Below are 56687 nucleotides of genomic sequence, written 5' to 3' on the forward strand. Positions count from 1 at the left end.
CTACAAATCGACTCGACCCCGAACTGAGCACGATGCTCGTCGATAAATGACACCATCAATTGGGTTTGCGGTCGAGCTCCGCCTGGGCGAAAAAAGCAGCCGCCTTACGGAGAATTTCATTGGCACGCTTCAATTCGGTGTTTTCACGCTCTAGCTGCTTGAGTCGTTCATGTTCAGACAGGTTAACCGAGCTGTTTTCCTGCGTGAGTTCTGTGCGTTTGCACCAGGCTCTCAAGGTCTCTGGTGTACAACCGAACTTGCTGGCAATGGAACAGATCGCCGCCCACTTGGACGGGTATTCGCCTTGCTGTTCAATAACTAAACGAACAGCTCGCTCCCGCACTTCTGGGGAATATCGTTTTGGTGAGTTCATGACTTCATCCTCTCAAGATATGAAGTCTCCGGTAAAGCCGGGGCGGTTCACTGTAGGCTTGTTGTGGAACCTAGCCTGGGTCTGGTTTCTAGAGCCGCCGAACTGTTTGGCAGCCTCAAGGACGACTGCTGTATTGCTCACGAATGCTCGCACTTGCCATCGAGGTATTTTGAGAACTTTGACGAGCTGCTGTGTGGAAGGTCGCTCCTGTCTTTAGCATCCACGATTACGGGACACTGATGAAGGAATTCGGCATCATCCTTTGGCAGCTCAGACTAGGTTGCCCAGGATGGACGAACAGGACGCAGAGTAATTACGTCCTTTTCCTGGGTAATCTCAAGCTCTCTAACCCCTTCATATGCCATGTCAGCGGGCAGGTGACGATCCTGGCTATTACCATTTTTGAAAATTGGGACAGTTCTCCTGGGCTAAACCTCCGAAAAATGAAATGTCAGCCACTCATTCAGGGTCGGCATGCAGCCACCCCGAGGTTTGCCAGCATAGAATCGGACGTGAGCCCGAAGGGCTGACATTTCTTGAATGGTCTGCTTTACTAGATAAAACAGGTGTGTATACTCGGCAAACTTTGGCTATAGCGTTATGTAGCTGCAACCTCCCACAAGAGGTGGTGTTATGAATGTGACAGTACTGCCCAAAATGACTGAAAAGCAACACAAAGCAGTGGTTAACAAGGCAGTGAAAAATGTGGAAATAGTAAACTACCGAACAATACCTAGCGAAAATAGGGCTCGCAAGTTCACTGATGAGGAGATTCAGAAAGCTGTGAAACGCTTCTCTAAACTAATTCTGAGTGCTTCTGAAAAATGCCCTTCCAAATAATATTAAATAACAAGGTGTTAAGATGGAGCGTGGTTCGCAAGGGAAGAGATGGGTTTTCGATGAGCTTGTAGAAGATAGAAGCACTGACATTCAAGGCTTGGTGGCTTACGCGCTGTATAAAGCAAATAAAGCCGATATTGCTAAAACAAAGCGTGAGCAAGGCTTATCGGAAGAAGCTATAGTTGCTGAGGTCAGTACATTCCATCAAAACGCTGTGAATAGCCGGTCTATGCTAGAAGGTTATCGTGAGAGAGCTGGGATCTTGTTGCAGGAATTGTCTGAGGCTATTGAAGATGAGGTAAGGGACGAATATGAACATCAAGCTGCCTCGGTTGAAAGAAAGCGCACTGACGACCGAAGAAGACAAGCTGATGAGCTTAGCCGATTGAAAGGTCAGCACAAGAAAGAGATAGAAAAGGAGCGCAAAAAAGCTGTGACAGAGTTTGTTGCAAAGGTTAAACAAACTCCATGTGAAAAAGCTCTCCCGAGAGTTGTAAAGTGGCAATGGAATGGTTTCTCTGGTGTCTTTGCCGCTATAATTTTTGCCGTCATAGTAGGCGGAGTAATTTACCAAGTAATGCCGGAAGAAAAAAAAGGGGAATTTATTTCTTCCGTTATTGCTGAGCTTGTTGGTGAAAATTCAAGTTATTAGGCATGCAATTCCCCCCAAGTTTGAGAGATTTTATTTTTTCTCTATCAGCCCCCCACAGCGCGTCGTTGACGATATACCTCCGCTATGTCAAAAATCCTCTGCCGGGGCTTGCTGCAACTTATCCCTCAACCTGCTCAATTGCCGCCCAGGCAAATGGAACGCAGCCTGCAATGTTGGTCCCCAGTAATCATCTTCGTATGCAAGGACGTCGATGGCGCGCACGCTTGGCTCCAAATTCATCAGCATTTCATCGGCGTTACGTGAGTCAGCGAATAACTGTTCCTGAGCGCTCTGCTCCACCAATGTCATCCCGAAGTATCCGCTGCGCAACTGCTCAGCCTCAAAGCTGTTTAGTGCCAGTGCTAAGCTCGCTTCGTCGGCAAACGTGCCTTGTTGCAGCTCGTAAACCAAATCCAGGCTGTCATTCGGCCCTTCCGCAAAAATCATCCCAAAATCACGAGCCAAAGCACCAATCAGCGTGGCGTACAGGTCATCGCTATAATCCGCCACGATGGTGGTGCTCACCAGTGTATTATCCTCCGCGAACATCAGTTGGCCTTGAAACACGCGCTGAAGAAACTGTACGCCATCATGGCAGAGCGCTAAGGCACCGAAATCTCCAGAGCAGTCGTAGTAGCCCTGACTGCGCGGAAACTCATCTATGTGTTGCCCGTAGTGCCAGTCCTTGAATAGCCGCGTGCTGTTTTCCGCCGCAAAGGCAACGGGTGTAATGATAAAGGTAGCGCTTGCTAATGCGGCGACAGTAATCGATTGCTTCATCCCCTTCCCCACATTATTACGGACATACCAGCCCGCTATCTTCGATATCCTGCACGCTGGCAGCACCCAGTCCACTGATTCGGGTCAAGTCGCCAATCTCTTCCCAAGGCTGCATCTCAATAATACGTTTTGCCCTTACGGGCCCCACGTTCGGTAGCTCGGCAAGTTGGTCAGACGTGGCGTCGTTTAGGTTGATGCAGTAGGCCGTATTATTAGCCGCGACGTACGCGCTACCGTCAAACCCCGTCAATTCAAGCTCTCCGTCGCCGAAGGCAACCCAAACGGGGGCATGGTCGGACACCGAATCACGCACAGCGGTATGCTCACCCGGCAGCAAGTTAGGAAACTGAAGGATACCGCTGTCGGTGATTGGCGCTTGATCACTATGCCAGATATTGTCGTAGAGGTTGCTCCACACGCCGTCCGTTGTGCCGAGCGTCGTTGCGCCTTCAGTAATCGCAGGCGTTGCGCCCATGTCGCGTAGCCCTGCCCAACCTTCGTGAGAAGGCCGTAAATTAAAATCGCCCATCAATAAACGTGGTGTATCAGAATAAACCTCTTCCAACCACTGCCAATAATCAGCCAGCGCTTCAACTTCGGGCAGCCGATCGCTCACGCTGTCGCCGTACACAACATGCACGGTCGCTGCCGCAAACTGCTGGCCGCTCTCCAAGGCTGTAAACTTTGCGGAATACGGCTCCCGTGCGAACACGTCGCTACTGTCGAGAAACACAACAGCGCCTGAGTCGTACTTAATCTCGCTCTCCCGCCAAAGAAAGCCGTAGTGTTCTCTGTAGGTGCTGCGGCCTAGGTCGTCGCTGGCCATTGAAGACCAGGGTTCACCACTGGTTGCTTCTACGGCTTTCTCAAGCTGCGCAAGCGCTGTGGTATCCATCAGTTCCTGTATTGCCAAGAAATCAAAGTGCTGGGCAACATGGGCAACCTCAGTTATTGCCTTGTCATTGTTCCAACCCAAATGTTTAATGTTCCAGCTTCCGATGATGGCATCAGCTGATACAACGGCGGGCATTAGTGCTGCGGCGGCAATTAGTGCGGCTGGTGTAAACCTCATACTTCTTCCGAAATTTATGCAACTAACGTGAGTGATAGAATAGTTGGTTTATGAGCGTGAATAGCTCAAAGAATGATGGTCGTTCAACTATCCGAGTGATGATCGCTTCCAATACGAGATGGACACCATCCGCATGTGAGCATCAATGCTTTAGTCAGGTAGTTATACTATCAACTATAGTTTCAATCCCATTTTTCTAAGAGCGTTTTTTGCCGCTGCTTCACAGAATACTGAGTCATTGGTTGATCTTCTGTGTACGAATGCGTCAGCATGTCCAGGACATCTATTTAGAACCTTTTTAAATATACCCTTCTTGTATCGGATCTCTGACAGTAGCCTACGGAGCCATTCATCAAAAACTGCATCGTCGTCGAGAACAAAGCAGAGGCCACTGATAGTTTCCTCATCTACTTCGTTTGAGTCAGCTGATGATGCTATATGCTTTCGTTGTATCTCAATAATGTAAATATATTTTGTGTCTGACATTACCCGGATAACCAAAGCCCCCCTAAGCTTTTGTTTATCATAGTCAATAAACGGCCAATGCTTTACACTCGTCGTTATGTTAGTGTCATCTTCGATGGGATTAAACTGAATAAGCTTTGGCTCGGAATAAGCACTAAATCCATTCTCAAACGTAAACCATTCAACTTTTCGTATTCTGTTAGGGTGCGATTTATGAAGGTAGCGAAATGCTGTCCACATATCCCTGAGTATTCCCTGAGACTCCATTTCCAAAGAGGTATATAGGTGAGCTTTACCAACATCTTTTCCTGCGCCGAAGGCTTCACCGGTTGAGAAGCGGTTCTCGTCTCCCGGTTTAGGTGTACTTTGACGGTTGGCTGAGCTATTCCTATCTCGCCACTTGTCGATAACCTCTCGCGGCTTACCTAATACAGCAAACTTTTCTTCCTCGATATCTAACCACGATGACCCATGGTCTGGTTCAGTGTCATCCGTTAGATCAATGATTTCACCAATGCCTGGTTGTCTTTTAGATGGTAAGTTGATGGAGTCGTCGTTATCTTTACCTTCATCGGTTGCTACCCGTTGCTCTTTTTCGCGTTGAATGGTGGTGCCACCTGGTTGTGAGCTTCCCAAAACCCGCAGGGCTAGAAATGCGTTACCACCATCTATTGAAATCCCCGAGACTGCCAGCTGCCCTTCTCCCTGAAACCATGGAGTGGCCCTTAGCAATGAGTAAGACTTCCCTGCTAAGAAGTCCGCTTCAATGTACGAATAAATATTTTTTGCGGCGAGTTTCGCATATGGGTCGTAGAGAATATGAGCCAACAAAATGGCGTCGCCTTTATGCATACGCCAATTAAGCTTTATTGGCCATGTCCCCGGTTGGGGTGGTTCATCAAGAGGCTTGAAAAGCCGCTCTTTTACGCCTTTCCAAGGATATGTAGCGAGGACTCGATTTACTTCTGAGGACGAACCGTAGCAGCGGGAAAAAAACTCAACGCAAGGTATAAGAAGATGTTTTCCATTAGGGAGAAAGAAATTAATAAAGTAAGTTTTATGATTTCTGGTTTCGGACAAATACTTTGTGATATCAGCTTCTGCCTCAGAACTAAGGTAGGAGCTCTTCAGATCAGCAAAAGTAATGAGTTGCCATCCACCTTCTGAAAAAGAGACATCAAATTTTGCCTTATCATGGGGAAAATATGTTTCACAAGCGCCTTTACGCCAAACAGATCCGATGCGTAGCAGCCCTAAGTGAGTTAACGCCAGATCGCGTTTAGTAATTTTCCCCAAGTTGTTCTGATCGTCGAGGTAGCGAAAAAACACAGCTACCTTAGGAACACTGCCGGCAGGTAAGTTTTTCGTAACAGGACCATACCACCAAACAACCATACGTTTGTCTTCATCTTTCAGAGTCCCATCAGGAAAACTGAACGCTCTGCATGATCTCAGAGTAACCTTCACAAGGGCGAACTCCATTTCGAAGCAATATCGCCATTGTCGCAGTAATTTCTAAAATGTCGCAATAATTGCTGAAAATGACAGCCGCCGCCGACCAGGGCGGCGGCGCTGGCACTGTGATGGGGTTGGCGGAATGGCCTTTTGCCCCAATCAGCTTCCAGTGGCAGGCCGCAGACCGAGCGCACGGCGGCGACTTCCAGTGCATCCTCTTCGGAAAGCGGCGGCAGAATGCCTGGCAGGCGGCTGGCCAGCATGGTTTTACCGGTGCCTGGTGGGCCTGCGAATAGGAGATTATGACCACCAGCAGCGGCGACTTCGAGCGCACGCCGCGCCTGCTGCTGGCCGCGCACATCGGCGAGGTCATCCACCGGCGTAGAGGCCTTAACCGAGGCACTGAGCTTGTGCGGGAGGATCTTCTCTTGGTCGAGTAGGTGGGCGACGACTTGCCATAGCGTGTCGGCAGGCAGTACCGGTAAGTCGCCTGCCAGGGCCGCTTCATCGGCGCAGTCGCGGGGAATAATCAGCGCTTTTTTTGCCCGCCGCGTAGCCAGGGCAAAGGGCAGTATTCCCGGCACTGCGCGCAGTTTGCCATCTAGGGCCAACTCACCAGCGCATTCCATGCCTTCCAATGCCTCAACCGGCATTTGCCCAGAAGCGGCGAGAATGCCCAGGGCAATGGGCAAATCAAAACGGCCGCCCTCTTTGGGGAGATCAGCAGGAGCAAGGTTAAGGGTAATACGCCGGGTGTTGGGGAAGTCAAAGCCTGCGTTAACCAACGCACTGCGTACCCGTTCGCGGCTCTCTTTCACAGCGGTTTCCGGTAGGCCCACCAGCGTTAGGCCTGGCAAACCGTTAGCTAAATGCACCTCTACATGCACCGCTGGTGCGTCTAAACCTACGCCTGCGCGCGTGGCTACAATGGCTAACGTCATCGCCGTCCCTCGCTGGTTTTTGGTAAAAGCTCTGACCCTAATGTGAGCACAATCTACTTTAATTTAAGTCTTAAACTACCTTAGTTAATAACGCTTTGGTAGCGTCCTGCTGTGTGATTATTGTGCAGGCGCTGCTTCCAGCGCTGCGGTCAGTTCCTTGGCAAAGCGTTGAGCCGAAGGTAATGCGCCGAAGCTCCATACCGGCGGCAGGCGCAGCAATCGATTGTTTTTAACACTGGGAAGGTGCTGCCACAGGCCGCTTTTTGCAAGTTGCTCTTCTACCCCGGCGGGGAGCGGGTCGATGATAACCAGCATTGCCTCAGGGTAGCGTGCCAGCGCTTCAACCCCCGCCAGCGCAAATCCCCAGGCGTTGGTGGGCTGATCCCAGGCATTAGGGAGTTCGAGCTGCTCAAGAACGGCGTTGTAGAGGCTGTTATCGCCAAAGACACGCACATGGCGGGCATCCATAAACTGCACCATAAGTAACGGCGCGATTTCTGACTGTGAGAGGGGCCGGGATTCGCGCAGCGTGGCCATCAAGGTTTGGGTTTCTTTGATCAGTTGCTCGGCCTGGGGCTGACGCTCGGTTAACTCGCCCAACTGGCGGGTCAGGGTTTGCATCTCTTGCCAAGTATCGGTGCCGGGCGAATAAAGCGCGAACGAGGTGACCGGGGCGATTCGCTCCAGGCGCGGTGTTAAGCCAGCGAACATGGGAGAGATCAGTGTCTGTTCGGGCGGTATTTGGGCCAGTAGCTCTAAATTAGGTTGGGTGCGCAGACCCATATCGCTGACGCTCTCGGGGATGCGGGGCTCGCCCACCCAGTCGTGATACGCGTCCTGCTGGGCAACGCTGCTAACAGGGGCATCAATGGCCATGAGTGTTTCGGCGATGGTCCAATCGACCGTCGCCCACTGCGCCTGGGCAGTGGAGAAGGCCAGGAGGCAAACGGCGAACAGCCCGCAGCGTGCGAGAAAAGATAGCGGGGTGGCGTGGCGCATGGTGGAGAAAGGCTATCCAGAAAAATAAGTGATGTATTTAAACGATAATATTTATTGTTTGCAAACCTGTTTTCAGAAAGCAAACTGCCCAGGCGTCGTTGCCTGGGCAGATGTGCTAAGGATTACTTAGCAGTGCTTAAAACGAAAGTTTAGAAACGATAGTGGACACTGGCCGTCACGCTCCGCTCGGCGCCAAAGTAGCAGTACTCCAGGGAGTTGCAGGAAGCCACGTACTCTTTATCCAGCAGGTTGCTCACATTCAAACGTGTCTCAACACCCTCAACACCGAGTTGGCTGAGATCGTAACCAAGGGTGGCATCCACCAGCGTGTAGTCGGGTACGCTTTCGGTGTTAGCCCGGTCAGCGGCAATATCCGCATAGTGGCGTACACCAATCCCCATATCCACACCGTTTAGCCAACCTTTGTTGCCCTCGTAGTGGCCCCATAGCTGAACCTGGTGTCGGGGTGAGTAAATGGCGTTATTGCCCTGGTTGCCGTCATCGCTTTTTGCGTAAGTGATATCGGTGAAGCTGTAGCCTGCCTGCAGCGAGAGGGTATCGGTCAACCGTGTTTGCGCTTCCAGCTCCAGCCCTTGGGATTCGATCTCCCCCACGGCGCGGTATGGGTCGGTGGGCTGCTCTTTGGTGGCGACGTTCTCCTGGCTGATATGGAATAGCGCCGCACTGTACTGGCTTTGGCTACCGTTAGGCTGGTATTTAACGCCGGTTTCCCACTGTTCGCCTTCCATGGGCTGGAGCAGATCGCCACTCTCATCCACGAAACTGGTGGGGGTGAACGCGGTGGAGTAGCTCAGGTAGGGAGCCACGCCGTTATCGAACAGGTAGACCACCCCGGCGCGGCCACTGAACTGGGTGTCGCTGAGGGAGCTGGTATCACCGCTATCGCGGTTGGTATTGTCGATATTGACCCAGTCGTAGCGGCCACCCAAGGTGAAGCGCCAGTTATTGAGGGCTATCTGGTCTTGCAGGTAAACCCCAGTCTGGTCGATCTCATGGCGCTCGCGTACCGGGGCGTAAAACTCGATGGGGTCGCTGCCATAAACCGGGTCAAAGGCATTGAGCGGTGGGAAATACCCAGAGGGCCACGATACGTCGTTTGTTCGCTGCTGGTAATCAACCCCGACAAGCAGTGTGTGATCCATAAAGCCGCTGCTGAGGGTGGCTTCTAACTGGTTGTCGAGTGTCCAGGCTTCCAGGGATTCATTGCTGCCGGAGTAGTAGCGGGTGAGCTCGTCAGACGAAGGGGATGTCCAGCCATAGCCATAGACCTGATTGAGCACCACGTCGGAATTGAGATAGCGCATCAATTGGCGGCCGGTCACCTGTTCGTTGAAGCGGTGTTCCAGGGCGTATCCGACCATGCGCTGGGTGCGCTCGTAGGCGTCGTAATCCTCTTCACCATCATAAAAGTTATTGCTGATTTTGCGGCCATTATGGGCGACCACGGCCCCCTCATAGGGTACGCCGGAGTGGTAGCCGCCTTCGGGTTCATCCTGTAGGTAGGCTTCTACGGTGAGGCTGGTGTCATCGGTGATATCCCAGGTGAGCCGGGGTGCTATGGCATAGCGCTCCTCTTCCGTCGGGCCAAACTGGGTATCCGCGGCGCTGGCAATCCCGGTTAGGCGAAAGGCCACCCGTTGTTCTTCGCCAATCGGCCCGGTGAGGTCAAAAGCGGCGCTGCGCTGGTTATTATTACCCACTCGAAAACGTAGCTCACCGCTCTGTTCAAACTCTGGCTGCTTGCTGTTCAGGGCGACCACGCCGCCAGGGGAGGCGCGGCCATAGAGCACCGAGGCGGGCCCGCGGACAACTTCTATGCTGTCTAGAAACCACGGATCGATGCGCATACTGCTATGGGAGTTGGCATCACCCATCACCTTTAACCCATCTAAAAACGTATTGCTCAAGCTGCCGTCAGAAAACCCGCGGAGTACCAGGTAATCAAAACGGTTGGAGGCGCCAATCTGGTTGCTGTAAACACCGGGCGTGTAGTCGGTGGCGCGCTGTACGGTACTTACCCCGCGGTTGTCCATCTGTTCGCGGGTAATGGTGGAAACGCTCTGGGGTATTTCGATCGTGGGCGTTTCCACTTTGGTAGCCGCCTGCTGGGCAGTGACCGTGACGGTGGCTAACTCGTTGTTTTCTTGAGCGTATACCGGGGAAGCAGCCAGTGCTGAGAGAACGGCGACGCTAAGCGGAGCGCGTAGAAAACGGTGATGGGGGATAAACATGGGAGGCACCTGCAGTAAGCATCAATTAACCAATGTGTTAATGAGAATTATTGCGCTTAATGACGGCTGAAAGGTATGCGCAATGACAAAGGGCGTATGCGTGGTGCCAAAAAACGCCCAACAAAGGAACTTAGCGCTCCCAAAACAACCCTGCGGCCTTTAATGGCGATGGAACACTTCATGAGGCGCAATGCCAAAAGCGCGTTTAAAGGCGGTGGCAAAATTGGTGGCGTGGCGGTAGCCGCAGGCGTGAGCGGTTTGCTGCACGCTATAACCTTTGCGTAAGTACGCTTGAGCTTGGGTCAGGCGACAACGTCGTAGGTAGTCGAATATTGAGCAGCCGTAACAGCGGTGAAACTTGGTGCGTAGGCTGCTCGGGCTCATCGCGGCATTGCGGGCCAACTGCTCAAGCCGATAATCCTGGTTGGGGGAGTGTTCGAGCTGCTGACGCAAGCACTCCAGGCGTTGGTGATCGCGTTGGGTTAGACCCGACGGCAGGCTAACTGCTTTTCCTGCGTCGTTGGACTCAAGGGAGGCGGCAGGCAACCCATGAGCTAATAACTGGAGCGCGAGACCTTGCCATAGCAGGCGCTGTCGCTCTACTGGCCAGTTCGAAGCCAGCGCTGCCTCCAGGCTATGAATAAGGAACTGCGGCACCTGCCAGGTATGCAGTACGGGCGTTGCCGGAGGGGCAACATCGATAGGCGAAGGGTTAATGGACGAGAAAGAGGGCAGCTCTTTACAAGCCAGAAGCGATACGTTGAGGATGCGCAAACGCTGTGGCGCGGGCTGGAAGACCTCAAGCCCGGTCTGCTCGTTGAAATGCGCACTGAAGGCGTCGCCAGCCTGCAACTGAAACGACTGGTGCCCGAGACCGACTTGGATATGGCCCTCGAGTATCACGCTGAGAAACCACGGCGCGGCACGCCGGGAAGTGGAGGCGTAAGCGTGCAGGACGTCAAGATCCGAGTGTGTCACGCGCAGTGTGGGGTCTATCTCGACGTCCATCACCCGCCCACGGGCAACACAAGGGGCTGGCTGGGAGCGGTCGGGCGCTTCGGGAAAGCGGTAGTCGATCCCGAAGCGCTGACCAATAGCCAGCAGGTCATGGGTGGTCAGTGGTACGCAAGATGGCGTTATTGGGCCGAGTGTAGCCATCCTCGTTACCTCACCCTTGAGCGGTTGTCAGCGAGTAGCGAACCACCTCTCAGTACTCCATCGACCAGTTCAGGGTGTAAGTACGCCCGCGGCCCTGGTAGTCGTAGAGGTACTCTGGGCCGTAGTAGGGCGAATAGAACATGGCGGCTCGCTGCCCCCAGACGGTGGAGTACTGATCATCCAGCAGGTTCTGCACTCCTAGGCTTAAGGTGCCAAGATCGGTTTCCTGGCTGAGCGATAAGTCGAGGGTGGTATTGCCATCGATCTCCCGGTCGGCATCGTCTTTCAGGTCGAAGTTGTGGTTGGCCTGTAAGCGAGCCGAACGTACATAGTCCGTCCAGCTAATAAAGGCGGTGGCGGAAGAGAGGGATGCATAGCGGGCGTCACGCTTCTCCCACTCCCCTTGGTCGTTCTCCTGCTCGGAACGCACCAGGTGCAGAGTGCCCCCTGCCTCCAGGCCATTATCGAAATAACGAGTCACGGCGCTTTCCAGGCCGAAGTCGCGCTTCTTCTCATCCACAACGCTGACGCTTAAATCCTCGGCGTTCTCTACCGCCTTGTCCGACCAGGCGTAGTAAAGCGCTGTCTGGGCCGTCCAATTGCCCCCCTGGTAGCGCCAGCCTAGCTCTACTTGATCCGTCTCAATGGCAGATAACGGGTTGTTATCGACACTGATGTCGGGGCTCTTGCCGTAGTATTTGGCGGGATCTGGCAGCTCGAAGCCCTGGCTGAACTGCAGCCAGTTCTGGTGTCCGTTGCGGTGGTCGTAGAGAGCGCTGGCATTGAAGAGCGTCGCTTCGTAGTCATTTTTGCCGCCAGGAATCCCCTGGAATTCATCCACTTCGACGTCCATATGCTGCTGCCGCAAACCGGCGGAGAGCTTGAGCGCCTGGGTGGCCTGCCAATCGCCCTGGAGGAAGCCTGAAAGCCCGTCCACTTGATAACCGGGGTAGCGGGGCTCAACGCCCGATGCCTGCTGAACCAAGCCGCCGGAAGCATCCGATATATCGGTGTCGAACAGCATCTGGCTGGCATCGAAGGTTTCACGATCCAGATCGAGGCCATAGGTTAGCGAAACGTCATCACCCAGGCGTGATTCAAACAGCGCTTTGATGCCGCTTAAATCGGTGTTTTGCTGCGAGGCGCGAAATTGCAGTCCGTCGGCGACTGGGTAGGGAAATGCCTGAAAGCTGGACTCCTCCTCGCGGTGAAACGCCTGCAGGTAGAAGTTTTGCCCCCACAGGTTGGCGTGGTGATAGTTGACGTTGACGAGCTTACGGTCGGTTTCCGGATCGCGCTGTGAACGGTAGCCATCGCGAATCTCGGCATCGTTCAAGTTGGGCGTGGCTGCGTCGAGGTTGGGGAAGTAAACACCCCGATCACCTTCATAGCCTGAACGGTATAGCTGGGCACCCAGCTCCAGGCTCTGTTCGTCGGTTAAACGGAAGGAGAGATTGCCCAATACATCAATGCTGCGGTTGTCCTGCAGGTCGGTCTGGGCGATATCGGGGAAGATTTCCTGGCCGCTGCTGTCATAGTGGCGGCCGTTATCGCCAATGGCGGTGCCCAGGTAGCCTTGAACTCGCTCATTGCCGCCGCTGATCGATTGTGACAGACGCCGATCCATATCATCGCTGTTATTGAAGCCAGTGGTGATGCCTGCTTCGGTACGCCAGTTCAGGCCTTCTTCGCCTTTGCGGGTAATAATATTGATCAAGCCCCCTGTAGCACCGCCGCCATACAGACTGCTGGCGCCGGAGAGGACTTCCACCCGCTCAATGTTAAAGGGATCGATGGCGTCGAATTGGCGTGAAAGCCCGCGGGAACTGTTCAGCGATACACCGTCGATAAGCACCTGCACACCACGGCCGCGCATATTTTGCCCATAATTGGTGCGCCCTTGCGGTGCCAGATCGAGCCCCGGCACCAGACGCCCCAATGCCGTCTTTAGATCTGCACCATTGCGGGTCTGTTGTTGCAGCATCTCTTTGTCAATTACCCATACCGCACCGGGGATTTGGCTGATCTGGGTGGGGGTTCGCGATCCAACGACCACCATGGTGTCGTCGGCGCTGGCGCTAGACGCGGTGCCAGAGGCAGTGTTTTGGGCAAAAACGCCGTTGGAGAAGCTCAGTAACAGACCGGTGCCAATAAGACCCGATAGTGAAACAAACGGCGGCGAAGAAAACGGCTTTGTAAAAGGCAGCTTTGCAATAGATAGGTTTGATAGTGACGGGGTGTGCATAGTGAACAATCCGCAGACGGTAAGAAAATCAAAGGCGGAGGGTATCACCACGAAAAACAAAGTCAACGATAGTGATTCGTATTTATTTTGAGGAGCGGGCAGCAATAGGCCATCGCCCTATTGCTGCTGCTAATGAAGCTTAAGCGTTATCGGGTTTGTGCTTCTCTTCTGCTGCATCTGATTCCGGCTCATGCGGCTCTGGAACCGGAGGAGCTTCTGCTTCAAATGGTGTGACCGTTGTTTGTGTGGAGGCCTCAACGGCGGCTTCAAGGCTAGCGACTTGACGCTCTAACGCCTCTACCCGTGAACGGGTGCGCTGCAGTACGTCCATTAAAATGTCGAAATCCTCCCGTGAGACAAGCTCCAGGCGGTCAAAAGCACCACGCACGACTTGCTGCACGCCCTTTTGAATATCTTCCGGCGCCTGGGAGGCGTTTTGTAAACGGTCGCCAATTTGCTGGGCCAATCGGCTGATGCGGTCTTGAGGCGCCATAGCTGCTCTCTCCTTATAACTCGCTAAATGAATATATATAAAAAGTGCTTACCGATAAGGATACGCAACAGTTAGCGAATTCGCATGTATCGCGTGCTTTTACTGGTTAGCCCATGAGATGCATCGAAATAGCGCAGGCAACTTTTGCTTACGCTCTTTTTTGGTGCAATAGCAGTGGCATGGCCACGGCTTTGCTCGGATTTAGCTCTGAAGATAACTTTTGGTGTCTGCTAATTAGCTGACTTATAAGTAAAAAAAATCAGCTGGCACAGTATGAGCATTATCGGTTCAGGTGCTTATTCTGGCGGCAGTGCCGCTACCAATCTAGCAGGACTTATCCAGCAGGGGAGATCCGGGATGAAACTCATCACCGCTATCATCAAGCCATTCAAGCTCGACGACGTTCGTGAGGCATTGGCCGACAACGGCGTTCAGGGCATTACGGTCACGGAAGTTAAAGGTTTTGGCCGTCAAAAAGGGCATACCGAGTTGTATCGTGGCGCGGAGTACGTCGTCGACTTTCTACCCAAGGTAAAAGTGGAAGTGGCCGTAGACGACGCCCGTTTAGAGAGCGTATTGGATGCGATCTGCAGTGCGGCTAACAGCGGCAAGATCGGTGACGGCAAGGTGTTTGTTACGCCACTGGAAGACGTGATCCGTATTCGTACCGGCGAACGCGGCGCTGACGCCGTCTAATCATGGCTTAACCAGACATTAAACGGGGAACATACAATGAATGAGTTTACAGAGTTGAGCTACGCGCTCGATACGTTCTACTTTCTAATTTGCGGCGTGCTCGTGATGTGGATGGCCGCTGGCTTCTCCATGTTAGAAGCAGGCCTGGTACGCTCCAAAAACACCGCCGAAATTCTAACCAAAAACGTTGCGCTGTTTGCCATTGCCTGCACCATGTACCTGTTGGTCGGCTACTACATCATGTACTCCAGCAGCGCGGGCGGCTTTCTGCCTAACCTGGGCTTCTTGATTGGCGCTGAGAATAGCGCTGATGCGGTGACCGCAGGCGGCGATGATGCTCCCTATTACTCTATGCGCTCTGACTTCTTCTTCCAGGTAGTCTTTGTGGCAACCGCCATGTCGATTGTGTCGGGTGCCGTGGCCGAGCGCATGAAACTGTGGGCCTTCCTGGCCTTTGCAGTGGTAATGACCGCGTTTATCTATCCGGTGTCTGGCTACTGGACCTGGGGCGGCGGCTGGTTGTCTGAAGTAGGCTACTCTGACTATGCGGGTTCAGGCATTGTGCACCTTGCCGGTGCATCTGCAGCACTCGCTGGTGTCATCGTGCTCGGGCCGCGTAAAGGCAAATATGGCAAAGATGGCTCTATCCACGCGATTCCGGGTGCCAACATGCCGCTGGCAACGCTGGGTACCTTCATTCTGTGGATGGGCTGGTTCGGCTTTAACGGTGGTTCCGAGCTCAAGCTGGCGGCCGTCGATTCTGCTAACAACGTGGCGCAAGTGTTTGTAAATACCAACGCTGCAGCAGCAGGTGGTGTTATTGCCGCGCTGATCTTGGCCAAACTGTGGTTCCGTAAAGCGGACCTGACCATGGCACTGAACGGTGCGCTGGCGGGTCTGGTGGCAATCACCGCTGATCCGCTCTCTCCGACCGCACTGGGCGCCACGATTATCGGCGCGATTGGCGGCATCATTGTGGTCGCTGCCATCGTCACCCTCGATAAAGTGAAATTGGATGATCCAGTCGGTGCGATCTCTGTACACGGTGTTGTCGGTATCTGGGGCGTACTGGCAGTGCCTTTGACCAATGACGGCGCATCATTCGGTGCTCAAATCATCGGTATTGCAGGTATCTTCGGCTGGGTCTTCCTGGCAAGCCTGGTGGTATGGCTAATCTTGAAAGCCATCATGGGCATCCGGGTTAGCGAAGAAGAAGAGTATGAGGGCGTTGATATCGCAGAGTGTGGTCTCGAAGCCTACCCAGAGTTTGGTATTAAGAAATAAACAGCGGTATTAAGAAATAATTTAATGCCGACCTAGTGAGCTGACGTGCTCCTTATGGCCTCCCCTTAGTGGGAGGCTTTTTATTCTCTGCCGATAGCGGTGTATGCTGGTGGTTAGCGGTTATCGGTTGTGGCACTCGCAGCTGTTCAACCCGACCCCATTACGGCCACCCAGTTAGAGGAAATGGTAATGAAATTGATCACAGCTATTATCAAGCCGTTTAAGCTCGACGATGTGCGCGAGTCGCTCTCCGATATCGGCGTGCAGGGTATTACAGTGACGGAAGTGAAGGGCTTTGGGCGTCAGAAAGGGCATACCGAACTGTACCGCGGCGCCGAGTATGTGGTGGACTTCCTACCCAAGGTGAAACTGGAAGTTGCCGTGGACGACGACATGGCCGAGCAGGTGATTGATGCCATCACCCAGGTGGCGAACACGGGTAAAATCGGCGACGGCAAAATCTTTGTGATGCCGCTGGAGCAGGTGATTCGTATCCGTACTGGCGAAACCGGTAAGGATGCGGTTTAGGTTTGTGAATTGTAAGGCGTAAGTCGCACAAAGCCCCTGTGGATCATCTCCAGCAGGGGCTTTGTATTAGTGATGCATCACTATAGCGGCTAAAATTTTTCTACTCACCACTCACCACTCACCACTCACCACTCACTTCTCGACAAACGCACGCTCAATGACGTAGTCGCCGGGCTCGCCCATGCGCGGCGAAATATTCAAGCCCAGCTCGTCTAGCAGTGCGCTGGTATCGTCCAGCATGGCGGGGCTGCCGCAGATCATCGCGCGATCCTGGCGTGGATCGATGGGCGGTAGGCCAGTATCTTCAAACAGCTTGCCCGAACGGATATGGTCGGTCAGGCGTCCCATGGTGTGGAATTCTTCCCGAGTAACGGTGGGGTAGTAGACCAGCTTTTCAGCGATGTCTTCACCCAGGTATTCATGGGCTGGCAGCTCTTTGGTGATGAAGTCGGCGTAGGCCAGTTCAGAGACCTCGCGCACTCCGTGAACCAGTACTACCTTCTCATAACGTTCATATACTTCAGGATCCTGAATCAAGCTCATAAACGGCGCCAAACCGGTACCGGTGGAAAGCATATACAGGTTGCGGCCGGGAAGCAGGTCGTCGGTGACCAGCGTGCCGGTTGGCTTGCGGCTGACCATGATTTGATCGCCCACTTTCAGGTACTGAAGGCGTGAAGTGAGCGGGCCATCGGGTACCTTGATGCTGAAGAACTCAAGATGGTCCTCGTAATTGGGGCTGGCAATCGAGTAAGCGCGCATCAGCGGTTTGCCATTCACTTCCAAGCCAATCATCACAAACTGACCGGTTTTGAAGCGCAGGCTGCGCTCACGGGTAGTGCGGAAGCTGAACAGAGTATCGTTCCAGTGATGAACGCTAAGCACTTCTTCCAGAGCAAACTTACTCATGCTGTGTCTCCATTAGTCGACGCTGGCGCTAGACCGCATCGCTCATATTCTTAAAAAGAATAAAAATGATTAAATATGTTGTCAGCAAGTCTAAGCAAAGGGTGGTATATCTGTTAAGCAAATTATATTGATATCAGATATCTAAAAAATAGATATAGATCAAATAAAGGTCAGACGCTATGCACTACACTTTGCGGCAGTTGGAAGTCTTTGTGGCGGTTGCCCAACATGAGAGCGTCTCCCATGCGGCGCGGGCGCTGGCCATGTCTCAGTCGGCTACCAGCACGGCGCTTGCGGAGCTTGAGCGGCAGTTTGACTGCCAACTGCTGGATCGGATCGGCAAGCGCTTAAAACTCAACGCACTGGGCTTTCAGCTGTTGCCCAAAGCGGTTGCGCTGCTTGATCGTGGTGAAGAGATAGAAGAGCTGCTTCGTGGCCAGAAAGGGGTTGGTTCGCTGGATGTAGGGGCTACGCTGACCATTGGTAACTACCTTGCCACGTTGCTTATCAGCGATTTTATGCAGCGTCATCCCGGCAGTCGGGTGCGTTTGGCGGTGCGCAATACGCGTCATATTATCGAAGGCGTGCGCCAGCACTCGCTGGATTTAGGCTTGATCGAGGGGCAGTGCGACGATGAGATGATCATTAGCCAGCCCTGGGTGGAAGATGAGCTGTGCGTGTTTTGCTCGCCGCGCCACCCGCTGGCAGGCCGCGAACATCTTGAGCTTGAGCAGCTGTTGCGAGAGGACTGGATTATGCGCGAAGAGGGCTCTGGCACCCGCATGACCCTGGAGCACGCCGCCCGCCACCGCCGCAGCCGGTTTAACACCCTGCTAGAGCTGGAACATACGGAAGGTATTAAGCGCGCCGTGGAGTCAGGCTTGGGGATTGGTTGTGTTTCGCGCCTGGCACTGCGCGATGCCTTCCGGCGCGGCAGCTTGGTGCCGCTGCCCACGCCGGAGTTGGATCTGAAGCGTCAATTCACCTTTATCTGGCACCGGCATAAATACCTCACCACCGGCGTGCGCGAGTTCCTGCGCTTGTGCCGTGAAATGACCGCCGGGGCCAAGCGCAGTGACGATATTGTACTGCCGCCGATTCCTTAATGAACGTGATAAGCAATGTGGTTACCGATACATCTAGCGTAAGTCGCTTACGGCAGTTTGTATATCTGCTAGCGAGGCTTTGCTTAAGTCTTTCGACAGGGAGTGAATCACCAGTTTCTGCGTGGGGCCATCAAGCTTATCCCGTAATAGGCCTAAAAATTTGGGCGGTGCGACCATAATCAGCTTCTCTAAGCTGTTATCCACACGGGCGCTATACAGGCGGTTGGCGACCTCTTTAGCAAACAGCTCGTTTTCATGTTTGGAGGCCGCTCCCTCTTCGCCGGAAGAGCGCGCCGTGCTAGACATCGACTCGTGCACATCACCGCGACGGTCGGTGATCAAATCACCTTCATGCAGCCGTCCTTCTGCGTGAACCAAGCTCTCCTGTTCCGCCAGCGTCAAGGCATCACGAGTAAAGATACGTGCGCGGGCGGCGTCGGCTACCACGATATAGGTTGTCATCGCTGTGCATACTCCATGTCGTTGATGGTCATCTAACCATGGCAAGCGTTTGGCGTTAGGTCAAACGCTTGCCAGGGCTTAAGCAACGCGGGTTACAGCACCTTGCTGCGCAGCAGGCTGGTTAAGGCTTCCCCAATCAGTACCAGCACAATGATGGCCATCAAGATGGTCGCCACGGTTGGCCAGGCAAAGGTATCAATCGCACCCTGTAGGATGACCCCAATACCGCCCGCGCCCACTAAGCCAAGCACCGTCGATTCGCGGATATTGATATCCCAGCGCAGGATCACAATGGCAAAAAATGCTGGCATGACCTGGGGCACAATCGCGTAGGCGACCACTTTGGCCTTGGAGGCTCCGGTGGCTTCCATCGCCTCTACGGGGCGCCGATCAATTTCCTCGATTGCTTCACCCATCAGCTTGCCAATAAAACCAATGGAGCGAAATACGATGGCGAGGATGCCGGCTAACACGCCGGGGCCGAAAATGGCCACGAACAGAAGTGCCCAGATAATGGTATTTACCGAACGGCTGGAGACCAGAATAAAACGCCCCAGCCACAGACAGGCCCGGTTAGGCGTGGTGTTCTGGGCGGCAATGTAGGCCACCGGTAGCGCTAAAAAGATGGTCAAGAAAGTGGCTAGCGTGGCGATATGCACGGTCTCAATCAGCGCCGCGATAATGCCGTTTAACCCATCGGCACTGGGCGGCCACATACGACCCCCTAGTGCAGAAATTTGATTGGGTGCATCCCATACCCAAGGCCAGAAAATATCAATATCGCGCACCGCCCAAACCACTACCATCAAGGTCGCTAGTAGAACGGCGTATCGAATAAGGCGCTGTTTGCGGTCATAGCGTTGCCAAATACGATCGGCAAGCTGCTGTGCGTGATCTACCATATTTTTTTCCTTACCCAGCCGCTGACACCTTCACTGAGCAAAATGACCGCGATGATAATGAGCAGAATCGCAAAGGCGAAATCGTAGTCGTAGCGTCCAAAGGCGTTCATTAGCGTACCGCCAATGCCGCCTGCTCCCACGATTCCGACCACCGCTGATGCGCGCAAGTTGCTGTCCAGTTGATACATGGAAAGCCCCACTTGGCGTGGCAGTATCTGCGGAAAAACGGCATAGAACAGAATCGCCACATACCCAGCGCCAGCGGCTTTCATGGCCTCTACTTGGCCCCAGTTAATCTCCTCTATCTCTTCGGCCAGCAGTTTGCCTACGAAGCCAATGGAGTAGAGGGTTAGGGTCAAAATCCCCGCGAGCGGCCCAAACCCAACCGCAGCAACAAATAGAATCGCCACGATCACGGGGTGAAAGCTGCGCGATACAATAATCACTGCACGGCCAATAACATAGATAGGCATGGGTGCGATATTACGCGCCGCCATCACGGCAAAGGGAATAGAGAGCAAAACCCCCATCAGAGTCGCCAAAATAGCGATTTGAAAGCTCTCTTTAAAGCCGGTAATCAGCAGCTCGTAGCGCTCTAAGTTGGGGGGGAAGCCGCCGCTAAAAATACGCGCTGCGCGGGGCAACCCTTCAGAGATACGCGCCCAGTTGAATGGCAGCGAGCCGAAGGCCCAGACCAAGTAGATGACCGCGACGATGATCAGCCCATAGCGCAGCAGCGGATTGGCAATAAATGGCGGCTTTTTCCAGGTGCGGGGCGCTGATGAAGGGGCGTCAGGCGGAGTCATGGGAGCGCTCCTCCACAGGCGTATCGGTAATCGCATCGTCTGGCGCTTCAATGCCGCCGTAGATAGCGTCTAACGCGTCTTTGTTGAAGTCGGCTGGTAAGCCATCAAAGATCATCTTGCCGTGGCGCAGGCCCACGATGCGCTCGGTATAGGTTTTGGCCTGAGCAACGTTATGGATATTGATCAGCACCGGCAGCGACAGCTCGCTGGCCAAACTCTGCAACAGAACCATAATCTGTTCAGAAGTACGCGGGTCTAATGAGGCGGTAGGCTCATCGGCCAGCAGCACTTCAGGTTCCTGCATCAGTGCGCGCACCACGCCGACCCGCTGGCGCTCGCCACCGGAGAGCTCATCGGCACGTTTGTTGGCGTAGTGAGCAATGCCCACCCGCTCCATCAGTACAAAGGCACGCTCAATATCTGCTTGGGGATAGCGGCGTGAAATCGCCTGGTAGAGATTGACGTAGCCCAGCCGCCCGGCCAGCACGTTCTCCATCACGGTTAAGCGATCCAGCAGGTTAAAGCCCTGGAACACCATGCCGATTTTGCGGCGGGCGCGGCGCAATTCAGCGCCCTTCAGGTTCACTAGCTCATTGCCGTTGAGTTTGATGGAGCCCGAAGTCGGTTCGACCAAGCGATTAATACATCTTAGCATGGTGCTTTTACCCGCACCCGAGGCGCCTACGATAGAAACAACGCTGTTTCCCTCTACCTTGAGGTCAAGCCCTTTCAGCACGGCTTCATCGTGGCCATAACGTTTGACCAGATTGGTAATTTCCAGCATGTGTCCGCTTCCATCGTCGAGACAATAACCGCACCGCCGGCGGCGGTGCGCTACGTTTACTCTTCCAAGTTTTCTGGCGTATAGCTCACGTTATTGGCTGCTTGGATGGTACGAATCACCTTCCAGTTGTCTTGGTAGTTGATGGGGATGAATTTCTCGACGCCCTCAAACTCTTCGCCTAACTCGGTGCCGATAAAATCAAAGCTGAAGAAGGCTTCTTCAATTTTTTCGACCAAATCTGGGTGCAGGTTGTGCGCGTAGTTGTACGAGGTGGTGGGGAATCGGTCGGACTCAAATATCAGCCGCACATCCTCTTCATCGTAGAGGCCTCGGGCGGCCATTCGCTCGACTACTTCAGAAGCCACCGGGGCGGCGTCATAGTCTTGGGCCACAACGCCGAGCATGGATTGATCGTGACTACCCGAGTAGACCACTTCGTAATCCTCATCGGGAGTGATGCCGAGCTCAGGCAGCAGTGCGCGAGGGGCTAGGTTACCCGAGTTGGACGTTGGAGAAGTGTGGGCGACGCGTTTGCCTTTGAGATCCTCGACCTCATGGATATCGGAGTCAACATGGGTAAACAGCTGCAGGGTATAGCCAAATTGGCCGTCATCAGAGCCCATTAACGCAAACGGCACGGCTCCGGCCAAGTTCACCGCAAACGGCGTAGGGCCAGTGGAGAAACCGGCGATATGTAAGCGCCCGCTGCGCATGGCTTCCACTTGAGCAGCGTTAGACTGTACCGCAAAGAAGCGCACATCCCGCTCGGTGACCTCAGCCAAGTGATCGATAAACGGTTGCCAAATGTCCGAATAAATAGCCGGGTCTTCTACGGGGGTATAAGCAAAAATCAGCGTGTCGGGATTAGCCCACTCAGCCTCATCGGCAGGACGGTCGGCGACCATATCGCCATTTTCGTCGCAATAAATAGTATCTAAGTCACCGCGTTCACACTCAGCGAAAGCGGGCGTAGTGAGCAGGGCGAGCGGTAAGAGTGATGCGGCGGTAAGCATCGCGAGCGGGCGCTTGCGGAAGAGCGAAGTTGCCATGGTAAGCCTCATTTGTGCGTTATTGTTGTGTTCTTGCTATGGATCAAACTGTGTTTCCTTTGCTGCGTTTTGCCACTAATGAAACGGAAAATGTTTCGTAAGTGGACATTCCGCGCCAAGGATGGTTATTTTCGAAAGCAGACACCTTCAATCTAGGGTTTGTGACAAACTTATGTCAAATACTTTACAGCCACTCTCCGACCATTGGCGCAATCGCTATTTATTAATGCGCCACGGTCATAGCCAGGCCAATCAACAGGGCGTGATTGTCAGCTCGCCAGAGCGAGGAATAGAAAACTTCGGTCTTTCTGAATATGGCGAGCAACAACTTGCCCAGCTCGTTGCCGATTGGCACTGGCCTGCGCCGACCCGCGTAGTGCATTCAGACTTTTTACGTACCACGCAAACCGCCGCCCGAGTAGCCGCTAAGTTCGGGTTAGCACCCTGCGTGGATAAGCGCTTGCGGGAGCGAAATTTTGGTGACTTAGAAGGTCAGGGAGACGAGCACTACCCTAGCGTGTGGGCGTTAGATGCCGAGGATACCGAGCATCGTCACCATCAGGTGGAAGCCTTAAGCGCGGTGGCGCAACGTATGCAAGCAGTCATCGCGGATTGGGAACAGCAGGTAAGCGGCGAAACCATCCTGCTCGTCAGTCACGGTGATCCGCTGCAAATCCTGCTGACTGCGCTGGCTAATAAGCCCCTTTCCCAGCACCGTGAACAGCAAGCGCTTCTTCCCGCGAGCATTACGCAATTAGGACTTATGTAACTAAGGTCTTAGGCGCTCTCGGCCGCAGGCGGGATCCAGGCAATCATATCGACTTCCACATCGGCACCGCCCGCCAGGCCGGTAACGCCAATGCAGGTGCGGGTAGGCAATGGCTGCGGGAAGTAGCTCGCGTAGACCTTATTCACTTCGTCGAAATGACCCATATTGGTAATAAATACCCGGGACTGCACCACATACTCGAAGGCACTGCCGACTTCTTCCAGCACGATCGCCAGGTTTTGCATTACCCGGTGGGTCTGTTCGGTGAAAGTGCCCAACAGCATTTCGTTGGTTTCGGGCACCGTCGGCATTTGCCCCGTGATAAACACCAGATCACCTACACGGCACGCATGAGAAAACGGTGCGATAGGCTGTGGTGCGCGGTCGATAAACAGCTTTTCAATCATGCTTTTATCCTTTTTTTGATAGCCGTTTTTAAAGTCTGTTAACCATCATGGGCCTCAAGTGAGACCCATGATGACGTACTTATCCACAGCCGCATTGCTGCTGGGGCTGTGGATTAATGGCCCAGAATCTGGCTTAGGAACAGCTGGGTACGTTCAGACTGTGGGTTGTTGAAGAACGGCTCTGGTGCGTTCTCTTCAATGATCTGCCCCTGATCCATAAAGATCACCCGGTCGGCGACGGTTTTGGCGAAGCCCATTTCGTGGGTCACACAGATCATGGTCATGCCCTCTTCCGCTAGCTCCACCATAACGTCGAGGACTTCTTTGATCATCTCGGGGTCGAGGGCGGAGGTGGGCTCGTCAAACAGCATCACGTCTGGGTGCATGCACAGCGAGCGGGCAATTGCGACACGCTGCTGTTGTCCGCCCGAGAGCTGCCCAGGGTACTTAGTCGCCTGCTCGGCAATGCGCACCCGCTCCAGGTACTCCATCGCCAACGCTTCGGCCTCTTTGCGGGGCTTCTTTTGTACCCACATTGGCGCGATACAGCAGTTTTCCAGCACTGATAAATGCGGGAATAGATTGAAGTGCTGAAACACCATGCCCACGCTGCGACGAATCTGCTCGATACGCTTAACGTCTTGGGTCAGCGGTACGCCGCCCACCACAATTTCACCTTTTTGGTGCTCTTCGAGGTGGTTAATGCAGCGAATCAGCGTTGATTTACCCGAACCCGAAGGGCCGCAAACCACGATACGTTCGCCGCGTTTTACTTCGAGGTAGATATCACGTAGTACGTGAAAGTCGCCGTACCACTTATTGACGTTGCGCATCTCGACCATCAGGTCAGAAGTACTGGTGTCAGAGGTGTTGGTGGCTGCTTGTGTCATGTTGAAATCCTACTCAAAACGTAAATAGAGATGCGGCGTCAGTGCTTATGGCCGGTATTTAGCTTGCGTTCCAGGTACTGGCTGTAGCGCGACATGCTGAAACAGAAGATCCAGAACACGAACGCGGCAAATACATACCCCTCGATTGAGAAGCCCAGCCAGCGCGAGTCGGAAAGCGCCGCTTGCACAATGCCCAACAGGTCAAACAGCCCGATGATCATCACCAGGGTGGTGTCTTTAAACAGTGAGATAAACGTATTAACGATACCCGGAATCATCATTTTTAGCGCCTGGGGCATCACAATTAGCCCCATGCGCTTCCAATACGTCATCCCCAGCGCCGCGGCGGCCTCATCCTGACCTTTGGGAATCGCCTGCAAACCACCGCGAATAACTTCGGCCATATAGGCACTTTGGAACAGCGTTAGGCCGATCAGCGCCCGCACTAGCCGATCCACACTGAGCTCCGACGGCAGGAATAGCGGTAGCATTACCGAGGCCATAAACAGAATGGTGATAAGCGGCACACCACGCCAGAACTCAATAAAAATCACGCAGAAGGTTTTGACGATAGGCATGTTCGAGCGTCGCCCAAGGGCGAGTACGATGCCAATCGGCAGTGCCCCAACCATACCCACTGTGGCCAGTAGCAAGGTCAGCATTAAGCCGCCCCAGCGGTGGGTGGAAACACGCGGTAGGTCAAAGTAGCCGCCGTGGAGCAACACATACGCGATGACCGGGAAGATCAGCAGCGCAAACAGCGCCATCCAGCGCTTAAACGGCAGGCGCGGGACCACCATCCAGGCAATAATGCCCGCGAACATGGCAAACACAATGTTGGCGCGCCAGTACTCTTCGCTTGGGTAAAGGCCATACATGAACTGGGAGAAACGCGCGTTGACGAATACCCAGCAGGCGCCTGCCCGTGTACAGTCTTCGCGGCTGTCGCCTACCCAGTTGGCATCGATAAACGCCCACTGAACCGTTGGCACCACGAGCAGGTAAAGCACATACAGGCCTAACAGCGTGAAAACAGTATTGATCGGACCGTTAAACAGGTTGCCACGTAGCCAGGCAATTGGCCCGATGGTGCCTTTGGGGGCCGGGCGCTGAGGTATGGTTTCTTTATTGTGAATCATGGGGTCGCCTCCGGCCTAGCGTTCGACCAGCGCAACGCGAGCGTTGAACCAGTTCATGAACATGGACACCAGCAAGCTGATGATTAGATAAACCGCCATGGTCATGGCTATCACTTCGATGGCTTGACCGGTCTGGTTGAGCGTGGTGCCAGCAAAAACCGACACCAGGTCGGGGTAGCCAATGGCGGTGGCCAGAGAAGAGTTTTTAATCAGGTTGAGGTATTGGCTGGTAAGTGGCGGAATAATGACGCGTAAGGCTTGAGGAATCACCACTAGGCGCAGAACGAGCTTGCGCGGCAAGCTAAGTGCTTGGGCCGCTTCGGTTTGGCCATGGGGAATCGCTTGAATGCCCGAGCGCACAATCTCCGCAATAAACGATGCGGTATAAATGGAAAGCGCTAGCCATAGCGCCAGAAACTCCGGAATGATGGTTATCCCGCCACCGAAATTAAAGCCACGCAGTACCGGCATTTCCCAGGTCACCGGAACGCCGGTGGCCACCAGTATTAGCAGTGGCAGGCCAAAAATAATCACCAGAGACATCCAGAAAACCGGCAAGCGTTTGCCGGTGGCTTCATGGCGGCGCTTATTCCAAATGACCAGAACGATGCTGGCAATGATCGCCACTACGAAAGTAGCGGGGATGAGCCCAAAGCCTGATTCAAACAGTGGTTGGGGCAAATAGAGCCCGCGTACATTGAGGAAAATGGCTTCGCCAAACGCCATGCTCTCTCTGGCACTGGGTAACGTCCGCAGTACCGCGAAATACCAGAAGAAAATTTGCAGCAGCAGCGGGATATTACGAAATGTCTCGATATAGGCGTTGGCTAACTTGGCGATCAGCCAATTGGGCGATAGCCGCGCGATACCGACAATAAAACCAATAATCGAGGCAGCCAACACCCCCAATCCACCGACGAGCAGTGTATTGAGCAAGCCAATCACAAAGGTGCGGCCGTAGGTACTTTGGGAGGAGTACTCGATTAAGGTTTGACCAATACCAAAGCCGGCTGTATTGCCCAGGAAGCCGAAGCCGGTGGTGATACCGCGGGCATTCAGGTTGGCTTGGGTATTGCCGATAATATAGATCAGGAAAGCCGCCACAACGGCGACCAAAATGAGCTGAAAAATAAGTGCGCGCTTAGCGCGGTCTCGCCAAAACGGCGGCTTGTGGCCGGCGGGGCGAATGTTGGGTCTTACAGACATGGATGGCGTCTCCGCTGCACGGAAGGTCAATCAGATGGCCCGCCAGGCCCTTGAAACAAGAGCGGCGGGCCGGGGTCAAGCGAGACGCTTAGCGAATCGGGGGAGCGTACTGGAAGCCACCGTCGTTCCACAGGGCGTTAACACCGCGCTCGATTTCAAGCGGCGAATCCATACCCACGTTACGTTCAAAACTTTCAGCGTAGTTGCCGACTTGGCTAATGATGTTGTAAGCCCAGTCAGCTTCTAGGTTCATGCCTTCGCCGTAGTTGCCGTCTTGGCCCAGCAGGCGAGCAACATCAGGATTGTTAGAGTCACGCATCTCTTCAGCGTTTTCGCTGGTAACGCCGTACTCTTCAGCATTGATCATGGCAAACAGCGACCATTTCACGATGTTGAACCAAAGGTCGTCGCCCTGACGAACCACAGGCCCCAGCGGCTCTTTGGAGATAACGTCAGACAGAATCATCGACGCTTCAGGATCATCAAGCTGGATACGTAGTGCCGCTAGCTGAGAGGTGTCAGACGTTAGAACGTCGCAGCGGCCAGCTTGATAGCCACCCACAGTTTGCTCAGAAGTATCAAAAACGATCGGGTTGAATTCCATGTCGTTAGCACGGAAGTAGTCGGCTAAGTTCAGCTCGGTCGTGGTGCCCGATTGAATACAGATAGAAGCACCGTCGAGCTCATCGGCACCGGTAATGCCCAGGTCGCGTGAAACCATGAAGCCTTGGCCGTCGTAAAAGTTAACGCCAGTGAAGTTAAGGCCCAGCGTGGTGTCACGGGTAGTGGTCCAGGTGGTATTACGTGAAAGTAAGTCAACCTCACCAGACTGCAGTGCGGTGAAGCGCTCAACGGCGTTTAGAGAAATATAGTTAACCGCATCCGCATCGCCGAGTACCGCTGCCGCGACTGCACGGCAAACATCAACGTCCAGACCCTGCCAATTACCATCGTCGTCTGGCGCTGAGAAGCCCGGCAAACCATCGCTCACACCACACTGAACGGCGCCACGCTCAATGGTATCTTCTAAGGTATCGGCTTGAGCAGTCGCCATTCCCGCTAGGCTTAATGAGCCTGCGGACGCCAGAAGCGCTAGGTGTTTTTTATTGAACATTTAGTTTCCCTCGAAGTTCTTGAAATTGGTTATTGAAATCTGTCATTGAAATAGCCATGCATGCTGTAGCATGTAACTAAACCTAGCAAGGAAGATGCCAACAAGGGTACAGGCGCACATTCAGCGCTTTTCAACGCTACTCAACGAATTCGAGACGAACGTCTAGGTGCAAAAATGTTACCACCCACCTTGCTTTGCACTTTTATAGGGCAAGCTGGGGTGGGCGGTGGCAGAAAGGCAGCAGTGAAGGGTGTTTATTCAGCCGTGAATGCCTTGCGCATAAACGGCGGCAGGGCGAGCGCACCGCGATGGGCATCAACGCTATAGTACTCAAGCGGCAGTTCGTGGCTGGCGGCTGCCTGTTCACGGAACGTATTCACATCAGTGGCTTTACCCGCCAATGTGACGCTCCACCAGCCTGAGGGGTAAACCGGCTGTGGGAAGGGCAGGGTCGCGACGCTGTCGAAACCCGCTTTCAGCATATCGTGGCGTAACTCACGAATGATCGAACCCGTGTGGTAAAGCGGTGACTCGCTCTGCTGCACCATCACGCCGCCGCTTTTCAAAATGCGGTGGCAGCGCTTGAGAAAATCGGTTTTAAACAACCCTTCAGCGGGGCCGACGGGGTCGGTAGAGTCGATAATCAGCACATCGATGCTCTCATCCGGTGCATCGTCCACCCACTTGACGCCATCGGCGAACAGTAGCTCGGCGCGCGGATCATTATTTGATTCTACCAATGATGGAAAGAAGCGCTCAGAGGCTTTCGTCACTTCTTCATCGATATCAATCTGGGTAACTTTCTCAACGCCTGAGTGGCGCAGCACCTCTTTTAACGTGCCGCAGTCGCCACCACCGATAATCACCACCCGCTTAGGGTCTTGGTGGGTAAACAGGGCTGGATGCGCGATCATCTCGTGATAGAGGAAGTTATCGCGATCAGTCAGCATCACACAGCCGTCCAGCACCAGGAGGTTGCCGTAAGTCTCGGTAGCATAGACTTCCAGATGCTGGTACTGGCTCTGTACATCCAGCAGCTTTTCAGAAATTTTCAGCGAGAAGGCGCTGCCGTGGCTATCAAAGACTTCGGTAAACCACTGGTCGTCGCGTAAATCGCTCATGAATTGGCTCCTGATTGCGCTGTCTTGGGTTGCGTCGGGATATCCCGGTGGTATTGCGGGCTGAGCTCGTGCAGTGCCTCCATAAAGGCGGTGACGTGATCCGGGTTGGTAAATTGGCTGATACCGTGCCCCAGGTTAAACACATGGCCAGGGCCGTGGCCGTAGCTTTCCAGCACGCGAGCCACTTCAGCGCGGATAGCCGAGGGGCGCGCAAATAGTACGTTAGGGTCCAGATTGCCCTGCAGGGCGACCTTATGGCCAACGCGGGCGCGGGCATCGGAAAGCTCGGTAGACCAGTCGATACCCAGGGCATCGGCACCGGCGCAGGCGATATGCTCAAGCCACTGCCCGCCATTCTTGGTAAACAAAATCACCGGCACGCGACGGCCATCGTGTTCACGGATCAGTCCGGAAACGATCTGCTCCATGTAGCGCAGCGAGAACTCCAGATACGCAGGGGTCGAAAGCGCGCCGCCCCAGGTATCAAAAATCTGCACCGCCTGGGCACCGGCGCGAATCTGTGCATTTAAGTAGTCGGTGACCGCATGCGCTAGCGTATCCAGCAGCTGGTGCATGGTATCTGGCGTATCGTAAAGCATGGTTTTCAGGTGACGGAAGTCCTTGCTGGAGCTGCCTTCGACCATATAAGTCGCCAGTGTCCAGGGGCTGCCGGAGAAACCAATCAGCGGCATACGGCCATTCAACTCCCGGCGGATGGTCGACACCGCACGCATCACGTAATCCAAGTCTCGTTCGGCGTCGGGTACGCTGAGTGCGGCGACCTCTTCTGGGGTGCGCACGGTTTTGCGGAATTTAGGGCCTTCGCCGGTTTCAAAATAGAGACCCAAGCCCATGGCATCAGGGATGGTCAAAATATCTGAAAACAGAATGGCGGCATCCAGCGGGTAGCGCTCTAGAGGCTGCAGGGTAACTTCGCAGGCTAGGTCATGGTTGCGGCACAAATCCATAAAGCTGCCTGCATCGGCCCGGCTGGCACGGTATTCCGGCAGGTAGCGGCCCGCTTGACGCATCATCCACACCGGGGTGCGGTCGACGGGCTGGCGCGCTAGTGCACGAAGGAATCGATCATTTTGTAAAGGTGTAGTGGTCATAGACACTTGCTCTTAGGAAATTTGCCCGCATCGTATTCGAAACCGTATCGGGGATCATATGCGGGCAATTGTACTTGAAGATAAGCGCGAGGGCGGCGTACTCGGTGGCAAAAATCGTCGCATCCGGCCAATTTTTCTCCACTAATGAGCCGATTTTAGTCGCGTTGCCACCGTGAGGCGGGCGCCGCTTCCTGTTAGAATGCTTGCCCATTTTGCCAACACTGGTGTGGTTAACTGGTTTGGTCAATCAGCGAGGTAACCTGTGACCATTCGCTTTATTGCCGCTTCCCAACTGCCCACGCCCTGGGCAACCTTTACGATGCATGGCTTCGAAGATGAGGCCACCGGCAAGGATCATATTGCCTTGACGTTGGGTGATGTGACCGGCGACGCACCGGTGCTGGGGCGGGTACATTCTGAATGTTTGACCGGCGATGCGCTCTTTTCCATGCGCTGTGACTGTGGTTTTCAGTTGCAGGAAGCGCTTAAGCGCATTGCTGAAGAGGGCCGCGGCGTGCTGTTTTACCTGCGCCAAGAGGGGCGTGGTATTGGGTTGCTAAACAAGATTCGCGCTTATAATCTTCAGGATCAAGGTGCAGATACCGTCGAAGCCAACGAGCAGCTCGGCTTTGGTGCTGATATGCGCCGCTATGATCTATGCGTACCGATGCTCAACCACTTGGGGATCACCTCGCTAAGGTTGATGACCAATAATCCGCGCAAAGTGGATGCCCTCACCCGCGACGGTGTGAACGTGGTGGAGCGCTTACCGATCACCACCGGCCTGAACCCGCATAACGAGCAGTACCTTGCCACCAAAGCGGGCAAACTTGGTCATATGATGGCGCTGGATGACTTCACTCACGCCAGCGATGTGGATATTGAGCGTAAAGGGTGATTTTGACTGGGCTAATTAGGTGTTAGTTAAACATTGGAATGCCATCGCGGCTGCCGATGTACGATTTTCAACACCGAGCTTTCGAAAGACTTGTTCTAAGTGCTTGTTAACAGTGCGAGGACTCAGTTCGAGTATTTGTCCTATTTCACGGTTGGTTTTGCCCTGTGCAATCCACAACAGTACTTGTGATTCTCGGTTAGTTAGCCGGAGCTGGCTTTGTAAAAGCAGGCTTTCGCTATCTCCATCCTGATGTAGCAAACGGAATAAGTGTTCATTTGAACTAGATTCACCTAGGTATCTGAGTCTTAATGCGTTATTCGGCAAGGGTAACGCTAATTGATCACCGGTTTGAGGGAGCCGGGTTAGCCAACGTTGAATGTATTCGGCAAGCTCCTTACGTGGGTTAATCAAGTTCTCTTCAGTAATGTTGATCCACTCTTCGGCCTGAGGTGTACCCCAAAGCCATCTTCCTTGCGTGTCTGTTGAGAAAGAAACTTGACCAAGTTTATCAAGTGCAGTGTGAGCACTGTGGGCTAGGCGCGCATTATTGAGGTGAACACGAATACGCGCCACCAGTTCCTTTGGTCGGATGGGCTTCGTCATATAGTCTACGCCCCCCGCATCAAGTCCTCGCACTACATCTTCGGTATCAGATAATCCCGTCATAAATATGACCGGCACTCCAGCTAAATCTGAATGTAGCTTAAGAAATCTGCAAGTCTCGAATCCGTCCATGCTGGGCATCAAAGCATCCATTAAAATTAAGTCTGGCGTCATTTTCTCTGCAATTGAGATTGCTTGAGCTCCGCTCATAGCCACCAATGCTGTTAGTCCAGCCTGCTCTAAGGCATGGTGGATCATTCCCAGGGAGTCAGCCGAATCATCAACGACGAGTATTAGATCCTTACGCTGAATCGAGGTCATGGTAATTTCTCCAACAAATGCATCACTTGGTGGAAGTCGAAACGGTCCAGCGCACTTTCCAGAGCTGTCATCGATGAAGTGCTGATCCGTCCATGATTCTGGGCGTCCTTCAGACTGTTACGTAGGCCACTTATATGGCCTATCTCTACTAGAGACACCAGTTCTTCTCGCAACACCGCGTCGATATGCACTGGGGGTGTCAAATGAGTCTGAGCAGAACTAGGTGAAGAGGGAGAGTGGTGATGCCATTTCAGTTGTAACTGCCTTGCCAGGGTGTCAAGGAGTGCTCCTTGCTTGAAGGGTTTAATCAAATAGTCGTTATGTAGTCCCTCAGATAGTGACTCAACTTGGCTTTCACGTGCGTTGGCTGAGAGCATAACAATAGGCCCATGGAACCCATGCTGGCGAAGTTGGCGAACTGTTTGCCATCCGTCTATATGCGGCATGGCGATGTCCATCAATATCAGGTCAGGATGGGCGCGACTGATTAACGCCAAACTGGTCATACCATCGGGTGCTTCCAGTACGGTAAAGCCTAGTGGGGTAAGCATGTCGCTGATTAGGCCTCGATGGGAGGGGTCATCATCGACCACCAATAGCGTTCGGCGCTCACCTTTATACCCTTGGACCATATGATGTGATGACCGCACAAGCTCCAGGGGCTGGATACTGGATAGCATCACCGAAAGCCGGAACTCACTGCCGTTTCCGGGCGTGCTAGCTACTTGCAAATCCCCGCCCATGATATCGGTTAATAATTGAGTAATCGTTAGGCCCAGTCCGGTGCCGTTGGCGATGGGAACGCCGGGTTTGCGCACCCGCTCAAAGGGTTTGAAAATACGCTGAATATCTTCCTCTTCAATACCCACACCGGTATCGCGAATAGTGAATTCCGCCACTTGATTACGGTAGCGGAAGTTCAGCGATACCTTGCCATGGTTAGTGAATTTGATGGCATTGGAGAGCAAGTTAATCAGTATTTGACGTAGGCGTTTTTCGTCGGTAATAACCCACTCTGGGATGCGTCCCTGGCTTGTAAAAGTGAAATCGATGCCTTTTTCCTGAGCCTGAAGACGAAACATGGCGACAAGTTCATCAATCAACTCGCTGACTCGTACCTGGTTTCGATACAGCTCCAGGCGACCTGCTTCAATCTTGGAAATTTCCAACAGTCCTTCGATTAAATCAGAAAGGTGTTCGGTGCTGCGGCGTATGATGGCGACCGCCTTGCGGCGCTCAGGTGGAATGGTGGCATCGTGCTCAAGGAGCTGAGCATAGCCGAAAGCAGCATTAAGCGGTGAGCGTAGTTCGTGGCTGAGGCTCGTCAGGTAGCGGCTCTTAGCTTGGTTGGCCGCTTCAGCAAGTTCTTTGGCTTTTTGTAGTTCTCGGTCGGTTTCCTCATGTGCGTCGATCTCCTCAAGCAACATGCGAGTTTGGCGATGGGACTCTTCATGTGCCACCACCCGACTCTCGTTGGCCAGCACAAAGAGCCAAGCCACCACGCCGCTAACAATAACGAGAATGGCGAATATTTTAGCAAGGGTCGTAGCCATCAACTCTTTAACAGGAGGAGGGAGATCGGGAAGCTGGTAGAAAACCAGTGTTAAGAATCCGGCAATCACGAGAGTGACTAGCAACAATAGGCTAGCAAAATGGCCCATGCGGGAGTTGAAATACTTCAGCATGCGGACAGGAAGCAGTACGCTCAGCCAGTCCATCAACTGCTCTTGAAAAGTGGCGTGGTGCTTGCAAGCATCGTTGCAGCGTGCGTCCAGTGAGCAGCAGAGAGAGCAAATGGGCGCGTTATAAGCTGGGCAGAAAGCCATATCTTCACTATCAAAATGATGCTCACAGATAATACAGGCTTGGTTTTTTACGACCGATTTGGGCTCCGGTGCGCGGGCGATGTAATAACGCCCGTTGGTAAGCCACGCGATAGCGGGCGCACTCACGAAAGCAGTTAGTAACGCCAGAAATGAAGCCAGTGCGGCGGCGGTCTCTCCCCATAGCCCAGCTCGGGCGGCTAATGCAACAGCCGTCGCCAATAGCATGGCACCAAAGCCAACAGGATTGATGTCGTATAGGTAGGCTCGTTTGAACTCGATATGGCGTGGGCTGAGTCCTAACGGTTTGTTGATCACCAAATCTGCCACCAGAGCTCCGATCCAAGCCATGGCAACCATAGCGTAGTTGGCCAAGATGACTTCAAAAGCGCGATAAATGCCGATCTCCATGAGTACTAGAGCGATCATGACATTAAATAGCAGCCACACTACGCGGCCTGGGTGACTATGGGTGAGTCGGGAAAAAAAATTCGACCAAGCAATGGAACCAGCATAGGCGTTAGTGACATTGATTTTGAGCTGAGACAGCACAACGAAAATGCCAGCCAGTGCCATCAACATAGCAGGATGGGTGGTGACATGACTAAAGCCCACCAAATACATATGCATGGGTTCCTGAGCAAGCTCTGCGGCTAAACCGTGGTGAAGGGCAAGTACCGCAAGGAACGAACCTGCCAATGCTTTAATGGCACCAATAATGATCCAGCCAGGGCCTCCAGCAAGCATAGCTGCCCACCAACGCAATCGTTTGCCCGGCTCAGCTTCGGGAAGAAATCGTAGGTAGTCGACTTGCTCGCCTATTTGAGCGACGAGGGAAAACATGACGGTTGCGGCTGCACCAAACAACAGCAAATCGAATCCTTGAGTGCCTATCATATGGTTGTCAAATTCGACCCAGCGTTCGAGAGAGGCGGGATCCTGCAATAAAATAAAAATAAAGGGTAAAAGCTGAAGGAAGACCCACAGAGGCTGAGTCCACACTTGGAAACGACTAATGTAGGTAAAACCGTGAGTCACTATGGGTATTACCACAAGAGAACTAATGATGTACCCAAAGGTAAGAGGAACGTTAAACAACACTTCCAAAGCCATCGCCATAATAGCGGCTTCTAAAGCAAAAAAAATAAAAGTGAATGTGGCGTAGATAAGGGATGTCAACGTCGAGCCCAGATATCCAAACCCCGCGCCGCGAGTCAGGAGGTCGATATCCACTCCGTAGCGCGCTGCATAATAGCTGATAGGGATGCCGAGCAGGAAGATAACAAGCGTGACCACGGCGATGGCGGCAATAGCATTAGTAATGCCGTAGTTGAGAGTAATGACGCCCCCAATCGCTTCCAGTGCCAAAAATGAAATTGTTCCTAAAGCCGTCAAGGCAACACGTTTGGCACTCCAGCGCCGTGCGGATTTGGCTGTAAAGCGTAGCGCAAAATCTTCTAATGTTTGATTAGCTACCCATTTGTTGTAGTTGCGTCTAACCGGAAATATTCGTTGTTTTGTGCTTGTCATAGCGGGCCTTGTATCGGCCAATAGATATCGGCCAGCAGGGTTGGATGACCTCTTAATGCTCAATGCTGAGAAGAATTATGCAACGTCCATGCCCGAGGCGTATTAGTGAGACTAAACGGTAGGTAAGTGAGTAGGTATGGGGTAAATGACGTAGTGGTCTGGTGCATTCCCCGCATGGTTGTCTTACTTAGGTCTCTCCATACTCAATAGCGAGGGATCAGCAAGATTCCGCGGTTTTCCGCTGACTTGTGTTCCGCTGACTTAGTTTTCGCTGACTTGGGGACTCACCATCATGACGACGACACACACCACGCTGTCGCATTTGCGGCGTTTTGTAATGACCGGGATTGTGGCGCTGCCTATCGCGCTGAGTATTTCGTCGCACGCTTTAAGTGCACCACCCACCGAAGAGGTCAATACCACAGGACTTGCCGTAACTGACGATACGGTGCATGTGGGTATTTTGCATTCACTGACCGGTACTATGGCCATCAGCGAGACAGGTTCTGTCGAAGCGGAACAGTTGGCGATTGAGCAGATCAATGCCCAGGGCGGTGTGCTTGGCCGTCAAATTGTGCCGATTATTGAAGATGGAGCCAGTGATTGGCCGACCTTTGCTGACCGAACGCGCAAGCTACTTACTCAAGATAACGTTCCCGCCATCTTTGGTGCTTGGACGTCGGCCTCTCGCAAGGCGATGCTACCTGTACTTGAGCGAGAAAACGGCCTGCTGTATTACCCAACTTTCTATGAAGGACTCGAAGAATCACCCAATGTGATCTATACCGGCCAGGAGGCTACTCAGCAGATATTGGCAGGCATCAATTGGGCTTGGAATGAGCAAGGGGCGCGAACTTTCTACCTCATCGGCTCAGATTATATCTGGCCACGCACCTCAATGAAAATTGCTCGTATCCATATTGAAGAAGTGCTCGGCGGTGAAGTGTTGGGTGAAGATTATGCGCCTCTGGGCCACACCTCCTTTGGTTCCAACATCAATCGTATTCGCCTTCGCAAGCCCGATGTCATTTTTGCAGCAGTGGTTGGGGGAAGTAATGTGGCTTGGTTTCGCCAGCTAAATGCTGCCGGTATTAACGCAGACAATCAGACATTGTTGACCATCTCGGTCACTGAGGATGAGGTTCTGGGTATCGGCGGTGAGAACGTCGAAGGTTTCTATTCTTCGATGAAATACTTCCAAAGTCTCGACAACGAAAATAACGCTGCATTTGTGGAGGCATTCCAGGAGCGCTGGGGAGAAGATAGTGTCATTGGTGACGTCTCTCAAGCTGCATATCTCGGCCCATGGCTGTGGAAAGCAGGTGTCGAGAAGGCGGGTAGTTTTGATGTTGACGCGGTTTCTGCCGCCATGGCCGATATCGAATTGACGACAGCACCGGAAGGCTACGTCAAGGTGCATCCCAACCGCCACCTATGGAGCAAAACACGCATAGGCCGTTGGAACGAGGATGGCCAAGCTACCGTTGTGTGGGAATCTGATCTCGTCGAACCGAACCCTTTCCCGGAAGGTTATCAGTAAGCTTCGCTACGAATCACGGCGGCCTAGGCCGCTGTGATTCCAATGATGTTGTCGATGATACATCTTTATTCAAGGGGAAGCGGCCATGAGTGGATTCAGCAGCCAGGAACTACTGGCGATTTTTGCCATGCAAGGCTTTGCTGGCGTTAGCTTTTTCAGTGTATTGCTGTTGATGGCCTTAGGCTTGGCTATCATCTATGGTCAGATGCGCGTGATCAACATGGCGCATGGGGAGTTTATGGTTATCGGTGCCTACGCCACTTACCTATGCTCCATCACCTTGGGCGCTTTGCCCGGGATGACTGACTACTATCTTTTCTTCGCTATTCCCATTGCCTTCGGTAGCGCTTTCCTAGTCGGCTATATCGTTGAGTTGACGCTCATCAGGCACCTTTATCATCGCCCTCTTGATACCTTGCTGGCGACATGGGGGCTGGCACTCATTATGCAGCAAGGGTTTAGGTCGGCCTTTGGTGCTCGAGAAGTGAGTGTGTTGGTTCCCGATTGGTTACGTGGATCCTATCGACCCACAATGATGATCGATATCCCGCTTAACGGCATCGCCATATTAGTGCTGACGTTACTGGTGACGTTAGGTGTCTGGTGGTTTCTGTATCGCTCACGCTGGGGGCTGCGAGTACGTTGTACTACTGCCAATCGCGATATGAGTGGGGCTGTGGGCATCAACACCAAGCGAGTGGATCGCGTCACCTTTGCGCTGGGCTGCGGCATTGCAGGCATTGCTGGCGCGGCTTTCACCACGATTTCTTCCACAGGCCCCACCAGTGGTTCGCTGTATATCGTCGATACCTTCCTCGTAGTGGTATTTGGTGGTGCAGGCAGCCTGGTAGGCACTATCGCTTCGGCTTTCTCTATCGCCCAGGCTCAATCGCTCATGGAGTTCTTCCTGGGTTCCTCTATGGCCAAAGTGCTGACGCTGCTAACAGTGATCGGCATCTTGCTGCTGCGCCCTGAAGGGCTCATCGCCAGTAAGGTACGTCGCTAAGGAGTATCAACATGAACAGAATGTATCGTTTATTCCAGGGGCGTTACGCAGGCTTAGGCAGCATTGTGCTATTAGCGATTGTACTGATGGTTGTTATGCCGTTGGCCTTTGATATCTACCGCCTCAACTTGGCTGGTCGTTACTTAACGTACGCCTTTGTGGCGCTCGGCCTAGTGCTGTGCTGGGGGTATGGCGGGATTCTCAGCCTTGGGCAGGGTATTTTCTTCGGCATCGGTGGCTACGCCATGGCGATGTTTTTGAAGATTGAGTCTTCAGATCCTGAAAGCACAAGTATTCAGACCACGCCGGGTATACCCGATTTTATGGACTGGAATCGGATTACCGAGTTGCCGTGGTTTTGGGTTCCTTTCAATAGCCTGACCTTTACTATCATTGCGGTGCTGGTGCTCCCTGCGGCGTTTGCCTTCTTGATTGGCTTTGCCATGTTCAAGCGGCGTGTTAGTGGCGTTTATTTTGCCATTATCACCCAAGCGCTGGCAGTGGTGCTGACCATCCTGATCATCGGCCAGCAGGGCTATACCGGTGGTATTAATGGCATCACTGATCTGCGTACCCTGCTGGGGTGGGATATCCGCGATGATAGCTCTCGATACCTGCTTTATTACCTCAATGCCATTTTGTTAATTGGCTGCCTACTGATTGGCCGCTGGGTTCTCAACTGCAAATATGGCCGAATTCTGACCGCCTTGCGTGATAAAGAGGAGCGCGTTCGCTTTTCCGGTTACGACGTAGCCAACTTTAAGGTGTTTATTTTCTGTCTGGCAGCGTTCATTTCCGGCATCGGCGGCGCGATGTTCACCCTCCAGGTTGGCTTCATGTCGCCCTCCTTCATTGGCATCGTGCCTTCCATTGAATTTGTGATTTTTGCCGCTGTAGGCGGACGTTTGTCATTGGTCGGTGGTGTTTATGGCGCGCTAATAGTCAGCTTCGCCAAAACCATGTTTGCCGAAGCCTACCCTCAGCTCTGGCAATTTTTGATTGGCGCCGTTTTTATCCTTGTGGTGCTGGTGCTGCCCTATGGTTTAGCCAGTATTTACGGCCGCTTCGGCCAACGCCTGCGTACCCCTTTAGCGCGCTGGTTCGGTGATAGAAAGACCCATTCATCAACTTCGGACGATGGTTTGCAGGAGAAAAGGTCATGAGTTCGAACACCAATTTTCTACTTGCCATCGAAAATCTGACGGTCTCTTTCGATGGTTTTAAAGCCATAGAAGATCTGAATTTCTACATGGATGAGAGTGAGTTAAGGGTCATCATCGGGCCCAATGGGGCGGGTAAGACCACGCTGCTTGATATGATTTGCGGAAAAACCCGTGCCAGTGAAGGGTCTATCAAGTTCAGAGGGAAGGAGCTCACCCGTATGCGCGAGCATCGTATTGTCTGGGAGGGAGTGGGGCGCAAGTTTCAGACGCCTTCCATCTACGATGAGCTAAGTGTGTTTGACAACCTCGAAGCCTCCTACCCCCGAGGACGAAGTGTCTTTGGCGCATTAGCGTTTAAGCGTGACGATGAAGTGCTCCGCCGTATTCATGAAGTGGCCAATGAGATCCAACTGCAGACGCGTCTTGATGATTTGGCGGGCTTGCTCAGCCATGGTCAAAAGCAGTGGCTGGAGATAGGCATGCTGCTAATTCAAGAACCAGAGTTATTGATGCTTGATGAGCCAGTAGCAGGGATGAGTGTGAGTGAGCGAGAAGAGACGGCGCAGCTGTTACGTAAGATTGCAAAAGGACGATCAGTGATTGTGATTGAGCACGATATGGAGTTCGTTGCCTCACTGGGCGGCAAGGTAACGGTGCTTCACCAAGGCAAAATTTTGGCAGAAGGCGACATGCAGGCGCTCAAGCAGGATCAGCGCGTCATTGACGTTTATCTGGGTCACTAAAGGAGAGTGCCATCATGCTTGAAGTCAACGATTTACATGTGAGCTACGGCCAAAGCGAAGTCATCCATGGTATCAGTTTCGATATGAATCAGGACGAAACCTTGGCCGTGATGGGCCGCAATGGCATGGGCAAGACTACCCTATTTAAAGCGCTGATCGGGGTGCTGCCAAGCGGGGCGGGCAGCATTCGCTTGGATGGCAAAGAACTGGGCGGCTTGCCCGCCCATAAGCGCGTTGCCGCTGGCTTAGCCTATGTTCCTCAGGGGCGAATGATTTTCCCTAATCTCACAGTGATGGAGAACATTGAGTCTGGGCTTGAAACAGCGAAAAGCCGCAAAGTCCCTCGAGAGATATTTGACTTGTTCCCGGTATTGCTGGATATGCGCAATCGCAAGGGCGGCAACCTTTCTGGAGGTCAGCAGCAGCAACTTGCCATTGCTCGGGCGCTGGTCACTGAGCCCAAAGTATTGCTGCTTGATGAGCCTACAGAGGGTATTCAGCCTTCAATCATCAAGGAAATTGCGCGGACGCTTAATGACATTCGTGAGATGAAGAAGATCGCCATTCTGGTTTCCGAACAGGTGCTCAGCTTTACCATGGAGATCGCTGACCGTCTTACGGTAATCGAACGCGGGGAGCTGATTCACGAAGAAAGCCGTGCCACCGCTGATCAGGCCAAGATAGCCAGCTACTTAGCTGTTTGATAGACCCCCTTTATTCATTAATTAATGCTCAAGAAGCACAGGAGTAAATCTTATGCGTCATGGAGATATTTCCAGCAGTGCAGATACCGTTGGTGTGGCTGTGGTCAACTACAAAATGCCACGTTTGCATACCCGCGAAGAGGTGTTAGATAACGCACGAAACATTGCCGAAATGATTAAAGGTATGAAAGTCGGTTTACCAGGCATGGATCTCGTGGTGTTTCCTGAATATAGCACCATGGGAATCATGTACGACAACGATGAAATGATGGCGACAGCGGCGACGATTCCCGGCGATGAGACGGCAATTTTTTCAGCGGCTTGTCGTGAAGCTAACACCTGGGGGGTGTTTTCTCTCACCGGGGAGCAACACGAAGACCATCCCCATAAAGCTCCCTACAACACGCTGATACTGATCGATAACCAAGGAGAAATCGTACAGCGTTACCGTAAGTGCATCCCTTGGTGCCCTATTGAGGGATGGTATCCCGGCGATACCACGTACGTGACCGAAGGCCCAAAAGGCATGAAACTTAGCCTAATTATCTGTGATGACGGTAATTATCCGGAAATTTGGCGAGATTGCGCCATGAAGGGTGCCGAGTTGATCGTACGTTGCCAAGGCTACATGTACCCAGCGAAAGAGCAGCAGATATTGATGTCTAAGTCGATGGCGTGGGCAAATAACTGCTATGTGGCGGTGGCGAACGCCAGCGGCTTTGACGGGGTTTACTCTTACTTTGGCCACTCAGCGATTATTGGTTTTGACGGTCGCACGCTCGGTGAGTGTGGTGAAGAGGACATGGGTATCCAGTTTGCCCAGCTTTCGATCAGCCAGATTCGCGATGCCCGCGCCAATGACCAGTCGCAAAACCATTTGTTCAAGCTGTTGCACCGGGGCTACTCAGGCGTTCATGCGTCGGGAGACGGCGATAAGGGCATCGCCGATTGTCCTTTTGATTTCTATCGCACCTGGGTCATGGATGCCCAGAAGGCGCAGGAAAACGTTGAGGCGCTAACGCGCAAAACGATAGGCGTTGCCGAATGCCCGGTGGGTGAATTACCCGTCGAGGGTAAGGAGCGTGGCGCAGGGCGCGACTGACACTTAGATGCTTAAAGGCCCTGGGGAGTTATAAATGCCCTTTATTAACGATCGTTTGGAGGAGAGTCGTGAGATCGCCGATCTTGAACAGGGGGCGAAGGCCAGGGAAAGGCCATCACGCTTCCGGTTTGACCCCGCAAGGGTGATGCAGCGATTGCGTGAACGTATTGTCGGCCAGGAATACGTACTCGATGCCATGGAAGCGATGCTGTACGTGGTCAAGGCTGATATCGGTGCCGAGGAACGCCCATTAGCCGTTAATCTTTTCCTTGGCCCCACCGGGGTGGGCAAGACCGAGACGGTACGCCTGCTGGCTGAGGCTATTGTTGGCCGCGCAGATGCGCTGTGCCGTATCGATATGAACACGCTTGCTCAAGAGCACTATGCGGCGGCATTGACGGGTGCCCCGCCGGGTTATGTAGGGAGCAAAGAGGGCCATACCCTGTTTGATATTGATGCTATTCAAGGCAGTTACAGTCAACCCGGTATCGTACTGTTCGATGAGTTGGAAAAGGCCTCGAAAGAAGTGGTGCGTAGCCTGCTAAACGTCATGGACAGTGGGCAGTTAGTACTATCGGGCGGTACACGGAAGATTGACTTTCGCAACACACTTATTTTTATGACCAGCAATATCGGTGCTAATGACGTGGTGGCCTATCGTCACCAGTTTGAGCAGGGTTGGCGGCGTTGGCTAAGGTTGCAGCCAAGTAAAGAATCGCGGGTACAACAGCAGGCGCTAAAGCGTCATTTCGACCCTGAGTTTCTCAATCGTATAGACCGCATATTGCCTTTCGAGAAGCTGGATGAGAACTGGTGGTCGTCCCTGCTGGATATCGAGCTAGCGAAACTTGATAAACGCCTCGCTAAACAGCAAATCACGCTGCAACTAACCGACGATGCACGAAACTGGTTGTGCGAGAAACGCGATCCACAATTTGGCGCTCGCGATTTAGCACGAAGGTTACGCGTGACGCTAGAGCCCGCGCTGGCTAGCGCTCTGTTGAGGCATCCGGATAAGCAGTTATACCAAGCCAGCATCAACGAAAAGCATTCTCTTAGCGTTTTGCCGATCACCACTCCATAGCTTTTATACGTCATATAACGTAGTGGCCGTAGTGCATTAGCTTATGGCTGCCTGAGTAACGATTTTACATAGTGGTACAGGGAAAGCGGGTTTCTCTATAACCACTATTCGACGTTACGTGAAAGAGGTATGTGTCATGGCTGAAACAATCATCAAAATTGACCTTAAGCAGTCGCCTTACGAGAACGAGCAGATTCACAACCGCTGGCATCCCGATATACCCATGGCTAGCATGGTGAAGCCTGGCGACGACTTTATTATTGAGTGTCATGACTGGACGGGTGGGCAAATCCATAACAATGATAGTGCCGACGATGTGCGTGATGTGGATTTAACCCAGGTGCATTTTTTATCAGGCCCGGTGGGTATTGAAGGTGCGGAGCCCGGTGATTTACTCGTAGTAGATATTCTCGATATTGGCACTTTTGAAGAGAGTCAGTGGGGGTTTAATGGTTTCTTTTCCAAGCAAAATGGTGGAGGTTTTTTAACCGAACATTTTCCAGAGGCACAAAAGTCTATCTGGGATTTCAATGGTATGTTCACTAAGTCACGACATATTCCTGGTGTTGAATTTGCTGGCTTGATCCACCCAGGTTTGATTGGCTGCCTTCCATCAAAAGAAATGTTGTCTGAGTGGAACAAGCGCGAAAAAGAGCTTTATGACACAGAGCCTGATCGCATCCCGCAGTTGGCCGCGTTGCCCTACGCTGATACGGCACATATGGGCAAATTGTCAGGCACTGCGAAGCAGCAAGCTGCCGCTGAAGGTGCACGTACAGTGCCACCCCGTGAACATGGTGGTAACTGTGATATTAAGGATTTATCGCGGGGGGCGACGATTTATTTTCCCGTTTACGTTAAGGATGGTGGCTTATCGGTAGGCGACCTTCACTTTAGCCAAGGCGATGGGGAAATCACTTTTTGTGGCGCTATTGAAATGGCTGGTTGGATCCACTTGCGGGTTAACCTGATTAAAGGGGGAATGGATAAGTACGCCATCAAGAACCCTATTTTCAAACCGAGCCCGTTAACGCCAAAATACGATGACTACTTAATTTTCGAGGGTATATCCGTAGATGAGCAGGGCAAACAGCATTACCTGGATGTGCATGTGGCTTATCGCCAAGCTGTTCTCAATGCCATCGAATATCTCAAAAAGTTTGGTTATACCGGTGCTCAGGCATACTCGCTGCTTGGGTGCGCGCCTGTACAGGGGCATATTAGCGGTGTTGTAGATATTCCCAATGCTTGTGCAACGCTTTGGTTGCCAACGGATATTTTCGATATTGATGTGAAGCCGAATGCCAATGGGCCTGGAGCTAAAGTAACCCAGGGATCTGATTTACCACTTTCAAAAGATAAATAGAAACTTTCAAACGTTAATGGCTTTGATATAGGTGGCGACTTCTCTACATCGCTGCCTGTTTGAAAAGGATACTAATAAGGAGAAAGCAGTATGCCTCTCTACGACTATAAATGCGCTACTCATGGCTTGTTCCACGAACTGGTCCCAATGCGCGACTCGGGTGATGCTTGCGCTTGTCCAAACTGTGGAGCGTTGTCACCACGAGTACTACTGGTCGCTCCACAGTTACTAATGATGGATGCCACAAAACGCAATACCTTTGCTCGCAATGAAAAAGCCGCACACGAACCCAGGCATGGAAACCAGCATAGCGAGCAAGAAAAGGGGTGCTGTCATCGTGAGCGCCATAAGCCCCAGGTATTTTATACGGCTGAAGGCAATAAAATGTTCCCCTCAGCACGGCCATGGATGATTAGCCATTAAGCGCAGAATCGCTTCGACTACTGCACTCACCACGCCAGCGATGTAGATATTGAGCGTAAGGGGTGATAACCAGCGAATAAGCCTTGAGCGAACGTGGAAACTTGCTTTTTTTTAAGCTTTTTTGCCCGGCGACTGAACTATGTTGATACATAGCAGGATGCTAACCCAGGGGTATAAAGGTTAAGGAGAAGCGACGATGAAAGCACTTTGCTGGCATGGTAAAAACGACGTTCGCTATGACACGGTACCGGATCCAGAAATTGAGCACCCTCGCGACGCTATCGTTAATGTAAGTAGCTGTGCTATTTGCGGCTCTGATCTCCACCTTTACGATCACTTCATACCGGCTATGGAGTCGGGAGACGTGCTTGGCCATGAGTTTATGGGCGAAGTGATGGAGGTAGGCAGTGAAGTAAAGAATTTAAAGGTAGGTGATCGTGTCGTAATTCCCTTCACTATCTTTTGTGGTGAATGCGAGCAGTGCCAGCGTGGCAATTATTCAGTCTGTGAGCGCTCTAATCGCAATAAAGCATTGGCCGATAAGGCGTTTGGGCATGGTGGTGCGGGATTATTTGGCTATTCCCATCTCACTGGCGGGTACGCAGGCGGCCAAGCTGAATTTGTCCGGGTAACCATTTGCTGATACCACCCATATTAAAGTGCCCAGTACGCTCACTGACGAACAAGTGCTCTTCCTAGGCGACATTTTCCCCACCGGTTGGCAGGCGGCGGTGCAGTGTGACATTCAGCCTACCGATACGGTGGTAGTTTGGGGCGCTGGGCCGGTAGGCCAGTTTTGTGTTCGCAGCGCTGTGCTGCTGGGCGCAAAGCAAGTGGTGGTGATCGATAATGTCCCCGAGCGGCTCGCCATGGCAGAAGCGGGCGGCGCTATCACCATTAATTTTGATAAAGAGAGCGTGCTGAGTCGCCTGCAAGACCTGACCAGCAGTAAGGGGCCAGAAAAGTGTATTGATGCGGTGGGCCTGGAGGCACACGCTACCCGTTCACTGGACTCCATGTACGATCGCGTTAAACAAGCCATGTTGTTGGAATCCGACCGAGCCCACGTATTACGCGAAATGATCTATGTCTGTCGCCCTGCGGGAGTGCTCTCCATTCCCGGCGTCTATGGGGGCTTGGTGGATAAACTTCCCATTGGTGCGTTAATGAATAAAGGGCTGACGGTGCGCACCGGCCAGACACATGTGAATCGCTGGACCGATGATCTGCTGCGGCGTATTGAAGAGGGCCAGATTGACCCCTCATTTGTTATTACTCACTCCGTTGGCCTAGAGCAAGGGCCCGAAATGTATAAGACCTTCCGCGATAAACAGGATGGTTGCGTCAAGGTAATTCTCCAGCCTTGAATACACCGACATGGAGGTAGGTATGCATAAGCACACAGACATGGCCCAGTCGCAAAGCTCAGCGGATAAGCTGGCGCGAGGGCTCGGTTGGCTAAGCCTGGTTGTCGGGCTTTATCAACTGCTAGCGCCAGACAGGATTACCCGTGAGCTCGGTATGCAAGGCAGCGAAAACAGCCTGCGTGCCTGTGGGGCAAGAGGTGTAATGAGTGTTATCGGCGCGCTTTCAGATAACCCTACACCTGCAATATGGAGCCGCGTTGGCGGCTATGTGTTAGATCTTGCTGCCCTCTCCTTTGCACTAAAGGATGAGCGTAATCCTAAGAGGCAGAACGTTTACTTGGCGTTAACCGCGGTGGGTATTCTCACTGCCATTGATGTCGCCTGCGCAAAAGCATTGAGCCAGCGTCATGTCTATCAAGGTGGTGCCACTCCTAATTACCGCTATCGAAGCGGCTTCCCCCAAGGGTTAGCAAGTGCGCGCGGTACTGCGCTAGGTTTTCAAGTGCCCGCCGATATGCAGGATGCTTTACCCTCGCCAACGCTTTAAAAAGATTCCCATCGCGTGCATTGGCAGGATTTCTTCTCCAATCAATACCGAGCCCGGCTTTAGTTTTCGGGCTCGGTTTTAGTTGCTTTGTTTCGATTTGCTTAAACGAAGGAACAAATGGTCGCTAGCACTCTCTTTATAGTCAGCTACTCGCTATTTTTTACATGGCTGAGCTATAAGTTAATAAGGGCGTTTAGAGGTGCCACGTTTGAAAAATACCGATATCGACGACCCGTTGGGCGAATTCAGCGTTATTGAAGAGTGGCTGCACAGCATTACCCACGGGATTGGTGCTGCGCTTAGCTTGGTAGGTATGGTGGTCTTGCTCGTAGTGGCGAGCCTAGCGGCGCACGTCGACCCATGGAAGGTGGTTAGCCTGAGCCTCTACGGCACTACGTTGGTTCTGCTATACACCGCCTCGACCCTTTATCACGGCATTCCGCATCGGCGCTGGAAGCTGCGTTTTCAACTGCTTGACCACTGCGCGATTTATCTCCTCATCGCGGGTACTTACACGCCTTTTTTATTGGTGAACATGCGCGGCCCCACCGGGTGGATACTATTTACTGCTGTATGGTCGCTGGCGTTGGCGGGCATTGTCTGCAAACTATGTTGGCCGCATCGCTTTGCGGTATTGCGCGTCACGATTTATTTGCTGATGGGCTGGATGATTTTACTCGCAGCAGAGGAAATGGCGGCTAATTTATCGTCAACCGGTATTACCCTGCTGGCCGCGGGAGGAATCATCTACACGCTCGGGGTTATCTTCTACGCCGTGCGTGCGATCCCCTATAACCACGCTATTTGGCATCTGTTTGTAATAGGGGGAAGCGTCTGTCACTACTTTGCTATTTATAGCGCGGTTCTCCCCGTTACGCCTGCTTAACCCTCAGCGGCGGCTTTCTCACGCGCGACGGCTTTAGCCATGGCGGGGCGCTTGATATGACGCTCGCGGTACGCAAAGAGCGGCTCGGGTAAGCGATGCTTCATGCTGGCCGCCCAGGAAAGGGTATGGGTCAGAAACAGATCCGCTAGGGTAAAGGTGTTACCTACTAGATATTCCTGACCGTTATAACGGCGCTCCAGGGCACCGACTGCACGCTGAAACTCCCAGGCACAAACCGGCAAAATAGCAGGAACACGTTTGTCTGCTGGCAAGGCAAACTTATGCTTGGCCTGATTCCACAGCGGCTGCTCAATTTCCGTCACGATAAAGCTGAGCCATTGATCAACTTGGGCGCGGGCCGCGGGGTCGCTGGGCAGCAGCGTGCCATCGCCATAGGCCTCGGCCAGATAGCGGCAAATAGGCGCCGACTCAAACAGGTGTACATCGCCATCTTCAATGACCGGTACCTTGCCATCCGGGTGACGTGCCAAATGCTCGGCCGTTTGGCCCTCGCCTTTATCCAAGGCCACGTGCTGGCACTGGTACTCAAGGCCTAGCTCTTCGAGTGTCCATGCCGCTCTTAGCGAGCGGGACTGGGGGAAGCTGTAGAGCGTGATCATGGCGAACTCCTGGCGACAATAATCGATCCTTCAATTTAGCGGGCGTTAGCGAACCTGTCGATTATCGTGTTTTAAGATCGCCTTTAAGCGCTGCCCCTCGCCGTACGGATTCGCTCGTAGGCATTGCCGATTTCGCTGGTACGCGCTTGGGCGATGTCGCGCATGCTTTCGGGCAGGCCTTTACCGGCCAGTTTATCCGGGTGGTTTTGACTCATTAGGCGGCGATAAGCTTTCTTGATCTCGGCATCGCTGGCGTCATCAGAAACTCCTAATACACGGTAAGCGTCTTTCAGTGCTTCTTCGCTGGCGCCTTGGGAGTTAGCCGCGGCGCCGTGGAGCATCGCTTCGATCTGTTGAACTTCAGCGTCGCTGCAGCCGACGCCGCGGGCAACGCGCAAAATCATCTCGTGTTCGGCGGGGTGAAGCACGCCATCGGCGGCAATCGCCGAGAGCTGAACCTGGATAAATACTTGGCGCAGCACCGGCTGGCGCTGGGTGAGGCGGTTAACGTTGGCCAGTTCGGCGTCCAAATTGAAATCATCGGCGCGGCCACGCTCGAAGGCGGCGCGGGCTTTGGCGCGCTGCTCGCCCTGGAGGTGCATCTGGTCAAACAGTTTCTCGGCAACGTCCAACTCGCCGTCGGTCACTTTACCGTCGGCTTGGCACAGACAGCCCATCACGGAGAAGATCGACTCCAGAAAGCCTTCCTGGATGCGCATGCGGGCGATATTAAGACGACGGCTAAGGCGCTTGCCTAGCCACCAGCCCAGGCCACCGCCAATCAGGAGACCCACCGGGCCACCAAACGCAAGGCCAATCAAAGCGAAGATAATAATTAGAAATAGCATATGGGTCTCAAAAGTAATTTAAAAAATAATGGCTTATGGCAGTCGAGCGCGAATAGCCCGCTCGATGCCATCGTTATCCAGTCGGCAGTCGGCAAGCAGCTGCGCGGGCGTGCCATGCTCCACAAAAGCGTCCGGCAGGCCGAGATTGAGCACTTCCACCTGGACGCCTTCAGCGTGGAGTAGCTCATTCACGGCACTACCCGCGCCACCGGCAATCACGTTCTCTTCCAGGGTCACCAGCAGCTCGTGCTCGTCAGCGGCGTGCAGCAGCGCATCGCGATCCAGCGGTTTGATGGAGCGCATATTGATGTGAGTCGCATTGAGCCGTTCGGCGACTTCCGCTGCGGCGCTGTTGAGACTGCCAAACGCGAGCAGCGCAATGCGCACACCGTCGTTGGCGGCCTGGCGGCGCACCTCGGCTTTGCCGATGGTCAGCGGCTCAAGGTGTGTAGGTATTGCTACGCCTGGACCGGTGCCACGGGGGTAGCGCACCGCGGCAGGGCCAGGGTGGTGATAGGCCGCACTCAGCATAGCCCGGCACTCGGCTTCATCCGCCGGGGCCAGAATCACCATGCCGGGCACACAGCGCAGAAAGGAGAGATCCATGCTGCCGTGGTGCGTGGGGCCGTCTTCGCCGACTAAGCCTGCACGGTCAATGGCAAAGGTGACGTCCAGGTTCTGCACCGCCACATCATGAATCAACTGGTCGTAACCGCGTTGTAGAAAGGTGGAATAAATTGCCACCACTGGCTTCATGCCTTCGCAGGCCATACCTGCTGCGAGCGTTACCGCGTGCTGCTCGGCAATCGCTACATCGAAATAGCGTTGTGGGTACTCTTTAGAGAAGCGAATCAGGTCGGAGCCCTCGCGCATCGCGGGGGTAATGCCCATCAAGCGCGAATCGGCGGCGGCCATATCGCAAAGCCAATCACCGAAAACATTGCAGTATTTTTTCTTGGCGACGGCTTGTTTAATGATGGGTTTCTTGGCGGCGCCGTTACTGGCAGCAGTGCTGGGCTTTTCCAGCTTGGTAATGGCGTGATAGCCAATCTGGTCGGCCTCGGCAGGCAAGAAACCTTTACCTTTTACCGTTTTGATATGCAGGAACTGCGGGCCGTCGAGGTCGCGCAGGTTTTCCAGCGTATCGGTTAGCGCGCTGAGGTCGTGACCATCAATGGGGCCAACGTAGTTAAAACCCATCTCCTCAAACAGCGTGGCGGGGCTGACCATGCCTTTCATATGCTCTTCGGTGCGTCGGGCAAGTTCCAGTGCGCCGGGCAGGTGCGAAAGCACTTTTTTGCTCTCTTCGCGTATTTTCAGGTAAGGCTTGCTGGAGAGCACCCGGGCTAGGTAGGTCGCCATGCCGCCGACATTCTCGGAAATCGACATTTCGTTGTCGTTTAGCACCACCAGCAGGTTGGCATCCACGTGGCCCGCGTGGGCCAGAGCTTCGAAGGCCATGCCCGCGGTAAGCGCACCGTCGCCAATAATCGCACATACGTGTCGCTTATCGCCCTGTGCTTTGGCTGCCAGCGCCATGCCCAGCGCCGCTGAAATCGATGTGCTGGAGTGGCCCACACCGAAAGTGTCGTACTCGGACTCGGCGCGGCGAGGAAACGCCGCCAGCCCACCGTGCTGGCGAATACTGAGCATCGTCTCGCGGCGGCCGGTGAGGATTTTATGCGGATAAGCCTGGTGGCCAACGTCCCAGACTAAGCGGTCATGGGGGGTATTAAAGGCGTGGTGCAGGGCAACGCTCAACTCGACCACACCAAGGCCCGCGCCAAAGTGGCCGCCGGAAACGCCCACGCTATACAGCAGGTAGGCGCGTAGCTCGTCGGCCAGTTGGGCGAGCTGGGAGGCATTCATGGCCCGCAGCGCGGCGGGATGATCAAAGGAGTCGAGCAGCGGCGTCGTGGGGCGCTCGCGGGGGATTTCGTCGAACAGCTTCATGGGCATCTTTAGTGGTCGCGCTCGATCATATAGTGGGCTAAGTCGGCCAGCGGTGCGGCACGTTCGCCCAGTGGGGCGAGCGCGGCAATGGCCTCGTCAATCAGGCTGTGCGCTTTGCGTTGAGCGCCCTCTAATCCCAGCAGGCTGGGGTAGGTAGGCTTCGCGCGTGCGGCATCGGCGCCTGACGTTTTGCCTAGGGTAACGGTATCGCCGGTCACATCCAGGATGTCGTCGTGAATCTGAAAGGCTAGTCCAATGGCGCGAGCGTAGCGAGTAAGCGCATTTAAACGGGGGTCATCATCCGCCACGGCTACCAGGCCGCCCATACGTACTGCAGCGACAATCAGGGCGCCGGTTTTATGAGCGTGCATATGGGCCAGAGCGTCGACATCCGGGTGGCCGCCGACGGCGTCTAAATCCAGCGCCTGCCCGGCCACCATGCCATCCCGGCCAGAGGCCGCAGCCAAGGTGTGCACCAAATGGCCCAGCCGTGGATGAGCGTTGCTGGCCAGCACTTCAAACGCCAGCGACTGCAGGGCATCGCCGGCGAGAATCGCGCTCGCTTCATCAAAGGCTTTATGCACCGTGGGCTGACCGCGGCGCAAGTCGTCGTCATCCATGGCCGGTAGGTCATCGTGGATCAATGAGTAAGCGTGGATTAACTCAATCGCGGCAGCGGGCGCGTCTAGCGCTTTGTCTTCTGCACCCAGTGCGTGGCCAGCCATATACACCAACAGGGGGCGCAGGCGTTTGCCTCCTGCCAGCAATCCGTGGCGCATGGCGGCCTCAAGCCTTGGTGCTACCGCCGGGCGACTATCAAAGAGTGCCGCGAGGGTAGCGTCTACGCGGGCATTACTGGTGTGGCGCAGGGTGGCAAGCGGGCTAGGCTTCGTGGCTACCATGGGGGCGTCTCCTTGCTTTCATCCTCGGCCACATCCTTGGGGTCGTCGGGGCCAGCGAAGGGCGCTACATTTAAGCGCCCTTCGCTGTCTTCACTTAGCGCCCGCACTTTAAGTTCGGCGCTATCCAGGCGCTGCTGGGCATCGCGGGTTAGCCGCACGCCCTGTTCAAACGCGGTCAGCGCATCTTCCAATGAGAGCTCGCCTGACTCAAGACGTTCAACGATGGTTTCGAGTTGTTCAACCGTCGCGGCGAAATCCTGCGGAGGTGATGTGGTGTCGCTCATTGGGGTATGCCTGCCAACCGGTATGTTTTTAAAATAAGCTGAAATAAGCCCACAGTATACACCGACGCCAGGGGGTGGCGTCTGCCTTTCCACCTACGCTGTTGGTAACGACTTGCGGTTCATTCATTGTCAGCACGCAGACTTTTCATCATCTTGACCCGGCGTGAATGGGGCTGTCTGTGCTACGATATGCGCCTCCCGTGAACCGATACACGGCGCATGCCGCCGACCATAGAGGTTGATTCAGCCATGGCCAAAACGTCCCTGGACAAGAGCAAGATCAAGATCCTGCTACTCGAGGGCGTCCACCAGAGTGCGGTGGACAATTTTCACAACGCCGGTTATGAAAATATCGAGCATCTGCCCACATCGCTTGATGAAGAAGCGCTGATCGAAAAGATTCGCGACGTTCACTTTATCGGCATCCGTTCCCGCACACAGCTGACTGAGCGCGTGTTCGAGGCGGCGGAGAAGCTGGTCGGCGTTGGCTGTTTCTGTATCGGCACCAATCAGGTCGATTTAACCGCTGCCCTTACCCGTGGTATCGCGGTGTTCAATGCGCCGTACTCCAATACCCGTTCGGTGGCTGAGCTAGTGCTGGCGGAAGCGATTATGCTGCTGCGCGGTATTCCTGAGAAAAACGCCCGTGCCCACCAGGGCGGTTGGTTGAAATCAGCCAAGAACTCCCACGAAGCGCGCGGTAAAACGTTAGGCATAGTGGGCTACGGCAGCATCGGTGCGCAGCTTTCTGTGTTAGCCGAGTCGCTAGGCTTTAACGTTATTTTTTACGATGTGATTGCCAAGCTGGGCATGGGTAATGCCAGCCAGGTATCGAGCCTTGAAGAGTTGTTGGGGCGCGCCGATGTGGTCAGCCTGCACGTGCCTGACCTGGCCTCTACCCGCTGGATGATCGGTGAGAAAGAGATCGCAGCCATGAAACAAGGCGCGATCTTGATTAATGCCGCGCGCGGCAGTGTGGTAGAAATCGAGCCGCTGGCGGATGCGATTAAAGCGGGCAAGCTAAACGGTGCCGCTATCGACGTATTCCCCGTTGAACCAAAAGGCAACAACGAAGAGTTTCAGAGCCCACTACGCGGCTTGGAAAACGTAATTCTGACCCCGCACGTCGGTGGTTCTACTCTGGAAGCGCAGGAGAACATTGGGATCGAAGTGTCGGAAAAACTGATCACTTACTCCGACAACGGCACCACCGTGACGTCGGTTAACTTCCCCGAAGTGGCACTGCCCGCTCACCCGGACAAGCACCGTTTGCTGCATATTCACGACAACGTGCCGGGCGTGCTGTCGCAAATTAACCGGGTACTGTCTGAAAACGGCATCAACATCTCGGGCCAATATCTGCAGACCAACGAGAAAGTGGGTTATGTGGTTATCGATGTCGATAAAGCTTACGGCCCTCAGGCGCTGGAAGCGTTGCGTGAGGTAGACCACACGCTGAAAATTCGTGCGCTCTACTCATCGCAAAATAGCTAATCCTGTTAGCTAAAACGTTGATTCAGAAACTAAACGGCCCCTTAATTGGGGCCGTTTTGGTTAGCGTCGAATAACAACTAATCAAGCTAGATCAAACAGCAGCACTTCGCCTGCCTGCTTACCGGTGAGATTGATCGTCTCATCCGGTTGGAATGCGGCAGCGTCGCCTGCGCTTAATGTCTCCCCGTTTACCTCCATTTCACCATTGACCACATGCAGCCAAGCGTGGCGCGAAGGTGGTGCGGTTGGTTGTTCGCCAGCGCTAAACAAGCCGGCGTAAAGATTGAGGTCCTGATTAATACTCACTGAGCCTTCGCGACCCTGTTCAGAAGCGACTAACCGCCACTGGCCCTGACGTTCGGCGGTAGGAAACGCCTTCTGCTCATAGCTGGGTTTAATGCCGAGCTGTTTTGGCTCAATCCAGATTTGTAGGAAGTGGAGCCCGTTCTCCTTGGAGTGGTTGAACTCGCTATGCAGCACGCCGGTGCCCGCTGACATGCGCTGCACATCGCCTGGGCGCATTACCTCACCGTTGCCCATGTTGTCTTTGTGCTCCATCTCACCTTCCAGCACGTAGGAAATAATCTCCATATCCCGGTGAGAGTGGGCGCCAAAACCATGGCCGCCGGTTACGCGATCTTCATTGATCACGCGCAAAGCGCGAAACCCCATATGGTTGCGGTCAACGTAGTTGGCAAACGAAAAGGTATGGAATGAGCGTAACCAGCCGTGGTCGGCGTAGCCGCGCTCGTTTGAACGACGAATAATCATGCTGTGCTCCGCAGGTTGCGTGAGGGAATAGTGACAATATACGCCTCGTTGAAGTCGCGTGGGGTGAAGGTTTCAGTACGTTTCTGTCGAATAAATCGATGTATTAAATGTGATTGCCAGCGCTAAACTTTTGGTTAGCTTTCGAGTAAAATCCTCGCCTCTTCTAACCCGGTCCGCCCTTTGCGAGGGTGACTACCTGGAGTTTTACATGTCAGTATCCATTGCTATGCCTAACCCAGTGCCGCCCATTGTGGTCGCAGCGCTGTACAAATTTGTCACCCTGAATGACTTTGAAGCGCTGCGCGAGCCGCTGCGCCAAACCATGCTCGATAACGATGTAAAGGGCACCCTGCTACTCGCTAAAGAGGGTATTAACGGCACGGTGGCGGGCAGCCGCGAGGGCATTGATGGATTGCTGGCTTGGCTGACTGCCGACCCACGCTTAGCTGATATTGATCACAAAGAGTCCTATTGCGACGAAACGCCGTTCTACCGCACCAAGGTGAAGCTCAAAAAAGAGATCGTCACCCTCGGCGTACCGGATATCGACCCCAACGACACCGTGGGCACTTACGTCGAGCCGAAAAACTGGAACGACATCATCGCCGACCCCGAAGTGCTGGTGATCGATACCCGCAACGATTACGAAGTAGCCATTGGCAGCTTCGAGCGGGCGATAGACCCGAAAACCACCACCTTCCGCGAATTTCCCGAGTACGTGCGCGAGCACTACGACCCGGAAAAGCACAAGAAAGTGGCGATGTTCTGCACCGGCGGCATCCGCTGTGAAAAAGCCTCCAGCTTTATGCTTAAAGAGGGTTTTGAAGAGGTCTACCACCTGAAAGGCGGCGTGCTGAACTACCTGGAAAAAGTCCCGCAAGAGCAGTCGCTATGGAAAGGTGAGTGTTTTGTGTTCGATAACCGCGTGACGGTTCGCCACGATTTGAGCAAGGGTGAGTTTGAGCAGTGCCACGCCTGCCGCATGCCGATTTCCGCCGAGGATATGCAGTCTTCCGCTTATGAGCCGGGGATTAGTTGCCCTCACTGCATCGATTCGCTGCCAGAAAAGACCCGCGCCGCCGCCCGTGAACGCCAGCGCCAGATTGACTTAGCCAAACAACGCGGCGAGCCGCACCCCTTAGGCCGTGATACCCGCCTAATGAAAAAAGCCTGATAAAAAAGAGTGTGCGCTAGACTGATGGGCAAAGTGTTACTCAACCCCAGGAGTTCACCATGCCCATCACCTCTGACGGTCTATCGTCAACGGCTTCCCCTCTACAGCGCCTTGACCAGCAGGGCGTAACAACGCTGACAATGAGCACACCGGAGCGCTTTAACGCGCTCTCGGAAGCCATGCTACAAGCCCTTAACGATGCGCTAACCGAGATTGCCAACGATAGCAGCGTTCGCTGCGTGGTACTTGCCGCCGAAGGCAAAGCCTTCTGTGCTGGTCATGATCTCAAGCAGATGCGCGCTAACCCCGATAAAGCTTACTACCAGGCGCTATTTGCCCGCTGTGGCGAGGTCATGCAGGCCATTGTGAATCTCCCCGTGCCGGTAATTGCTAAAGTCCAGGGCATCGCCACTGCCGCGGGCTGCCAACTGGTGGCGAGCTGTGACTTGGCGGTGGCGGCGCGCAGTGCCCGCTTTGCCGTTTCCGGTATCAACGTTGGGCTTTTTTGCTCTACCCCGGCGGTAGCGCTGTCGCGAAACGTTGCCCGTAAGCGCGCCATGGAGATGCTGCTTACCGGGGAGTTTATCAGCGCCGAGCAGGCGGCCGAGTGGGGCTTGATTAACCGCGTGGCAGAGGACGATGCGCTGGATGAGGCAACTAAACAGATGACGGACAGTATCTGCGCTAAAAGCGCCGTTGCGGTGCGTACCGGAAAAGCCATGTTTGCCCGCCAGCTTGCCATGCCGCTCGATGAAGCCTACGCCTTCGCCGGAGAAACCATGGCCTGCAATATGTTGGCCGAGGATGTGGGCGAAGGGATCGATGCGTTTATCGCCAAACGGCCACCGCAGTGGCGGCACCGCTAAGATGACGTCATTGAATGAATGGAATTCGTTTCCGTAAACGCGACAATCGCCATGTTGACACGTTATCCTGACGCCCTTTGTGTTTTCAGGTAATGCGCCGTCAGCAAGGGCGCTTTTAGTCAGTAGTAGGGGCGCTTTTGGGAGCGTCTTTTTAGGAGCGCCTTTTAGGAGAAAGCCAGGTGAGTGAAGCCAAACGCAGGACGGTCGGTCGTCCGGCGAGTACCGCCAAAGCCAGCGGAGGCCATAGCCAGTCGCTGGTACGTGGCTTAACGCTGCTGGAGTATCTTGCGGCGAGCCCCCTTGGACTCGCCCTTTCGGAAGTGGCGGAAATGGCCGAATTAGCGCCATCGACGACTCATCGTTTATTACAAGCACTGCAAAGCCAGGGGTTTGTCACCCAGGAGAACGAGCAAGGTCTGTGGCGAATCGATGTCAAAACCTTCCGCATCGGCAATAGCTTCCTTGAAGCGCGCGACGTCGTGGCCACCAGCCGGCCATTTTTGCGCCGCCTAACGGCTGAAACCGGCGAAACCGCCAACTTGGGTATCCGCGATGGGGAAACGGCGGTGTTTCTCGCCCAGCATGAGTCTCCCCAGATGATGCGCATGATCACGCGTCTTGGCTCGCGCGCGCCGTTGCACGCCTCCGGTGTCGGTAAAG

Annotated in this window: 54 protein-coding genes, 2 pseudogenes and 1 other annotated feature (1 of these 57 running past the window's edge); of the genes and pseudogenes, 25 read left to right on the forward strand and 31 right to left on the reverse strand. The window is 53.7% G+C overall.

Translation table 11 applies throughout. The annotated features are described in order from the left end of the window. Positions 1-98: a sequence feature (AL1L pseudoknot), on the reverse strand. This feature is flagged as partial in the annotation. Next, positions 1-373 (reverse strand): annotated as a pseudogene (locus HZS80_RS07020) (transposase); the annotation flags it as partial. Its footprint overlaps the feature before it by 98 nt. Positions 374-1006: 633 nt before the next feature. On the opposite strand from HZS80_RS07020, the gene HZS80_RS07025 reads away from it, so the two are divergent. Together HZS80_RS07025 and HZS80_RS07030 are read left to right on the forward strand one after the other, a co-directional pair. Further along, positions 1007-1213, forward strand: coding sequence for a hypothetical protein (locus tag HZS80_RS07025; protein ID WP_179915600.1), 207 nt, complete (start codon positions 1007-1009; stop codon positions 1211-1213). 22 nt (positions 1214-1235) lie between these two features. Then, a complete protein-coding gene (locus HZS80_RS07030) occupies positions 1236-1865 on the forward strand; it encodes a hypothetical protein (RefSeq protein ID WP_179915601.1) in 630 nt (209 codons plus the stop codon). A gap of 87 nt (positions 1866-1952) precedes the next feature. Here the strand turns inward: HZS80_RS07030 and HZS80_RS07035 are convergent, their stop codons facing one another. The 9 genes and pseudogenes from HZS80_RS07035 to HZS80_RS07075 form a co-directional block, all read right to left on the reverse strand. Next, the gene (locus tag HZS80_RS07035) at positions 1953-2645 is read right to left on the reverse strand and encodes a PLP-dependent aminotransferase family protein (protein ID WP_179915602.1); all 693 of its coding nucleotides are present in this window, start codon (positions 2643-2645) and stop codon (positions 1953-1955) included. Positions 2646-2661: 16 nt separating this feature from the next. After that, entirely contained in the window at positions 2662-3717 is a 1056-nt protein-coding gene (locus HZS80_RS07040; protein WP_179915603.1) for a helix-hairpin-helix domain-containing protein, read from the reverse strand. A 174-nt stretch (positions 3718-3891) separates the two neighbouring features. Further along, a complete protein-coding gene (locus HZS80_RS07045; RefSeq protein ID WP_179915604.1) occupies positions 3892-5649 on the reverse strand; it encodes a hypothetical protein in 1758 nt (585 codons plus the stop codon). Positions 5650-5729: 80 nt separating this feature from the next. After that, a pseudogene (locus HZS80_RS07050) lies at positions 5730-6578 on the reverse strand (YifB family Mg chelatase-like AAA ATPase); the annotation flags it as partial. Positions 6579-6695: 117 nt separating this feature from the next. Then, on the reverse strand, positions 6696-7577 hold the full coding sequence (locus HZS80_RS07055; RefSeq protein ID WP_035555077.1) for an ABC transporter substrate-binding protein: 882 nt from the start codon (positions 7575-7577) through the stop codon (positions 6696-6698). A gap of 149 nt (positions 7578-7726) precedes the next feature. Next, the gene (locus tag HZS80_RS07060) at positions 7727-9829 is read right to left on the reverse strand and encodes a TonB-dependent siderophore receptor (protein ID WP_179915605.1); all 2103 of its coding nucleotides are present in this window, start codon (positions 9827-9829) and stop codon (positions 7727-7729) included. Between the two features lie 159 nt (positions 9830-9988). Beyond that, positions 9989-10987: a helix-turn-helix transcriptional regulator gene (locus HZS80_RS07065; RefSeq protein WP_179915606.1), complete on the reverse strand. Its 999-nt coding sequence runs from the start codon at positions 10985-10987 to the stop codon at positions 9989-9991. A 49-nt stretch (positions 10988-11036) separates the two neighbouring features. Then, entirely contained in the window at positions 11037-13232 is a 2196-nt protein-coding gene (locus HZS80_RS07070) for a TonB-dependent receptor (RefSeq protein WP_246361786.1), read from the reverse strand. 139 nt (positions 13233-13371) lie between these two features. Further along, a complete protein-coding gene (locus tag HZS80_RS07075; protein WP_179915608.1) occupies positions 13372-13725 on the reverse strand; it encodes an accessory factor UbiK family protein in 354 nt (117 codons plus the stop codon). A gap of 357 nt (positions 13726-14082) precedes the next feature. On the opposite strand from HZS80_RS07075, the gene HZS80_RS07080 reads away from it, so the two are divergent. From HZS80_RS07080 to glnK, 3 genes are all read left to right on the forward strand, one after another. Further along, a complete protein-coding gene (locus HZS80_RS07080) occupies positions 14083-14421 on the forward strand; it encodes a P-II family nitrogen regulator (protein WP_007112359.1) in 339 nt (112 codons plus the stop codon). Positions 14422-14457: 36 nt separating this feature from the next. Continuing rightward, positions 14458-15705: an ammonium transporter gene (locus tag HZS80_RS07085; RefSeq protein ID WP_179915609.1), complete on the forward strand. Its 1248-nt coding sequence runs from the start codon at positions 14458-14460 to the stop codon at positions 15703-15705. Positions 15706-15894: 189 nt separating this feature from the next. Continuing rightward, entirely contained in the window at positions 15895-16233 is a 339-nt protein-coding gene (glnK, locus tag HZS80_RS07090) for a P-II family nitrogen regulator (RefSeq protein WP_007112362.1), read from the forward strand. A 132-nt stretch (positions 16234-16365) separates the two neighbouring features. Here glnK and HZS80_RS07095 read toward each other — a convergent pair whose 3' ends face one another. Then, complete coding sequence (locus tag HZS80_RS07095) at positions 16366-17142, reverse strand: ferredoxin--NADP reductase (RefSeq protein ID WP_179915610.1); 777 nt, start codon at positions 17140-17142, stop codon at positions 16366-16368. Between the two features lie 179 nt (positions 17143-17321). On the opposite strand from HZS80_RS07095, the gene HZS80_RS07100 reads away from it, so the two are divergent. Further along, positions 17322-18248, forward strand: a complete 927-nt coding sequence (locus HZS80_RS07100) for a LysR family transcriptional regulator (RefSeq protein WP_179915611.1) — start codon at positions 17322-17324, stop codon at positions 18246-18248. 33 nt (positions 18249-18281) lie between these two features. Here the strand turns inward: HZS80_RS07100 and HZS80_RS07105 are convergent, their stop codons facing one another. The 5 genes from HZS80_RS07105 to phnD form a co-directional block, all read right to left on the reverse strand. Continuing rightward, positions 18282-18710, reverse strand: a complete 429-nt coding sequence (locus tag HZS80_RS07105) for a host attachment protein (RefSeq protein ID WP_179915612.1) — start codon at positions 18708-18710, stop codon at positions 18282-18284. 92 nt (positions 18711-18802) lie between these two features. After that, on the reverse strand, positions 18803-19612 hold the full coding sequence (gene phnE, locus HZS80_RS07110; RefSeq protein WP_035555089.1) for a phosphonate ABC transporter, permease protein PhnE: 810 nt from the start codon (positions 19610-19612) through the stop codon (positions 18803-18805). Further along, positions 19606-20418 (reverse strand): phosphonate ABC transporter, permease protein PhnE, encoded by an 813-nt coding sequence (gene phnE, locus HZS80_RS07115; protein WP_179915613.1) that lies wholly within the window; start codon positions 20416-20418, stop codon positions 19606-19608. The genes phnE (HZS80_RS07110) and phnE (HZS80_RS07115) overlap by 7 nt, the downstream gene beginning before the upstream one ends. After that, complete coding sequence (gene phnC / locus HZS80_RS07120) at positions 20405-21202, reverse strand: phosphonate ABC transporter ATP-binding protein (protein ID WP_035555094.1); 798 nt, start codon at positions 21200-21202, stop codon at positions 20405-20407. Before phnC ends, phnE (HZS80_RS07115) begins: the two co-directional genes overlap by 14 nt. A 56-nt stretch (positions 21203-21258) precedes the next feature. Then, positions 21259-22251, reverse strand: a complete 993-nt coding sequence (phnD, locus tag HZS80_RS07125; protein WP_035555097.1) for a phosphate/phosphite/phosphonate ABC transporter substrate-binding protein — start codon at positions 22249-22251, stop codon at positions 21259-21261. Positions 22252-22423: 172 nt separating this feature from the next. On the opposite strand from phnD, the gene HZS80_RS07130 reads away from it, so the two are divergent. Continuing rightward, positions 22424-23020 (forward strand): histidine phosphatase family protein, encoded by a 597-nt coding sequence (locus HZS80_RS07130; protein ID WP_179915614.1) that lies wholly within the window; start codon positions 22424-22426, stop codon positions 23018-23020. An 8-nt stretch (positions 23021-23028) separates the two neighbouring features. On the opposite strand, the gene HZS80_RS07135 is transcribed toward HZS80_RS07130, so the two are convergent. The 7 genes from HZS80_RS07135 to hemE form a co-directional block, all read right to left on the reverse strand. After that, complete coding sequence (locus HZS80_RS07135; protein WP_374730596.1) at positions 23029-23424, reverse strand: RidA family protein; 396 nt, start codon at positions 23422-23424, stop codon at positions 23029-23031. Positions 23425-23540: 116 nt separating this feature from the next. Further along, a complete protein-coding gene (locus HZS80_RS07140; protein WP_035555299.1) occupies positions 23541-24269 on the reverse strand; it encodes an amino acid ABC transporter ATP-binding protein in 729 nt (242 codons plus the stop codon). Positions 24270-24355: 86 nt separating this feature from the next. After that, on the reverse strand, positions 24356-25456 hold the full coding sequence (locus HZS80_RS07145; protein ID WP_035555105.1) for an amino acid ABC transporter permease: 1101 nt from the start codon (positions 25454-25456) through the stop codon (positions 24356-24358). A 15-nt stretch (positions 25457-25471) separates the two neighbouring features. Continuing rightward, on the reverse strand, positions 25472-26662 hold the full coding sequence (locus HZS80_RS07150; protein ID WP_179915616.1) for an amino acid ABC transporter permease: 1191 nt from the start codon (positions 26660-26662) through the stop codon (positions 25472-25474). A gap of 88 nt (positions 26663-26750) precedes the next feature. After that, positions 26751-27776: an amino acid ABC transporter substrate-binding protein gene (locus HZS80_RS07155; RefSeq protein WP_035555111.1), complete on the reverse strand. Its 1026-nt coding sequence runs from the start codon at positions 27774-27776 to the stop codon at positions 26751-26753. 254 nt (positions 27777-28030) lie between these two features. Next, positions 28031-28897, reverse strand: a complete 867-nt coding sequence (speE, locus tag HZS80_RS07160; RefSeq protein ID WP_035555114.1) for a polyamine aminopropyltransferase — start codon at positions 28895-28897, stop codon at positions 28031-28033. Then, positions 28894-30009, reverse strand: a complete 1116-nt coding sequence (gene hemE / locus HZS80_RS07165; protein ID WP_179915617.1) for a uroporphyrinogen decarboxylase — start codon at positions 30007-30009, stop codon at positions 28894-28896. Before hemE ends, speE begins: the two co-directional genes overlap by 4 nt. 262 nt (positions 30010-30271) lie before the next feature. Between hemE and ribA the strand changes: the two genes are divergently transcribed. Beyond that, positions 30272-30907 carry a GTP cyclohydrolase II gene (gene ribA / locus HZS80_RS07170; RefSeq protein WP_179915618.1) on the forward strand — a complete coding sequence of 212 codons (636 nt, stop codon included), beginning with the start codon at positions 30272-30274 and terminating at the stop codon, positions 30905-30907. Positions 30908-30922: 15 nt separating this feature from the next. Here the strand turns inward: ribA and HZS80_RS07175 are convergent, their stop codons facing one another. Further along, complete coding sequence (locus HZS80_RS07175) at positions 30923-31831, reverse strand: response regulator transcription factor (RefSeq protein WP_179915619.1); 909 nt, start codon at positions 31829-31831, stop codon at positions 30923-30925. Further along, positions 31828-35184 (reverse strand): hybrid sensor histidine kinase/response regulator, encoded by a 3357-nt coding sequence (locus tag HZS80_RS07180; RefSeq protein WP_179915620.1) that lies wholly within the window; start codon positions 35182-35184, stop codon positions 31828-31830. Before HZS80_RS07180 ends, HZS80_RS07175 begins: the two co-directional genes overlap by 4 nt. Positions 35185-35476: 292 nt before the next feature. Here HZS80_RS07180 and urtA point away from each other — a divergent pair, with 292 nt between their 5' ends. The 13 genes from urtA (at position 35477) to trhA (ending at position 47115) form a co-directional block, all read left to right on the forward strand. Then, complete coding sequence (gene urtA / locus HZS80_RS07185; protein ID WP_179915621.1) at positions 35477-36724, forward strand: urea ABC transporter substrate-binding protein; 1248 nt, start codon at positions 35477-35479, stop codon at positions 36722-36724. An 85-nt stretch (positions 36725-36809) separates the two neighbouring features. After that, complete coding sequence (gene urtB / locus HZS80_RS07190) at positions 36810-37730, forward strand: urea ABC transporter permease subunit UrtB (protein ID WP_179915622.1); 921 nt, start codon at positions 36810-36812, stop codon at positions 37728-37730. Between the two features lie 11 nt (positions 37731-37741). Next, on the forward strand, positions 37742-38893 hold the full coding sequence (gene urtC / locus HZS80_RS07195) for an urea ABC transporter permease subunit UrtC (protein WP_179915623.1): 1152 nt from the start codon (positions 37742-37744) through the stop codon (positions 38891-38893). Beyond that, positions 38890-39636: an urea ABC transporter ATP-binding protein UrtD gene (urtD, locus tag HZS80_RS07200; RefSeq protein WP_179915624.1), complete on the forward strand. Its 747-nt coding sequence runs from the start codon at positions 38890-38892 to the stop codon at positions 39634-39636. The genes urtC and urtD overlap by 4 nt, the downstream gene beginning before the upstream one ends. 14 nt (positions 39637-39650) lie before the next feature. Then, entirely contained in the window at positions 39651-40340 is a 690-nt protein-coding gene (gene urtE, locus HZS80_RS07205) for an urea ABC transporter ATP-binding subunit UrtE (RefSeq protein WP_179915625.1), read from the forward strand. 52 nt (positions 40341-40392) lie between these two features. Next, positions 40393-41442: an aliphatic amidase gene (locus HZS80_RS07210; protein WP_179915626.1), complete on the forward strand. Its 1050-nt coding sequence runs from the start codon at positions 40393-40395 to the stop codon at positions 41440-41442. A 34-nt stretch (positions 41443-41476) separates the two neighbouring features. Beyond that, complete coding sequence (locus HZS80_RS07215; protein ID WP_179915627.1) at positions 41477-42526, forward strand: AAA family ATPase; 1050 nt, start codon at positions 41477-41479, stop codon at positions 42524-42526. Positions 42527-42662: 136 nt separating this feature from the next. Then, a complete protein-coding gene (gene fmdA, locus HZS80_RS07220; protein WP_179915628.1) occupies positions 42663-43892 on the forward strand; it encodes a formamidase in 1230 nt (409 codons plus the stop codon). 90 nt (positions 43893-43982) lie between these two features. After that, on the forward strand, positions 43983-44315 hold the full coding sequence (locus HZS80_RS07225) for an FmdB family zinc ribbon protein (protein WP_179915629.1): 333 nt from the start codon (positions 43983-43985) through the stop codon (positions 44313-44315). Positions 44316-44511: 196 nt separating this feature from the next. Further along, complete coding sequence (locus tag HZS80_RS23420) at positions 44512-44958, forward strand: alcohol dehydrogenase catalytic domain-containing protein (RefSeq protein ID WP_246361788.1); 447 nt, start codon at positions 44512-44514, stop codon at positions 44956-44958. A 16-nt stretch (positions 44959-44974) separates the two neighbouring features. Beyond that, positions 44975-45682, forward strand: a complete 708-nt coding sequence (locus tag HZS80_RS23425) for a zinc-binding dehydrogenase (protein ID WP_281662200.1) — start codon at positions 44975-44977, stop codon at positions 45680-45682. Between the two features lie 22 nt (positions 45683-45704). After that, a complete protein-coding gene (locus HZS80_RS07235; RefSeq protein ID WP_179915630.1) occupies positions 45705-46229 on the forward strand; it encodes a hypothetical protein in 525 nt (174 codons plus the stop codon). Positions 46230-46437: 208 nt separating this feature from the next. Then, entirely contained in the window at positions 46438-47115 is a 678-nt protein-coding gene (trhA, locus tag HZS80_RS07240; RefSeq protein ID WP_179915631.1) for a PAQR family membrane homeostasis protein TrhA, read from the forward strand. Here trhA and HZS80_RS07245 read toward each other — a convergent pair. The 5 genes from HZS80_RS07245 to HZS80_RS07265 form a co-directional block, all read right to left on the reverse strand. After that, positions 47112-47735 (reverse strand): glutathione S-transferase family protein, encoded by a 624-nt coding sequence (locus tag HZS80_RS07245; protein ID WP_179915632.1) that lies wholly within the window; start codon positions 47733-47735, stop codon positions 47112-47114. The genes trhA and HZS80_RS07245 overlap by 4 nt on opposite strands. 83 nt (positions 47736-47818) lie before the next feature. Next, complete coding sequence (djlA, locus tag HZS80_RS07250) at positions 47819-48583, reverse strand: co-chaperone DjlA (protein WP_035555129.1); 765 nt, start codon at positions 48581-48583, stop codon at positions 47819-47821. Positions 48584-48616: 33 nt separating this feature from the next. After that, a complete protein-coding gene (gene dxs / locus HZS80_RS07255; RefSeq protein ID WP_035555133.1) occupies positions 48617-50542 on the reverse strand; it encodes a 1-deoxy-D-xylulose-5-phosphate synthase in 1926 nt (641 codons plus the stop codon). 2 nt (positions 50543-50544) lie between these two features. Then, on the reverse strand, positions 50545-51438 hold the full coding sequence (locus HZS80_RS07260; protein ID WP_035555137.1) for a farnesyl diphosphate synthase: 894 nt from the start codon (positions 51436-51438) through the stop codon (positions 50545-50547). Beyond that, positions 51432-51722, reverse strand: coding sequence for an exodeoxyribonuclease VII small subunit (locus HZS80_RS07265; RefSeq protein WP_035555140.1), 291 nt, complete (start codon positions 51720-51722; stop codon positions 51432-51434). The genes HZS80_RS07260 and HZS80_RS07265 overlap by 7 nt, the downstream gene beginning before the upstream one ends. 249 nt (positions 51723-51971) lie before the next feature. On the opposite strand from HZS80_RS07265, the gene serA reads away from it, so the two are divergent. Further along, on the forward strand, positions 51972-53216 hold the full coding sequence (gene serA, locus HZS80_RS07270) for a phosphoglycerate dehydrogenase (RefSeq protein ID WP_035555143.1): 1245 nt from the start codon (positions 51972-51974) through the stop codon (positions 53214-53216). Positions 53217-53297: 81 nt separating this feature from the next. On the opposite strand, the gene HZS80_RS07275 is transcribed toward serA, so the two are convergent. Then, the gene (locus tag HZS80_RS07275; protein ID WP_179915633.1) at positions 53298-53987 is read right to left on the reverse strand and encodes a pirin family protein; all 690 of its coding nucleotides are present in this window, start codon (positions 53985-53987) and stop codon (positions 53298-53300) included. 208 nt (positions 53988-54195) lie between these two features. On the opposite strand from HZS80_RS07275, the gene trhO reads away from it, so the two are divergent. The 3 genes from trhO to HZS80_RS07290 all read left to right on the forward strand — a co-directional run. Next, complete coding sequence (trhO, locus tag HZS80_RS07280; protein WP_246361790.1) at positions 54196-55161, forward strand: oxygen-dependent tRNA uridine(34) hydroxylase TrhO; 966 nt, start codon at positions 54196-54198, stop codon at positions 55159-55161. 59 nt (positions 55162-55220) lie between these two features. After that, entirely contained in the window at positions 55221-56027 is an 807-nt protein-coding gene (locus tag HZS80_RS07285) for an enoyl-CoA hydratase (protein ID WP_035555149.1), read from the forward strand. 179 nt (positions 56028-56206) lie between these two features. Then, positions 56207-56687: the 5' portion of an IclR family transcriptional regulator domain-containing protein gene (locus HZS80_RS07290; RefSeq protein WP_179915634.1), read on the forward strand. It continues 341 nt past the right edge of the window; 481 of the gene's 822 nt are visible here — the first part of the coding sequence; it begins with the start codon at positions 56207-56209; its stop codon lies beyond the right edge, outside the window.

It is taken from the genome of Vreelandella glaciei, from assembly GCF_013415125.1.
Classification (GTDB): domain Bacteria; phylum Pseudomonadota; class Gammaproteobacteria; order Pseudomonadales; family Halomonadaceae; genus Vreelandella; species Vreelandella glaciei.

What these genes read in the sequence shown, in the direction of transcription:
- HZS80_RS07025 (WP_179915600.1), top strand. Translation starts at nt 1,007, where the DNA reads ATGAATGTGACAGTACTGCCCAAAATGACTGAAAAGCAACACAAAGCA.
- HZS80_RS07030 (WP_179915601.1), top strand. Translation starts at nt 1,236, where the DNA reads ATGGAGCGTGGTTCGCAAGGGAAGAGATGGGTTTTCGATGAGCTTGTA.
- HZS80_RS07035 (WP_179915602.1), bottom strand. Translation starts at nt 2,645, where the DNA reads ATGAAGCAATCGATTACTGTCGCCGCATTAGCAAGCGCTACCTTTATC.
- HZS80_RS07040 (WP_179915603.1), bottom strand. Translation starts at nt 3,717, where the DNA reads ATGAGGTTTACACCAGCCGCACTAATTGCCGCCGCAGCACTAATGCCC.
- HZS80_RS07055 (WP_035555077.1), bottom strand. Translation starts at nt 7,577, where the DNA reads ATGCGCCACGCCACCCCGCTATCTTTTCTCGCACGCTGCGGGCTGTTC.
- HZS80_RS07060 (WP_179915605.1), bottom strand. Translation starts at nt 9,829, where the DNA reads ATGTTTATCCCCCATCACCGTTTTCTACGCGCTCCGCTTAGCGTCGCC.
- HZS80_RS07065 (WP_179915606.1), bottom strand. Translation starts at nt 10,987, where the DNA reads ATGGCTACACTCGGCCCAATAACGCCATCTTGCGTACCACTGACCACC.
- HZS80_RS07070 (WP_246361786.1), bottom strand. Translation starts at nt 13,232, where the DNA reads ATGCACACCCCGTCACTATCAAACCTATCTATTGCAAAGCTGCCTTTT.
- HZS80_RS07075 (WP_179915608.1), bottom strand. Translation starts at nt 13,725, where the DNA reads ATGGCGCCTCAAGACCGCATCAGCCGATTGGCCCAGCAAATTGGCGAC.
- HZS80_RS07080 (WP_007112359.1), top strand. Translation starts at nt 14,083, where the DNA reads ATGAAACTCATCACCGCTATCATCAAGCCATTCAAGCTCGACGACGTT.
- HZS80_RS07085 (WP_179915609.1), top strand. Translation starts at nt 14,458, where the DNA reads ATGAATGAGTTTACAGAGTTGAGCTACGCGCTCGATACGTTCTACTTT.
- glnK (WP_007112362.1), top strand. Translation starts at nt 15,895, where the DNA reads ATGAAATTGATCACAGCTATTATCAAGCCGTTTAAGCTCGACGATGTG.
- HZS80_RS07095 (WP_179915610.1), bottom strand. Translation starts at nt 17,142, where the DNA reads ATGAGTAAGTTTGCTCTGGAAGAAGTGCTTAGCGTTCATCACTGGAAC.
- HZS80_RS07100 (WP_179915611.1), top strand. Translation starts at nt 17,322, where the DNA reads ATGCACTACACTTTGCGGCAGTTGGAAGTCTTTGTGGCGGTTGCCCAA.
- HZS80_RS07105 (WP_179915612.1), bottom strand. Translation starts at nt 18,710, where the DNA reads ATGACAACCTATATCGTGGTAGCCGACGCCGCCCGCGCACGTATCTTT.
- phnE (WP_035555089.1), bottom strand. Translation starts at nt 19,612, where the DNA reads ATGGTAGATCACGCACAGCAGCTTGCCGATCGTATTTGGCAACGCTAT.
- phnE (WP_179915613.1), bottom strand. Translation starts at nt 20,418, where the DNA reads ATGACTCCGCCTGACGCCCCTTCATCAGCGCCCCGCACCTGGAAAAAG.
- phnC (WP_035555094.1), bottom strand. Translation starts at nt 21,202, where the DNA reads ATGCTGGAAATTACCAATCTGGTCAAACGTTATGGCCACGATGAAGCC.
- phnD (WP_035555097.1), bottom strand. Translation starts at nt 22,251, where the DNA reads ATGGCAACTTCGCTCTTCCGCAAGCGCCCGCTCGCGATGCTTACCGCC.
- HZS80_RS07130 (WP_179915614.1), top strand. Translation starts at nt 22,424, where the DNA reads ATGTCAAATACTTTACAGCCACTCTCCGACCATTGGCGCAATCGCTAT.
- HZS80_RS07140 (WP_035555299.1), bottom strand. Translation starts at nt 24,269, where the DNA reads ATGGTCGAGATGCGCAACGTCAATAAGTGGTACGGCGACTTTCACGTA.
- HZS80_RS07145 (WP_035555105.1), bottom strand. Translation starts at nt 25,456, where the DNA reads ATGATTCACAATAAAGAAACCATACCTCAGCGCCCGGCCCCCAAAGGC.
- HZS80_RS07150 (WP_179915616.1), bottom strand. Translation starts at nt 26,662, where the DNA reads ATGTCTGTAAGACCCAACATTCGCCCCGCCGGCCACAAGCCGCCGTTT.
- HZS80_RS07155 (WP_035555111.1), bottom strand. Translation starts at nt 27,776, where the DNA reads ATGTTCAATAAAAAACACCTAGCGCTTCTGGCGTCCGCAGGCTCATTA.
- speE (WP_035555114.1), bottom strand. Translation starts at nt 28,897, where the DNA reads ATGAGCGATTTACGCGACGACCAGTGGTTTACCGAAGTCTTTGATAGC.
- hemE (WP_179915617.1), bottom strand. Translation starts at nt 30,009, where the DNA reads ATGACCACTACACCTTTACAAAATGATCGATTCCTTCGTGCACTAGCG.
- HZS80_RS07175 (WP_179915619.1), bottom strand. Translation starts at nt 31,831, where the DNA reads ATGACCTCGATTCAGCGTAAGGATCTAATACTCGTCGTTGATGATTCG.
- HZS80_RS07180 (WP_179915620.1), bottom strand. Translation starts at nt 35,184, where the DNA reads ATGACAAGCACAAAACAACGAATATTTCCGGTTAGACGCAACTACAAC.
- urtA (WP_179915621.1), top strand. Translation starts at nt 35,477, where the DNA reads ATGACGACGACACACACCACGCTGTCGCATTTGCGGCGTTTTGTAATG.
- urtB (WP_179915622.1), top strand. Translation starts at nt 36,810, where the DNA reads ATGAGTGGATTCAGCAGCCAGGAACTACTGGCGATTTTTGCCATGCAA.
- urtC (WP_179915623.1), top strand. Translation starts at nt 37,742, where the DNA reads ATGAACAGAATGTATCGTTTATTCCAGGGGCGTTACGCAGGCTTAGGC.
- urtD (WP_179915624.1), top strand. Translation starts at nt 38,890, where the DNA reads ATGAGTTCGAACACCAATTTTCTACTTGCCATCGAAAATCTGACGGTC.
- urtE (WP_179915625.1), top strand. Translation starts at nt 39,651, where the DNA reads ATGCTTGAAGTCAACGATTTACATGTGAGCTACGGCCAAAGCGAAGTC.
- HZS80_RS07210 (WP_179915626.1), top strand. Translation starts at nt 40,393, where the DNA reads ATGCGTCATGGAGATATTTCCAGCAGTGCAGATACCGTTGGTGTGGCT.
- HZS80_RS07215 (WP_179915627.1), top strand. Translation starts at nt 41,477, where the DNA reads ATGCCCTTTATTAACGATCGTTTGGAGGAGAGTCGTGAGATCGCCGAT.
- fmdA (WP_179915628.1), top strand. Translation starts at nt 42,663, where the DNA reads ATGGCTGAAACAATCATCAAAATTGACCTTAAGCAGTCGCCTTACGAG.
- HZS80_RS07225 (WP_179915629.1), top strand. Translation starts at nt 43,983, where the DNA reads ATGCCTCTCTACGACTATAAATGCGCTACTCATGGCTTGTTCCACGAA.
- HZS80_RS23420 (WP_246361788.1), top strand. Translation starts at nt 44,512, where the DNA reads ATGAAAGCACTTTGCTGGCATGGTAAAAACGACGTTCGCTATGACACG.
- HZS80_RS07235 (WP_179915630.1), top strand. Translation starts at nt 45,705, where the DNA reads ATGCATAAGCACACAGACATGGCCCAGTCGCAAAGCTCAGCGGATAAG.
- HZS80_RS07245 (WP_179915632.1), bottom strand. Translation starts at nt 47,735, where the DNA reads ATGATCACGCTCTACAGCTTCCCCCAGTCCCGCTCGCTAAGAGCGGCA.
- djlA (WP_035555129.1), bottom strand. Translation starts at nt 48,583, where the DNA reads ATGCTATTTCTAATTATTATCTTCGCTTTGATTGGCCTTGCGTTTGGT.
- dxs (WP_035555133.1), bottom strand. Translation starts at nt 50,542, where the DNA reads ATGCCCATGAAGCTGTTCGACGAAATCCCCCGCGAGCGCCCCACGACG.
- HZS80_RS07260 (WP_035555137.1), bottom strand. Translation starts at nt 51,438, where the DNA reads ATGGTAGCCACGAAGCCTAGCCCGCTTGCCACCCTGCGCCACACCAGT.
- HZS80_RS07265 (WP_035555140.1), bottom strand. Translation starts at nt 51,722, where the DNA reads ATGAGCGACACCACATCACCTCCGCAGGATTTCGCCGCGACGGTTGAA.
- serA (WP_035555143.1), top strand. Translation starts at nt 51,972, where the DNA reads ATGGCCAAAACGTCCCTGGACAAGAGCAAGATCAAGATCCTGCTACTC.
- HZS80_RS07275 (WP_179915633.1), bottom strand. Translation starts at nt 53,987, where the DNA reads ATGATTATTCGTCGTTCAAACGAGCGCGGCTACGCCGACCACGGCTGG.
- trhO (WP_246361790.1), top strand. Translation starts at nt 54,196, where the DNA reads ATGTCAGTATCCATTGCTATGCCTAACCCAGTGCCGCCCATTGTGGTC.
- HZS80_RS07285 (WP_035555149.1), top strand. Translation starts at nt 55,221, where the DNA reads ATGCCCATCACCTCTGACGGTCTATCGTCAACGGCTTCCCCTCTACAG.